Source organism: bacterium, assembly GCA_031082185.1.
Classification (GTDB): Bacteria; Sysuimicrobiota; Sysuimicrobiia; order Sysuimicrobiales; family Humicultoraceae; genus VGFA01.
Genome location: JAVHLI010000002.1, coordinates 1 through 56,995 on the forward strand (window position 1 = coordinate 1; position 56,995 = coordinate 56,995).

General features: G+C 66.6%; 55 protein-coding genes and 2 tRNA genes. 10 read left to right on the forward strand and 47 right to left on the reverse strand.

The features are described 5' to 3' along the window. The 7 genes from RDU83_02350 to RDU83_02380 form a co-directional block, all read right to left on the reverse strand. Positions 1-750: type I restriction enzyme HsdR N-terminal domain-containing protein (locus RDU83_02350; GenBank protein MDQ7839852.1), on the reverse strand; the 750-nt coding region annotated here is incomplete at its 3' end. 601 nt (positions 751-1,351) lie between these two features. Beyond that, entirely contained in the window at positions 1,352-2,332 is a 981-nt protein-coding gene (locus RDU83_02355) for a tyrosine-type recombinase/integrase (GenBank protein MDQ7839853.1), read from the reverse strand. Continuing rightward, a tRNA-Arg gene (locus RDU83_02360) sits at positions 2,284-2,359 on the reverse strand. The genes RDU83_02355 and RDU83_02360 overlap by 49 nt, the downstream gene beginning before the upstream one ends. 33 nt (positions 2,360-2,392) lie before the next feature. Then, positions 2,393-3,394: a VWA domain-containing protein gene (locus tag RDU83_02365; protein ID MDQ7839854.1), complete on the reverse strand. Its 1,002-nt coding sequence runs from the start codon at positions 3,392-3,394 to the stop codon at positions 2,393-2,395. Further along, entirely contained in the window at positions 3,391-4,350 is a 960-nt protein-coding gene (locus RDU83_02370; protein ID MDQ7839855.1) for a VWA domain-containing protein, read from the reverse strand. Before RDU83_02370 ends, RDU83_02365 begins: the two co-directional genes overlap by 4 nt. Next, a complete protein-coding gene (locus RDU83_02375; GenBank protein ID MDQ7839856.1) occupies positions 4,329-5,258 on the reverse strand; it encodes a DUF58 domain-containing protein in 930 nt (309 codons plus the stop codon). The genes RDU83_02370 and RDU83_02375 overlap by 22 nt, the downstream gene beginning before the upstream one ends. A gap of 6 nt (positions 5,259-5,264) precedes the next feature. Next, on the reverse strand, positions 5,265-6,269 hold the full coding sequence (locus RDU83_02380; GenBank protein MDQ7839857.1) for an AAA family ATPase: 1,005 nt from the start codon (positions 6,267-6,269) through the stop codon (positions 5,265-5,267). 136 nt (positions 6,270-6,405) lie between these two features. Between RDU83_02380 and RDU83_02385 the strand changes: the two genes are divergently transcribed. After that, positions 6,406-7,329: a DUF4352 domain-containing protein gene (locus tag RDU83_02385; GenBank protein ID MDQ7839858.1), complete on the forward strand. Its 924-nt coding sequence runs from the start codon at positions 6,406-6,408 to the stop codon at positions 7,327-7,329. Here RDU83_02385 and RDU83_02390 read toward each other — a convergent pair. After that, positions 7,326-7,991: a hypothetical protein gene (locus tag RDU83_02390; protein MDQ7839859.1), complete on the reverse strand. Its 666-nt coding sequence runs from the start codon at positions 7,989-7,991 to the stop codon at positions 7,326-7,328. The two genes, RDU83_02385 and RDU83_02390, sit on opposite strands and share 4 nt — an antisense overlap. A 79-nt stretch (positions 7,992-8,070) precedes the next feature. Between RDU83_02390 and RDU83_02395 the strand changes: the two genes are divergently transcribed. Next, complete coding sequence (locus tag RDU83_02395; GenBank protein ID MDQ7839860.1) at positions 8,071-8,247, forward strand: hypothetical protein; 177 nt, start codon at positions 8,071-8,073, stop codon at positions 8,245-8,247. A 106-nt stretch (positions 8,248-8,353) separates the two neighbouring features. Here the strand turns inward: RDU83_02395 and RDU83_02400 are convergent, their stop codons facing one another. The 6 genes from RDU83_02400 to RDU83_02425 form a co-directional block, all read right to left on the reverse strand. Then, the gene (locus RDU83_02400; GenBank protein MDQ7839861.1) at positions 8,354-9,175 is read right to left on the reverse strand and encodes an ABC transporter permease; all 822 of its coding nucleotides are present in this window, start codon (positions 9,173-9,175) and stop codon (positions 8,354-8,356) included. A gap of 82 nt (positions 9,176-9,257) precedes the next feature. Further along, positions 9,258-10,178 carry an ABC transporter permease gene (locus RDU83_02405; protein ID MDQ7839862.1) on the reverse strand — a complete coding sequence of 307 codons (921 nt, stop codon included), beginning with the start codon at positions 10,176-10,178 and terminating at the stop codon, positions 9,258-9,260. A 61-nt stretch (positions 10,179-10,239) separates the two neighbouring features. After that, the gene (locus RDU83_02410) at positions 10,240-11,823 is read right to left on the reverse strand and encodes an ABC transporter substrate-binding protein (GenBank protein ID MDQ7839863.1); all 1,584 of its coding nucleotides are present in this window, start codon (positions 11,821-11,823) and stop codon (positions 10,240-10,242) included. After that, a complete protein-coding gene (locus RDU83_02415) occupies positions 11,820-12,887 on the reverse strand; it encodes a pyridoxal-phosphate dependent enzyme (GenBank protein ID MDQ7839864.1) in 1,068 nt (355 codons plus the stop codon). The genes RDU83_02410 and RDU83_02415 overlap by 4 nt, the downstream gene beginning before the upstream one ends. 22 nt (positions 12,888-12,909) lie before the next feature. Beyond that, complete coding sequence (locus RDU83_02420) at positions 12,910-13,956, reverse strand: DUF4392 domain-containing protein (protein ID MDQ7839865.1); 1,047 nt, start codon at positions 13,954-13,956, stop codon at positions 12,910-12,912. Beyond that, positions 13,943-14,743: a GntR family transcriptional regulator gene (locus tag RDU83_02425; GenBank protein ID MDQ7839866.1), complete on the reverse strand. Its 801-nt coding sequence runs from the start codon at positions 14,741-14,743 to the stop codon at positions 13,943-13,945. The genes RDU83_02420 and RDU83_02425 overlap by 14 nt, the downstream gene beginning before the upstream one ends. A 318-nt stretch (positions 14,744-15,061) precedes the next feature. Here RDU83_02425 and RDU83_02430 point away from each other — a divergent pair, with 318 nt between their 5' ends. Then, positions 15,062-15,727: a site-specific integrase gene (locus RDU83_02430; GenBank protein ID MDQ7839867.1), complete on the forward strand. Its 666-nt coding sequence runs from the start codon at positions 15,062-15,064 to the stop codon at positions 15,725-15,727. Here the strand turns inward: RDU83_02430 and RDU83_02435 are convergent. The 6 genes from RDU83_02435 to RDU83_02460 all read right to left on the reverse strand — a co-directional run bounded on the left by RDU83_02435 (position 15,728) and on the right by RDU83_02460 (position 20,325). Further along, positions 15,728-15,804: transfer RNA gene (locus tag RDU83_02435), tRNA-Pro, on the reverse strand. 64 nt (positions 15,805-15,868) lie between these two features. Beyond that, entirely contained in the window at positions 15,869-16,258 is a 390-nt protein-coding gene (locus RDU83_02440) for a DoxX family membrane protein (GenBank protein MDQ7839868.1), read from the reverse strand. A gap of 55 nt (positions 16,259-16,313) precedes the next feature. Then, positions 16,314-17,684 carry a M20/M25/M40 family metallo-hydrolase gene (locus tag RDU83_02445; protein ID MDQ7839869.1) on the reverse strand — a complete coding sequence of 457 codons (1,371 nt, stop codon included), beginning with the start codon at positions 17,682-17,684 and terminating at the stop codon, positions 16,314-16,316. Between the two features lie 23 nt (positions 17,685-17,707). After that, the gene (locus RDU83_02450; protein MDQ7839870.1) at positions 17,708-18,040 is read right to left on the reverse strand and encodes a cupin domain-containing protein; all 333 of its coding nucleotides are present in this window, start codon (positions 18,038-18,040) and stop codon (positions 17,708-17,710) included. Positions 18,041-18,103: 63 nt separating this feature from the next. After that, on the reverse strand, positions 18,104-20,092 hold the full coding sequence (gene feoB / locus RDU83_02455) for a ferrous iron transport protein B (GenBank protein ID MDQ7839871.1): 1,989 nt from the start codon (positions 20,090-20,092) through the stop codon (positions 18,104-18,106). Next, positions 20,083-20,325, reverse strand: a complete 243-nt coding sequence (locus RDU83_02460) for a FeoA family protein (GenBank protein ID MDQ7839872.1) — start codon at positions 20,323-20,325, stop codon at positions 20,083-20,085. The genes feoB and RDU83_02460 overlap by 10 nt, the downstream gene beginning before the upstream one ends. A 113-nt stretch (positions 20,326-20,438) precedes the next feature. Between RDU83_02460 and RDU83_02465 the strand changes: the two genes are divergently transcribed. Continuing rightward, positions 20,439-22,082 (forward strand): DUF885 domain-containing protein, encoded by a 1,644-nt coding sequence (locus RDU83_02465; GenBank protein MDQ7839873.1) that lies wholly within the window; start codon positions 20,439-20,441, stop codon positions 22,080-22,082. Here RDU83_02465 and rdgB read toward each other — a convergent pair. Genes rdgB through RDU83_02480 form a run of 3 tightly spaced genes read right to left on the reverse strand, consistent with a single transcriptional unit; the run spans position 22,079 to position 25,236 of the window. Then, the gene (rdgB, locus tag RDU83_02470; protein ID MDQ7839874.1) at positions 22,079-22,687 is read right to left on the reverse strand and encodes an RdgB/HAM1 family non-canonical purine NTP pyrophosphatase; all 609 of its coding nucleotides are present in this window, start codon (positions 22,685-22,687) and stop codon (positions 22,079-22,081) included. The genes RDU83_02465 and rdgB overlap by 4 nt on opposite strands. 2 nt (positions 22,688-22,689) lie before the next feature. Then, positions 22,690-23,424 (reverse strand): ribonuclease PH, encoded by a 735-nt coding sequence (rph, locus tag RDU83_02475; protein MDQ7839875.1) that lies wholly within the window; start codon positions 23,422-23,424, stop codon positions 22,690-22,692. Between the two features lie 24 nt (positions 23,425-23,448). Continuing rightward, positions 23,449-25,236 carry an N-acetylmuramoyl-L-alanine amidase family protein gene (locus tag RDU83_02480; protein MDQ7839876.1) on the reverse strand — a complete coding sequence of 596 codons (1,788 nt, stop codon included), beginning with the start codon at positions 25,234-25,236 and terminating at the stop codon, positions 23,449-23,451. A gap of 158 nt (positions 25,237-25,394) precedes the next feature. Here RDU83_02480 and RDU83_02485 point away from each other — a divergent pair, with 158 nt between their 5' ends. Then, the gene (locus RDU83_02485; GenBank protein MDQ7839877.1) at positions 25,395-26,414 is read left to right on the forward strand and encodes a TIGR03617 family F420-dependent LLM class oxidoreductase; all 1,020 of its coding nucleotides are present in this window, start codon (positions 25,395-25,397) and stop codon (positions 26,412-26,414) included. 1 nt (position 26,415) lies between these two features. On the opposite strand, the gene RDU83_02490 is transcribed toward RDU83_02485, so the two are convergent. Together RDU83_02490 and pyk are read right to left on the reverse strand one after the other, a co-directional pair. Then, positions 26,416-28,143, reverse strand: a complete 1,728-nt coding sequence (locus RDU83_02490) for a M3 family oligoendopeptidase (GenBank protein MDQ7839878.1) — start codon at positions 28,141-28,143, stop codon at positions 26,416-26,418. Positions 28,144-28,168: 25 nt separating this feature from the next. Further along, on the reverse strand, positions 28,169-29,593 hold the full coding sequence (gene pyk, locus RDU83_02495; protein ID MDQ7839879.1) for a pyruvate kinase: 1,425 nt from the start codon (positions 29,591-29,593) through the stop codon (positions 28,169-28,171). A gap of 107 nt (positions 29,594-29,700) precedes the next feature. Here pyk and RDU83_02500 point away from each other — a divergent pair, with 107 nt between their 5' ends. Then, complete coding sequence (locus tag RDU83_02500; GenBank protein ID MDQ7839880.1) at positions 29,701-31,233, forward strand: fused MFS/spermidine synthase; 1,533 nt, start codon at positions 29,701-29,703, stop codon at positions 31,231-31,233. 14 nt (positions 31,234-31,247) lie between these two features. Here RDU83_02500 and RDU83_02505 read toward each other — a convergent pair whose 3' ends face one another. From RDU83_02505 to pgsB, 9 genes are all read right to left on the reverse strand, one after another. Continuing rightward, positions 31,248-33,533 (reverse strand): NADP-dependent malic enzyme, encoded by a 2,286-nt coding sequence (locus RDU83_02505; protein ID MDQ7839881.1) that lies wholly within the window; start codon positions 33,531-33,533, stop codon positions 31,248-31,250. Between the two features lie 133 nt (positions 33,534-33,666). Beyond that, positions 33,667-34,794 (reverse strand): succinylglutamate desuccinylase/aspartoacylase family protein, encoded by a 1,128-nt coding sequence (locus RDU83_02510; protein ID MDQ7839882.1) that lies wholly within the window; start codon positions 34,792-34,794, stop codon positions 33,667-33,669. Further along, positions 34,791-34,937, reverse strand: a complete 147-nt coding sequence (locus RDU83_02515; GenBank protein MDQ7839883.1) for a hypothetical protein — start codon at positions 34,935-34,937, stop codon at positions 34,791-34,793. Before RDU83_02515 ends, RDU83_02510 begins: the two co-directional genes overlap by 4 nt. Further along, positions 34,934-36,208 (reverse strand): TRAP transporter large permease subunit, encoded by a 1,275-nt coding sequence (locus RDU83_02520; GenBank protein ID MDQ7839884.1) that lies wholly within the window; start codon positions 36,206-36,208, stop codon positions 34,934-34,936. The genes RDU83_02515 and RDU83_02520 overlap by 4 nt, the downstream gene beginning before the upstream one ends. Before the next feature lie 17 nt (positions 36,209-36,225). Continuing rightward, positions 36,226-37,929 carry a gamma-glutamyltransferase gene (gene ggt / locus RDU83_02525; protein ID MDQ7839885.1) on the reverse strand — a complete coding sequence of 568 codons (1,704 nt, stop codon included), beginning with the start codon at positions 37,927-37,929 and terminating at the stop codon, positions 36,226-36,228. Positions 37,930-37,997: 68 nt separating this feature from the next. After that, the gene (locus tag RDU83_02530) at positions 37,998-38,576 is read right to left on the reverse strand and encodes a DUF6305 family protein (GenBank protein ID MDQ7839886.1); all 579 of its coding nucleotides are present in this window, start codon (positions 38,574-38,576) and stop codon (positions 37,998-38,000) included. A 55-nt stretch (positions 38,577-38,631) separates the two neighbouring features. Continuing rightward, positions 38,632-39,708, reverse strand: a complete 1,077-nt coding sequence (gene pgsW, locus RDU83_02535) for a poly-gamma-glutamate system protein (GenBank protein MDQ7839887.1) — start codon at positions 39,706-39,708, stop codon at positions 38,632-38,634. A 2-nt stretch (positions 39,709-39,710) separates the two neighbouring features. Beyond that, the gene (pgsC, locus tag RDU83_02540) at positions 39,711-40,142 is read right to left on the reverse strand and encodes a poly-gamma-glutamate biosynthesis protein PgsC (protein ID MDQ7839888.1); all 432 of its coding nucleotides are present in this window, start codon (positions 40,140-40,142) and stop codon (positions 39,711-39,713) included. After that, the gene (pgsB, locus tag RDU83_02545) at positions 40,135-41,301 is read right to left on the reverse strand and encodes a poly-gamma-glutamate synthase PgsB (protein ID MDQ7839889.1); all 1,167 of its coding nucleotides are present in this window, start codon (positions 41,299-41,301) and stop codon (positions 40,135-40,137) included. The genes pgsC and pgsB overlap by 8 nt, the downstream gene beginning before the upstream one ends. A 109-nt stretch (positions 41,302-41,410) precedes the next feature. Here pgsB and RDU83_02550 point away from each other — a divergent pair, with 109 nt between their 5' ends. Next, on the forward strand, positions 41,411-42,262 hold the full coding sequence (locus RDU83_02550; GenBank protein ID MDQ7839890.1) for an NAD(P)-dependent oxidoreductase: 852 nt from the start codon (positions 41,411-41,413) through the stop codon (positions 42,260-42,262). A 54-nt stretch (positions 42,263-42,316) separates the two neighbouring features. On the opposite strand, the gene RDU83_02555 is transcribed toward RDU83_02550, so the two are convergent. From RDU83_02555 to RDU83_02585, 7 genes are read right to left on the reverse strand one after another with little or no spacing between them, the layout of a single operon-like run. Further along, entirely contained in the window at positions 42,317-42,901 is a 585-nt protein-coding gene (locus RDU83_02555; GenBank protein ID MDQ7839891.1) for a chromate transporter, read from the reverse strand. Further along, complete coding sequence (locus RDU83_02560; GenBank protein ID MDQ7839892.1) at positions 42,898-43,461, reverse strand: chromate transporter; 564 nt, start codon at positions 43,459-43,461, stop codon at positions 42,898-42,900. The genes RDU83_02555 and RDU83_02560 overlap by 4 nt, the downstream gene beginning before the upstream one ends. Positions 43,462-43,494: 33 nt before the next feature. Next, on the reverse strand, positions 43,495-44,586 hold the full coding sequence (locus tag RDU83_02565; protein MDQ7839893.1) for a vitamin K epoxide reductase family protein: 1,092 nt from the start codon (positions 44,584-44,586) through the stop codon (positions 43,495-43,497). 60 nt (positions 44,587-44,646) lie between these two features. Next, positions 44,647-45,729: an ACR3 family arsenite efflux transporter gene (gene arsB / locus RDU83_02570; GenBank protein MDQ7839894.1), complete on the reverse strand. Its 1,083-nt coding sequence runs from the start codon at positions 45,727-45,729 to the stop codon at positions 44,647-44,649. 1 nt (position 45,730) lies between these two features. Continuing rightward, entirely contained in the window at positions 45,731-45,982 is a 252-nt protein-coding gene (locus RDU83_02575; protein ID MDQ7839895.1) for a thioredoxin family protein, read from the reverse strand. Positions 45,983-46,025: 43 nt separating this feature from the next. Next, complete coding sequence (locus tag RDU83_02580) at positions 46,026-47,501, reverse strand: permease (GenBank protein MDQ7839896.1); 1,476 nt, start codon at positions 47,499-47,501, stop codon at positions 46,026-46,028. Beyond that, positions 47,502-47,843: a metalloregulator ArsR/SmtB family transcription factor gene (locus RDU83_02585; GenBank protein MDQ7839897.1), complete on the reverse strand. Its 342-nt coding sequence runs from the start codon at positions 47,841-47,843 to the stop codon at positions 47,502-47,504. A 294-nt stretch (positions 47,844-48,137) separates the two neighbouring features. Between RDU83_02585 and RDU83_02590 the strand changes: the two genes are divergently transcribed. After that, positions 48,138-48,689, forward strand: coding sequence for a (Fe-S)-binding protein (locus tag RDU83_02590; protein ID MDQ7839898.1), 552 nt, complete (start codon positions 48,138-48,140; stop codon positions 48,687-48,689). After that, a complete protein-coding gene (locus RDU83_02595; protein MDQ7839899.1) occupies positions 48,676-49,227 on the forward strand; it encodes a (Fe-S)-binding protein in 552 nt (183 codons plus the stop codon). Before RDU83_02590 ends, RDU83_02595 begins: the two co-directional genes overlap by 14 nt. Before the next feature lie 60 nt (positions 49,228-49,287). On the opposite strand, the gene RDU83_02600 is transcribed toward RDU83_02595, so the two are convergent. From RDU83_02600 to RDU83_02625, 6 genes are read right to left on the reverse strand one after another with little or no spacing between them, the layout of a single operon-like run. Next, positions 49,288-50,163 (reverse strand): NAD(P)-dependent oxidoreductase, encoded by an 876-nt coding sequence (locus tag RDU83_02600; protein ID MDQ7839900.1) that lies wholly within the window; start codon positions 50,161-50,163, stop codon positions 49,288-49,290. Next, positions 50,153-51,514: a M20/M25/M40 family metallo-hydrolase gene (locus RDU83_02605; GenBank protein ID MDQ7839901.1), complete on the reverse strand. Its 1,362-nt coding sequence runs from the start codon at positions 51,512-51,514 to the stop codon at positions 50,153-50,155. The genes RDU83_02600 and RDU83_02605 overlap by 11 nt, the downstream gene beginning before the upstream one ends. 45 nt (positions 51,515-51,559) lie before the next feature. After that, entirely contained in the window at positions 51,560-52,792 is a 1,233-nt protein-coding gene (locus tag RDU83_02610; GenBank protein ID MDQ7839902.1) for an ArgE/DapE family deacylase, read from the reverse strand. Positions 52,793-52,815: 23 nt separating this feature from the next. Further along, entirely contained in the window at positions 52,816-53,679 is an 864-nt protein-coding gene (locus tag RDU83_02615; protein MDQ7839903.1) for an ABC transporter permease, read from the reverse strand. A gap of 1 nt (position 53,680) precedes the next feature. Next, positions 53,681-54,619, reverse strand: coding sequence for an ABC transporter permease (locus RDU83_02620; GenBank protein ID MDQ7839904.1), 939 nt, complete (start codon positions 54,617-54,619; stop codon positions 53,681-53,683). Positions 54,620-54,635: 16 nt separating this feature from the next. After that, positions 54,636-56,246, reverse strand: coding sequence for an ABC transporter substrate-binding protein (locus RDU83_02625; protein ID MDQ7839905.1), 1,611 nt, complete (start codon positions 56,244-56,246; stop codon positions 54,636-54,638). Positions 56,247-56,528: 282 nt separating this feature from the next. Here RDU83_02625 and RDU83_02630 point away from each other — a divergent pair, with 282 nt between their 5' ends. Beyond that, entirely contained in the window at positions 56,529-56,942 is a 414-nt protein-coding gene (locus RDU83_02630) for a hypothetical protein (protein MDQ7839906.1), read from the forward strand. The last annotated feature ends 53 nt before the right edge of the window (positions 56,943-56,995 follow it).

A 56,995-nucleotide genomic window follows, 5' to 3' on the forward strand; every position in this document is an offset into this window, starting at 1 on the left:
CGCCCGTCCTTCGGTTTCGGCTGTCTCCGTGCCTGACGCGGGCTCCTGCGGTTGCGCTGCTCTCCTAGCACGACGCCTTCGGATTCGCGGCGGCCCAATCTGCTCACGAGCCTCCTGTGACAGCATGTCGTGCAGGGCGACCGTTAGATCCTCGGGATCAATGAGGACGCCCTCCTTTCGCTTGATCTCGCGCCGTATGAGAAGCAGCACTATCTCCTGAAAGAGGGCCCGACCGATGGAGGCGGGGTTGAGGGCGGCTTGCCGCGACCAGAACTCCTCGTGCTCGTTCTTCCGTATGGCGTTGCGGTGGAGGATTCCCAACTGACCCGCAGCCGAATCCAGGTCGTCCTCAGCCAAGTCAACCGAGAACACCCTCTCGTACTCGATGCCTTCCTCGAACGTGAGGTGGTAGAGGTTCCAGGCAATCCCGTTTGTCAGGAGCACCCAACGGAAGTTGTTCCGGGAGGCGTACATCTGGGACTGCTCGATATGCTTGTCCCGGAGAGTGACTCCGGCGGCCTTCACCTCCACCAGTAGCTTCGTAACCCCGTCGATCTTGAGGGCGATGTCGATGTACTTGCTCTTCAGTTGCGCCTCCCGGCTGATCTCGGTCAGAACGTCGTAGCCAAGGACCTCCTCCATGAACTTGACAACTCGCTGAACCGTGTCGGCCTCGTTCAGGTTGTCCCGTTGGGCCTGAAGCAGGATGGGCTGGAACTTCCTTAGTGGCCTGCGGATATTTGCCGTCATCCCGGCACCTCCCATGAAGATCCCCGGCGACGCGAAGTGACCTAACATCTCTGGGGTTCAGCAGGCGGGCACGTACTCCTCCACTTCCCCCGCGGTTGTGCATAAGCAAGAGCCGAGCGGCCCATTCATCGCGGCAGCGGAGACCACTTCGCGTCTTCTTACCCCTCGTCACGTGAGTCGCAACGAGCGACGATTGTTGGGCGCCAAGCTCCAATCGCGGGCGGGCTGGCCGGGAGGACAAGGGCAACCTACGGATGTGGGTCGTGGGGTTTCCTGCGGCGCGCCAGGCGTGGGAAGCGTACCGTGACGCCCTGATCCTTGAGGAGCGCGCCTATTCGGGCCGCTTGCCATTGGCCTCCGAGCGATTCGCGTGACGCGATTCGCGTCCCCAAGGTCAGCCTCCCGGGGGGCCCCGTCGGGATGAACACGGCCAGGGCGCCACGGGTCGGCCCGCGACTGTCTCCACCGAGTTAGGCTGCAGTTAGGCTGTAGTAGAGTACTAGGCGGGCGGGGAATGAAAACGGGGCGAAGGCTGAAACTCTCGCCCCGTCGGTGTTTCGGCTGGAGCGCCCGGAGGGAGTCGAACCCCCGACCTACTGGTCTAGTCCAGCCGCAGGCGCTCAATCGCCGACGCTTGCCGGTGCGCCCGTTGAAGGTCAGCCCCCACCAGGTTGCTGTAGCGCAGCGTTGTCGCCAGGCTCTCGTGCCCCATCAGCCGGCGCACCTCGTCGAGCCCGGCGCCGCCGCGCAGCCACGAGGTCGCCGCGAAGTGTCTCAGTGCGTGCGGGTGCAGCCGGCGGTGCGCGGGCAGGCCGGCCTTCGCGCTGAGGCGGTTGGAGATTGTCAGCAGGTGCCGTGTCTTCAGCGGTCGGCCCTGCCGGTCGGCAAACAGGAACGCCTCGGGCGCAGGGTGAGGGTGACGCGCGAGCCACGTCTTGAGGGCGCGCGTGGTGGTGGGCCCGATGAAGGTGACGCGATCTTTGCGCCCCTTGCCGGCGCGCACGAACAGGCCGCGGTCGGCCGGCCGCCAGTCCTCGACGAGCAGGTGCAGCAGTTCGCCGGCGCGGAGGCCAGCATCGGCGAGCGTCAGCAGCAGGGTGCGGTTGCGGACGCCCTCCAGAGTATCAGGACAGGCCGCCAGCACGGCGCGCAGTTCGTCCTCGGTGGGCACGTCGGGCAGTGTCCTGGGCGTCCTCATGGTGAAGCCGCGCAATGGCGTCGCCGCGAGCATGCCAACCTCCACGCACCAGCGGAAGAACGTTCGCAACGTGCGGAACCCCTGGTGCTGCGTGCTGGCGCTGCGGTGTTGCAGTCCGACGAAGAAGGTTCTCACCGAAAGCGCCGTCACCTCGGGCACCTCGGCGGTCAGCCGGCGCAGCCACCAAGAGTAGACCTGAACCGTCTTCGCGGTGCAGCCGCCGACGCGCTTCGTCAGCAGGAACGCCTCGACGAGATTGCAGAAGGGGTGAGCGTCTGCTTCTTCGGCGGATTTCGTGAAGGAGCCAAAGGCTGAAAGCCGCGTCCTGACTGGGTTGGCGCGCCTGGAGGGACTCGAACCCCCGGCCCGCTGCTTAGAAGGCAGCCGCTCTATCCGCTGAGCTACAGGCGCGCGGCCAGGCACGAGTATAGCACAGGCCCCTGCTCACAGAACCCTGTGCACCGCCAGTCGGGAGAATACCACCGCGGCTACCAGGCACGCCAGCGCAGCGCCGGCGGCGAGCGCTGTAGCCTCGGTGGGGCGGCGCTCCCAGCCGATCTGTCGGCCCAGGTGCCGGTAGACTCGCCGCAACTCGCCGACGTTAGTGGTGCGGTAGTATGCGCCCCCTGCGGTCTCCGCCATCCCGCGGAGGGTTTCTTCGTCCAGGCGCACCAATATGCTGCGTCCGGCGACGGTGAGGGTCGTGCCTTCAGGCGTACCGACCCCCACGGTGTAGACCTTTACCTGGAGATCGCGTGCGCTGCGCGCCGCCTCCAACGGATGTGTTCCGCGGTTGCTCTGCCCGTCGGAGAGCAGCACGATCACTCCCGGGGGCAGCTTCCCCGCTGGCGCCGGCGACGCCCCAGGCGGCAGCGCAAGAGGCGCTTCGCCACCTGCCAGCGGTCGAACACGGCCAGGCAGAGCCCAGATCGCCTCGAGCAGGCCATCGCCCATCGCGGTGGCGGATTCCGGGATAAGCAGGTCAATCGCATCGCGGATGCGGGCACGATCCGCCGTCGGCGGCACGACCGTCGTGGCGTAACCGCTGAAGGTAACCAGGCCCACCCGGAAACCGCCGGGCAGCGCTCGAACGAACTCGTGAGCAGCCAGCTTCGCACCGGCCATCCTGTTGGGCTTGAAGTCATCGGCCAGCATGCTGCGGCTCACATCAATGGAGAGCACCACCACGCCCTCTCGCGCGGGTACCGGCAGCGGAGCCGTGGGCCGTGCCAGACCGATCAGAACCATCCCGATGCCCAATAGGTAGAGCACCGGAGGCGCCCACCTGCGCCACCTGCCGCGACCGCCGGCGGCACGCGCCAGCATCTCGACGTTGGGAACAAGCATTACCCCGCGCGGGCGCCTTACCTGAAGCCGGAGGTACGCCCAGACAAGCAGCGGCAGCGCCGCCAACGCCCACAGCATGAAGGGCCACTCAAAGGTCATGGCACCCTCCCAAACCAGAACAGTGAAAGCGCGCCGCCGGCCAGCATGAAGACGCCTGCCACCGCCATCAGGAGAAACGACATCTCCTGGCGGGTGCGCTCCCACCCCACGGACCGGCCTAGCAACCGCGAGAGCTCCTGCAGCTCCTCCGCGCCTGTATTCGGAAAGAACCGCCCGCCGGTGATCTGGGCGATGCGCTGGAGGCCGGCCGCGTCGAACGGCACAAGCACGAGCTGGCCCTCCACCCGCATCACGGTTCCGCCCGGCCTGCCCACGCCGACGGTGAAGATTCGGACGCGCGCGTCGCGCGCCAGGGCAGCGGCTTCCTCCGGATTCGGGCCGAAGTTGCTCACGCCGTCAGAGAAGATCACGATGGACCCGGGGATCAACTGCGTCGGACGGTCGCCCGGCCCCCCTGCACGGCCCGGCAGCACCCGCACCGCCTCCAGGATACCGCCGCCCATCGAGGTGGCCGACTGCGGCTGGAGACGGTCGAGCGCCTCGTAGAGAGCGGTCCTGTCGGTGCCGGGCGGCAGCAACACGGTGCCGTACTCGCTGAACGCCACGAGCCCAATCCTGGTCGAGCGGGGCACGATCTCCGCCAGCGCCCGGGCAGCCCTTCGTGCTGCCTCCAGGCGCGTCGGCTGTGCGTCGGTGGCGATCATGCTCTTGCTGGTGTCAACCGCGATCACAACCGCGGCGCGGTTGACCGGGATGGGCAACGCGGCCACTGGACGCGCCATTGTCACCGCCAGAAGCAGCAGCGCGATCAGGTAGCACGCGGTGGGGAGGGAGCGCTGCCAGCCCGGGGGGCGCACCACCAGTTGATCGAACAGACGTGCCTCAGCGAACTGCCCGGCGGCGCGTTGCTGCCGCCGGCCGAGGATCCGGTGCCCCCACCACAGAAGCGGGGCCAGGGCCAGCGCCCAGAGCATCAGCGGCCAGATGAACTCCACAGGCGCCTCCGCCGCCGCAGCACGAAATCCACAAGGGGATCCCCCAGCGTCGCGGCCGTGGACAACACGAGGTGGTCAACGCGGGCACGCCGAAACGCCGCGGTTACGCTTGCCCGGCGCGCGCTTACCAGCTCCTCGTGCGCAGAACGCACCCGCGCGTCGGACGTGTCAATCCAGCAATGCCGGCCGGTCTCGGGATCCCGCACCGGGATCAAGCCCACGTCGGGCAGGACCTCTTCCGCCGGATCGCGGATCCAGGCAGCGACCACGTCGTGCCGGCGTCCCAGCTCGCAAAGCGGCCTCTCCCAGCCATCAGGCGCGATGAAGTCCGAGATCACGAAGACAAGGTGCCGGCGGCGCAGCATTCCGGCCGCGGCATGGAGCGCGCCGGCAAGATCGGTCATCCCAGGTGGATCGGCCATCCCCGACACGGAGGGCCCGGCCTGCTGCAGGGAGTGCAGAATGCGCAGGGCATGGCGCCGGCCTGCACGGGGTGGGACCAGCGGCTGGCCGCGGCCCGGAAAGGCCACCGCACCGACCTTATCGCCGTGTCGCGCCACGATGTAGGCGGCGGTCCCGGCAAACTCGATCGCCAGATCGCGCTTGAGGCGGCGTCGGGTGCCGAACATCATCGAGGGAGAGAGATCCACGAGCAGCCAGGCGGTCAGTTCGCGCTCTTCGTGATACTGCCGGACGAAGATGCGATGCATCCGCGCGGTGACGTTCCAGTCTATGCGCCGGACCTCGTCGCCCGGCTGGTACTCCCTGACTTCGGCCAGATCCAGACTGGGCCCGTAGAAGATACCCCGGTAGTCGCCGAACAGGAAACCGTCCAGGCGACGCACGACGGTGAACTCCAGCCGCCGCAGCAACTGCTCAGGGGTCTCCAGCAACTCGACCGCCGGCACGGCCGGCTATTCCCCCCTGGAAAGCCCGCCCCCGGCTGCCGCGGTGCTCTGGGCCTCGTATGGATCCCCCAGTGCCAGGCGCGGTGCAGGTACGGCCGCGATCACCTGCTCCACCAGGGAGTCGGGTCCCACCCCGTCGGCCAGGGCCTCGTAGGAAAGGACCAGGCGGTGGCGCAGCACCTCAGGCGCTATGTCCCGTATGTCCTCCGGCATCACGTACTCCCGCCCCCGCAGCAGCGCCAGCGCGCGCGCGCCCAATACCATGTTGAGGGAGGCTCGCGGGCTGGCTCCGTAGGCGACGTAGCGGCGCAGTTGATCCAGCCCCACCTCGTCCGGGCGGCGGGTCGCGGTCGCGAGCGCCACGGAGTACTCGCGGATTCTCGCGTCGACGTAAACCGCGTCGGCGACCGCCTGCAGTTGGAGCAGTTCGGCGGCGCTGATTGCCGGACTCACTTCCGGGGGAGCGCCGCTCATCCGTTCGACGATCGTGATCTCCTCGTGTCGGCTGGGGTAGGTGATGACCACCTTGAACATGAACCGGTCTACCTGCGCCTCAGGCAGAGGGTAGGTTCCCTCGCTCTCGATCGGGTTCTGGGTGGCCATCACGAGAAACGGGTGCGGAAGGGGGAAGGTCTGCTTGCCGATCGTCACCTGCCCCTCCTGCATCGCCTCGAGCAGTGCTGACTGCACCTTAGCCGGGGCGCGGTTGATCTCGTCGGCCAGGACGAAGTTGGCGAAGACCGGACCCAGTTCCACGTCGAAGGCGCTGGTCTGCCGGTTGTAGATCCGGGTCCCCACCAGATCGGCCGGCACCAGGTCCGGCGTGAACTGGATCCGCTTGAACTCGCAGTCAATCGCCCGGGCGGCGCTCTTGATGGCCAGGGTCTTGGCCAGACCAGGAACGCCTTCGAGCAGGACGTGTCCCCGTGCGAGCAGCGCCACCAGCAGCCGCTCCAGCATCAGGTCCTGACCGACGATCACGCGCTTGACCTCGTAGAGCACCTTCCGCATCGTCGCGGAGGCCTGTTGGAACAGTTCCAGCGGCTTCGTCACCTGGCTCCTCCCTCTTGCTCGCGCACGCGCTACCGCCACGGTAGCACCGCCCCAAAAGGGGGTCAAGGCGAGTCGCGGCGAATCACACTGTGGTATGCGACGCTCGATTCTTCTTGCCGTGAAGCGAATCATCACCGGGATCTGCCTGCTCGCGGTGCTCTGCCTGTTCGCCGGGTTCTCCCTGCTTGCCCCTGCCCCGGCGCGCACGGCCGCCGCTCCTTCCGATGCGTGGCTGGTGGTCCCGGGACAGTCCATGGGCGCGCTGCGACTGGGCGTCCCGGCACGAACCCTCTATCAGACCGCAGGATGGGGACAGCCCGACCGCACGCACGCCGCAGGCTCCGTTTCGTACCTCTACTACGACCGCCAGCGCACCGCCGCCGGCGTGCGCGACGATCAGGTCGTGCTGATCCTCACCACGAGCGAGCGATACCGGACCGAGCGGGGAGTGGGCGTGGGCCAGCCCGCATCGGCCGCGGCGACGGCCTACGGCGCGCCATCGTCAGGAGGCGGCGACGAGCGGGTGCTCTGGTACGACGCCTTGGGGCTCGTGCTGGGAACGGGAAGCGGCACTGTCATCCGAATCGGGGTATTCGATCCAAAGGCCTTCGTGCGCGCGCTGCTGGCGGACGAGCGGCCTGCCCGAGACATCGTGCTCACCGCGCGGCCGCCCAAGTACGGCGCCGCGCCGGGTGCAGGTGCAAGTGGCAACGCCGGCGCGGGTGGCAGCGCCGGCGTGCAGGCGCGCTCGGCAATGGTGACCGTTACGCTCAAGAACTTCGGCCGGGGCGCGAAGGTCCTCAACCCCAACTTTTTCTCGCTCGCGGACCGCGATGGTGAAACCTATCGTTACGACCCGTCCTCGTTCCGGCAGGCAGATGCCTGCCGCTCAACGGTCTCGGTACGGCCCGGAGACACGGGGACTTGCTCGCTGGTCTTCGTGATTCCCGCAGGCCGCAGCGCCCGCACCATCGTCTTCAACGATGGCGCGAGCACCGACGAGTACTACTTCAACTAGTCTCTGCGACTTCCAGCCAGTTCGACTTCTGCGCTTTCAAGCCGGAGGCCAAGCGCGATGAAACGGTATCTCTCCAGTTTCCGCTCCAGGACTGCTCTTTCTATATCGAGCGGTTCGCGCCGGGAAGTGAAGAACCTATCCACTTCCTCTGCCAGGGCGATCGCCTGCTGAAAGCATGACTTGTGATGCTCTTCCGCTCCATGCACGTGACGCATCCCCTCATTCCACTGCGGCGTCGTAAGCGTGCCGGAGGCTGCGCAGTTGGTTAGGAACCTCATTATCAGGGCTTGTGCTTCCTTGATCGCCAAGCATTCGAGGTTCTTCTCATGCAGGCGCCGCGTCATGGGAGGCGGCGACATAGAAGAGAACCTGCGCCTCTCCCGCTGGGTCTTGTCTGCCAGTTCTGTCGCAGCAGCCGCCATTCCCGCGGCATCCTGGCGTCTCGCCGCCCCTTCCAGCTCTTTCACCAGCTTCTCCTGCCCAGCAAACCACTCTTCTCGCGGAATCGCCGCAAGGACGGATTGCCTGTATTCCTCGTTGAAGACTTGGATGCGCTGGTTGTACGCATTGACTTCCTGCCCAAGCCCCACCCGCAGATTCAGCGCCGCGGCGTCCTGAAGGTAAGGCCCCAGCGATCCAGTCAGGACCCCGGCGCTTTCCATCTTCGTCCGTCAACATCCAGGAGCATCTTTCCTGGTGGGTCTGAACCGTTGGACGCTTTTCAGAGAAGTCCACCGAAGTGTGCCAGTTCCCACCCCATTGGCTGTAGTTAGGCTGCAGAAGTCGCGATGGCTCGCGACCGCGCTGCTGGAGATCGAGCCCCGACTGCGGCGGCTGCGCGGGTATCGGGCGTTGCCACAGTTGCGCATCGCCCTCGAGACCGCTGTCATGCAGGGGAAGGAGGTGAGGGTAGCGTAATGAGCGCTGGGGGTTGCTCCCGGAAAATCAACTACCCTTGGGACACCCTCCGCGCAAGCGGGCGGCGCATTGGTGCTGTACCTACCAACTGTCGAACCCCGGCACTCTAGGGCCGCCAGAGCAGCTTGGGATCGAACAGGTCGCGGAGTCCGTCGCCAAGCAGGTTCAGCCCGAGGATGAACAGGATGATCGCGCCGCCCGGCGCAGCCAGCAGCCACGGGGCTGTCGCTAGGTAGGTGCGCGTCGTCGCCAGCATGTTCCCCCATTCGGGGGCCGGAGGTTGCACCCCCAGCCCCAGGAAACCCAGCGCGGTCACAGTCAGCATGGCGGTGCTGCCCATCAGTGTCGCGTAGACGATCACGCGGCCGGCGATGTTCGGCAGGATGTGCCGGCCGATCAGGCGCAAGGGTGTGGCGCCCAGTGCGCGGGCCGCCTCCACGTACTCCGCACCCGCGGTCGTCAGCACTAAGCTGCGGATCAACCGGGCCAGGGCCGGCGCGGTGGTCACGCCGACCGCAACGATGACGCTCTGCAGGCCGACGCCGAGCAAACTGACCAGCACTACCGCCAGCACCAGCGAGGGAAAGGTCAGCACAGCATCCGAGATGCCTATCAGCACCCGATCGGTCCTGCCGCCGGCAAATCCTGCCAGCAGCCCGACCGGCAGGGCAATCGCCAACGAGAGCAGCATTCCCAAGACCACGATCGACAGGTCGGCGCGGGCCGCAACGATCACGCGGCTGGCCAAATCTCTTCCCAGGTCGTCGGTCCCGAACCAGTGCGCCGCCGACGGCGGCCGCAGCGCGGTCAGCAGATCCAGCGCGTTCGGATCCTGCGGCGTGAGCCAGGGCGCGAAGAGCCCCACCAGCGCATACCCGGCCACCAGCACGAGACCCGCAGCGACGCTGGGCACCCGCACCAGCCGCATCGCACGCTTGCGGAGTGCAGAAAAGGGCGGCCGATGGAGCCGGGGGCCCCACGAATTCGCATCAGCAAATCCTTGGGGTGGCCTACGCGTAGCGGATGCGGGGATCGACGGCCGCATAGGAGAGGTCCACCAGCAGGTTGATGATCAGAAAGCCGGCCACGTAGAACAGCGTGATGCCCTGCACCAGGAAGTAGTCCCGCATCGATACCGCGCTGATCATCGCCTGCCCCAGTCCCTGGTAGGCGAAGAGCGTCTCCACCACGATCGAGCCACCCAGCAGATAGCCGGCCTGCAGCCCCACCATCGTGATGATGGGCACCAGTGCCGGCGGCAGCGCATGGCGGTAGAGCACCACACGGGCGGCCAATCCCTTGGCGCGCGCAGTGCGCACGAAGTCCTCGCCAAGGACCTCGATGACGTTGGCGCGGGTCGTACGGCTCACCAAGGCCACGAGGCGGGCAGCCACCGCGATCGTCGGCATCAGGAGGAAGGCCAGGCCGCCGGTGCCGGCCGCCGGCAGCCAGCGCAGCTTCACCGCGAGCACCTGCATTAGAATCATGCCGACGAGGAAGTTGGGAATCGACAGCGCTAGGATGGATGTTCCCATCACCACCTGCGCCAGCGCGCCGTGGGGCCGGACCGCGGCCGCCACGCCGGCCGGCACGGCCAGAGCCACCGTCAGCAGCAGGCTGGCGACCATGAGCGCAAGGGTCGGCCCCAGGCGACCGACCACGACCTTCGTCACCGGCTGCCGCAGGCTGAGCGAGGTGCCGAGATCGCCCCGGCTGAGGTCACGCAGAAAGACCAGGTACTGCAGCCATACCGGCCGGTCCAGGCCCAGGTCGCGGCGGATCGCCTCGACCTGGACCTGAGTCGCGGTTGGCCCGGCGACGATCACGGCCGGGTCGCCCGGTACGAGACGGAAGACGACGAAGATGAGCGTGATGACGCCCAGCGTCTGCGGAGCCAGTAGCAGCATGCGGCGCAAGGCAAACAGAGCCATCGGCGCGCACTCCCTAGTCCGTCTGGGCTATCCCTAACACCTTGCGGCATTCCCGGCCGGCCTACGGCTGGGCATTGCGCAGGACGGTGAAGATCACCGGCCAGACCTCAACGTTCTTGATCTCCTTCCGCTTGGCGACAATCACGTTCTCGGCGTAGAGCCACACCCAGGGCGCGTCGTTCCAGATGGTGCGGGCCGCCGACGCCAGGAATTGGCCACGCTTCGCCAGATCGACCGTCTGCTCCGCCTGGTTGAGCAACTTATCCACTCCGGGGTTGCTGTACCAAGTAAAGTTCCACTGTCTGGGGAGGGCGTCGCGGGTCGGATTACTCTCGTACAGCGCGCTAAGCTGATACCACCCGTCGGCGTTCGAAGGGTTAAACCCAAACAGCACCATGTCCCACGCGATCCGATCAGGTGGGACCCGAAGGAAGTCCCAGAAGGCAGCCGGCTCCACCCGGTTGATCGTCGCCCGCACACCGATCACGCGCAGGAAGTGCTGGAACGCCTGCGTCACCTCGATGTCTTTGGGTAGCATACCGATCGGCGTCAGGACCGAAATCTCAAACGCCTTCCCATCCTTGCGTACCACGCCGTCAGGTCCCGGGCGCCACCCGGCCTCAGCCAGCAAGGCCTTGGCTCGGTCCACGTCGTACGGCCATGCGCTGATCGGCGCGTAGCCGAAGGTAAACGGAGACAGCGGCGAGTCGATGGGTGTGGCGTAGTCCTTGAAGATGGCTTTGATGACCGGGCCGCGGTTGACGGAATAGTTGAAGGCGTGCCGCACGCGAACATCCTGGAAGAACGGCCGGTTCAAATTGAAGGCGAAGCCGAACGTCCGCAGGGCCGGCTGCGCAATCACCTCGACGTTGGGATTCCTCTGCAGCTCCGCCACGTTCTCCGGTGGCACAGCGTTGATGATATCGGCCCTCCCGCCCACCAGCAGCGCAATGCGAGTGGTGGGATCGGGTATGTGCCGCATGATGATTTGGCTGAAACCGGGTCGGCCGCCCCAGTAGTGGTCGTTGCGCCGGAGCACCAGCTCCGTACCCACATCCAGCCGCTCGAACGCGTAGGGGCCGGTCCCCACCGGCGCCCGTCCGAAGCCATCACCGAGCCGGCGAACAGCTGTCGGGCTCACAATCCCGCCGGAACCGTGCGCCAACGTATTTAGCAGCGCGCCATATGGCTTCCGGGTTGAAATCTCAACGGTGAAGTCGTCCACCTTGCGGACACTGGAGATCGGATCCCACAGGACTCGGTTCGACCGGTTGGTCCCGGGATCGATCTGCCGTTGGATGTGGAAGACCACCGCGTCGGCGTTGAACGGTGTGCCGTCGTGGAAGGTGACCCCTCGACGCAGGCGGAAGGTCCAAGTCAGATCGTCGCGCGATACCGACCACTCGGTGGCCAGCTGAGGGACGATTTGCATCTTGTTGTTGAAGCCCGCTAGGTTGTCGTAGACGAGGAACATCGGTTCGTACCCGGCGGGATAGACGGTACCGACGGCCGCGCTCGCCGTGTCCATGGAGGTCACCGGAACGTTCTGCGCGTAGACCAGCGGACGGTCAACCTGGGCGCCGGCCGAGACCGATCCCAGCAACACCGCCGCGATGGCGAACCTGAATGCCGCACGAAGCTTCATACCAATCCCCCCTTGACCTCCGATTCTTCCCTACGCGACGCTCTCTCCCTGATGTGCTCCACAAGTGCCTGGCTCTGCGCGAACAGTGCGGGCTGGCCGCCCGTGTGGATGAAGACGACCGTGGCGCCCTGAGGGACCAAGCCGCGGTGGATGTGGTCGATCATGCCTGCAGCGGCCTTGCCCGTGTAGACCGGATCGAGCACGAGGCCTTCCCGCCTTGCGAAGGCTAGGATGGCGTCCAGGCCTTCGGGCGTAGGAACGCCGTACCGCGGGCCGATGTAGTCCCGCGAGGCTTCGACCTCACCTGGTGAGACGGCAATCGGCAGCCCGAGGAGAGCCGCGGCGTCCGTCGCGATTCGGGCCGTGCTCTCCCAGGGATCTTCATTGCTGGTGGATGCGATACCGACAACCCGAACCGGGAGGCCCAGTGCCTTCTTCGCCAGCATCAGCCCGGCGAGTCCCTTCCCCCCCGAAGAGACATAGATGTGCTCGGGGCGGCGGCCATGCGGTTCGAGGAGCTCCTGGATCTCCAGGAAGTTCTCGACTGTCGCCAGCGCGGCTGCCCGGGCAAACATCTTCCCGTGGTTGAGGCTGAACGGGCGGCGGCCCCTGGCGCGCAGTTCATCCACCAGGTCCTGAACCGCGCGATCCAAGTCGTGATAGGTGGGAAGGTCGAGGATCCGCACCTCGGCTCCGAGAACAAGGTCGCACAGCAGGTTGCCCTGGACATCGACGTCGGCCCTGCCCCGCAGCACTAGCACCATGGGCAGCCCGAGCATGTTGGCCGCTGCGGTCGTCTGCCGCGCCGAGTTTGAGGTGGCCTCAACCCCGAAGACGAGGATGTCGGCGCCTGACGCGATCGCCTCGGCCATGCGCCACTCGAGATTGCGCATCTTGTTCCCGCCGAACGCAGGGCCGGTCAGGTCGTCCCGCTTGACCCACAGGTCGACACCGAGGTCACGCGAGAGGTTGGGACAGTGCTGAATTGGCGTGGGGAGTAAAGCCAGGCGCACGCGCGGGACCGCTGCGATGCGGCGTCTGAGATCGGCCATCTCCTGCACCATCGTGGCCACGGTCTCTACCCTCCTAGATCGCCAGCCAAGGGTAGCGCGGCTCCTTGTACAAACGGCCGAAGTCGATGCCACTCTGCACCATGAACCCCAGCAGTTCAACGAAGTCGCCGTGCACTCTGGCCGGGACTGCATCGGTGCCGGGGTCAAGAAGCCCCGGGCCGTCGTTGTTGGCCTCCGCCGCTGCGCAGAGGTCGTGTATGCGATAGTCTACGTCCCGCGAATGGAGCACCTCTCGGCGGTCCAGCAGAAGCCCCAGAGCAGCGGCGATGCCATACGCGCCCCAATTGGAGATCGCCGAGATTATGAGATGGTCAGGGAGGAACGCCGGCACGACGGAGCCGCCACAAGGACACTTGCACTCCGCCGCGTAAGGAACCATGGATACCACTGCATTCCGGATGAGCCCGCAACCTAGCTCGTTTCCACCATCGCCAATACCAAGAGTGTAGATACCTGAGGCTCTGCCACGTTCAAACAGCACGTCAACCTTCGCACAATGCTCGGTCAGTCGGAATCCTTTGGCACCGTGGTAGTGCCCGTGCTCGTTGGCTCCGGGACGCTCAATTGCGATCAGCGCCTTGGGCCGCGCTTGGTCCAGCAATCGGTCGGCGGTGTGAATGGCCTCGGCGGGGTCGGTTGGAAATGCCAAGACCGCAGCGGTCGTCGGTAGCCGCAGGGCATCGTCGAGATCGCGTGCATACAGCCCGGCACCCCGGATCGCAGCGCGGCACATCCCTAAGTGAATCTCCTCCGTGACGATGACTGGCCTGGCCGCCAGGCCCAAGACCAGGGCGCGGGCCAGCGCGCCGGCACCGACCGGCCCGTCCTGCTCACCCGAGAACCAGGGATAGGTGGGCAGGCCTGTTGCAATCACGACAACGTCGCCTGGTCCCACCCGGTCCTGCAGGCGCTGGGCGGCGGTCAGGCACAGCGGGCCGTCTTGGACAGCCCTGGCGGCGAGGTAGAGGTCGCGCACCACGCCACGCCCTGTGATCTCGATCGAACAGAGGCTGTCAATTGCCTCACCCATCTTGTGTAGTTTCTCATCACTTCCCGCCACGGCTCGCCTCCCTTGCCGCCGTCCTTCGATCCAGCGGTGTCTCAGGTTCCACCACGAAGGCAAATGAATACCGGTCAGGTCGAAACCAGGCACGCACGAACTGCGCAGGCTGCCCGCCTGCCTGGACAGCGAACTCGGCGACTAGCAGGGGAGCGCCCGGCCGCAGATCAAGTAGTCGCGCCTCCTCGCGGCCTGCCGCGCGGGCGCCGATCCGCACCCGCGCCCGATCTACCTCAAGCTGCTGTTCCCGTGCGAGTCTAACGAGAATGCCTGGGACCACATAGTCGCGGGGTCGCAGCCGCGATGCCCAAGATCGAAGGATGTAGCGGTTCTCGATCCACAGCGGCCGCCCACTGGCGGTCCCTCGCCGATGGAGCCACAGCACGTCAGAACCGGCGGGAAGACACAGTGCTTCCGCGACGTCCGCTGGCGGCTTTAGCCAGTCGTGCCGCAGCACCCGCACCTCAGGCACGAATCCACTGCGTCGGATGTCATCCTCAAATCCCATCAGATCGACCGGGTCGCGCTCGATCCTGAACTCGTGCGACCGCAACGAGTTCACGAATGTCCCGCGGCCGGAGACGCGGTATATTAGACCCTCCTGCACCAAGCGTTCCATAGCCCGCCGGACCGTGATCCGACTAACATCAAAGCGGCGGACGAGGTCCCCCTCGGTCGGCAGCCGTACCCCCGCAGCATACCGGCCCGCAGCCACCTCGTCGCGGAGTACGGACTCCACCTGGTAGTAGAGAGGAATCGGCGATCGGCGAGAAATCGCATTCGTCATAACAATATATCTTTCTGTCTCCAGACCAGAACTCCTGCCCAGGATCTCAGATCTCCTGACATCCCCCCTCGCTCTCGCTGAAGTGAATGATTAGGCCGTCGCCGGCGGCTCTGCGACCTCGTAGTGCAGGCGGTAGTTGGTCTCTGGGAAGCAGGGATCGAGGGCGTTGAGCTCGGCGCACAGGGCGCGGAACCCCGTCTCCGGGGAGGGGCCATCCTGCGAGGGCCTCCGTGCGGGCACCGAAGACGGTCGGGTACACCCTAACACTCCTGAAGGCCATCTTCACGGACGCTATCGCGCACGGGCACTTGGACCAGAATCCGGCCGCAGGAGATCGACCGACTGTTGCGGACCCCGGAGGAACCCTGGCGCAACCTCTACCTCGTCGCCATTCACACCGGCCTCCGGCGGGGCGAGCTGTTGGCGTCGCGCTGGAGTAACCTCGACCTGGAACAGCGTCGCCTGTACGTGCGGCGCAGCCTCGGGCGCATCCGCTATGGGAAGAACACCGTGGTGCGAGAGGCGGCGCTGAAAACCCGTTCCTCCCGTCGGACGGTGGACGTCTCTCCTACCGTGGGAGAAGCCCTGCTGGCGCTACCGGCCGGGGATGACCCCGAGCGGGACTTCGTGTTCAGGTCCCAGACCGGCGGCCCGGTTGACCCCGACAACGTGGACCGGGCGCTCAAACGCCACCTGACCCTGGCCGGGCTGCCGCCGATTCGGTTTCATGACCTGCGGCACACCCACGCCAGCCTGCTGATCGCCGCCGGTGTTCACCCGAAGGCGATTCAGGCCCGGCTGGGGCACTCGTCCATCACGGTCACCATGGACCGCTACGGGCACCTGATGCCGTCGGCCTTCGAGGGGGTCGGGGAGCGGCTAGACGCCCTGCTTCAAGGCACCGGCAAGGCACCAACCGCTGCAGGAAGCACGAACGCAGGTCCGGCCCGAAGGCTGGAACCCGCGTCCCTCTTGCTTCCTTGATGGTCGGGGCGGCCCGATTTGAACGGGCGACCTTCTGGTCCCAAACCAGACGCGCTGCCAAGCTGCGCCACGCCCCGACAGGGCGATCGTATCAGAGGCCTTACGGCACCGTCAACGAACCCGTGAAATCTCCGCGCCGGCCTACCGTCCCAGGCTGAACGGCCACGGCAGCGGAATCGCCAGAAGCATCAGGGCCGACCCCAACAACGCCATGTTCTTCATGAAGTTGACCATCTCCATCGTCCTCGTCGAGGGGTCCTGGACCGCCCAGAAGTTGTGCATCTGGAACGAGACTGGGACGAAGAAGATCGCCAGCGCCAGCACCCCGAGCTCGGGCCGAATGCCGAGAAGGATCGACAGCCCGCCGATCAGCAGGAGGACGCCCGTCAGGGCCGTGAGAAGCTTCGGCGACGGCACTCCCTTTGAGGCCGCGTAGCCGCTCATCATCTCAAGCTTGCTGAAGTGATTGTACGCGTTCATGAGGTAGTACATGCCGACGATGATCCTGCCGATCAGGAACGCCGTATCCATGACCATCCCCCCCTTTTCTCCTGCTGCCTCGTTCTTCCACTGCCTCGCCTTCCCACTACCTCGCCGTGCCGTGGGCATCGGCCAGCGCCTGGTAGACCTCGGCGCTCACGTGGATACCGTCGTAGAAGCGCTCCAAGCTCAGGTTTTCGTTGGGGCCGTGGTTGCCCTCGTCGGCGTTGGCGTACGGCACGCCTATGTGATCCACTCCCAGCACCGTGGGCCAGACAGCATTGGGCAGGCTGCCGCCGGAGCACAGGTTTACGAACGGCTCGACTCCCCGCACCGCCCGGATCGCGCCCGCCACAACCGCCACCGCCGGGTGGTCGGGAGCGGTGCGGCTGGCTTCCATTGCTCCGAAACCACGGGCCAGCACCGCCACCCGGGGATCCACGCGGGCGACGTGCGCTTTCACCTTTTCGAAGATCTCTCCGGTCTTCTGGTCCACCACCAGCCGAACATCAATGCGGCACTCGGCCTTCGTGGGGATGATGGTCTTGGATCCCGGGCCCACATAGCCGCTCGCGAAGCCGCTGATGTTGAAGTAGGGCTCCAGCATGATCCGCTTCCAGTAGGTGGGGCCGTCCATGGGCAGGGTATCCAGACCCATCGTGGCGGCGAACGCCTGGGAATCGTACTCCATCCCGGCCAGGAGCCGCTCCTCCACCAGACCTACCGGTCTCACGTTATCGTAGAACCCCTCGATGAGCACGCGGCCCGCAGGATCCACCATGGTCGAGAGCAGGTGGGCCAGCATCCAGACAGGGTTGGGTGCTACTCCGCCCTTGTTGCCGGAGTGGTTGTCGCGGTCGGCGCCCTGGGCGATCAGCGTGATCCCCACAATCCCCCGGTTCCCAAGGGAGATTACCGGGGCTCCCGTAGGATGCAGACCGCCGTCGGAGACGTAGACCAGATCCGCTGCCAATCGCGACCTGTGCTTCCGCACGAACTCCGCCAGGCCTCCTGATCCCGACTCCTCCTCTCCCTCGAAAATGAACTTGAGGTTGATCGGAGGACCGCCGGCGGCCTCCAGCCAGGCCTTTGCCGCCAGCACGTGCGTGATCAACTGCCCCTTGTTGTCGCCTGTGCCCCGACCGTAGAGCCGGCCGTCGCGCACGGTGGGCTCAAACGGCGGGCTGTGCCACAGATCCAGCGGCTCGGGCGGCTGCACGTCATAGTGTCCGTAGAGAAGCAGCGTATGGGACTTGGGGTCCCTCGTGATCTCGCCGTAGACAACAGGCTGCGTCGGCGTTTCGATCACCTCGGATGGAATCCCAAGGTCCTTCATGATCCCTGACAGCAGCCGGGCACACTCCTTGACGCCCACATCCTGCGCGCTGATGCTGGGCTGGCGGATCAGGGTCTTGAGGATCTCCAGCGACTCATCGCGGTGTTTGTCAATGTAGCGGTGAACACGCTCAGTGGACATGCTCTAGGCCTCCTGGATGGAATTCAGGGCTGCGGCAGCAACAAGAGAAGCATCAGGACCGGGGTGCGCGCGTAGAGACTGTGGGGCAACTGCGGTGGCATGTGGATCCATGCGCCGGAGGATGCATCGAGGTCATCGGCGCCCAGCTTCAGTCGGGCCTCTCCCTGCAGAATGTGGATTATCGCCGCGGTCGAGGCGGTGTGTTCGGAGAGCTCCTGGCCGGCGGCGAAGGCGAAGAGTATGGCCTTCACCTGCCCGTCTTTGTAGATCGTTCGGCTGAGGATGCTCTCGGCCGGCGCTTCCGCGAGGGCGGCGAGGTCTGGGACGAGCGTGTAGCTCCGGTTCTCTTCGTTCATAGTCTCGACCTCCGGCATTCCGGCCTCCCGCATTGTGGTCTTCCGTAACCCGGCCTCCCGTGGCTAGCCGAAGCCCAGAAGGGCCAGTAGCCGCGTGGCCAGTCCTCCAACAACAAGCGCCAGCACGATGGTGAACCCGGAGATCGCGGCGGAGCGCCGCCAACCAAGAACCTTCGCGAGCACGGCCATCGTCGCGACGCACGGAATGTATATCGTGTTCACCAAAGCGTAGGTGAATACCTGGTTGGGTGTCATGAACGCCGACAGACTGGACGCGCCGCTGCCATACTGCATCACGGCCAGCGCCACGAGCAACTGCAGCGCGAGTTCCTTGCGCAGAACCGCGAAGATCAGAGTGAGCCCGGCCACCGCGGGCAGGCCGAGCCAGCCCTCCACGATCGGGGCCAGCGGTCGCTCGGCAAGGCGTATCAGGCCGGTCTCGTACAACGTGCCCAGGACGAAGCTGCCGACCAGGACAACCGGAACAGCCACGGTGACGAACTCGCGGGACCGCACCCATGCCTTGCGCAGGACGTTGAGCGGGGTCGGCCATCGGAACGGGAAGACTTCCATGAGAAGATCCGGCGCCCGGCCGGGCAACAGGCGGTTGAGTCCCCAGCCCGAAGCCAGAATGATGACCGCCACGGTCAGGTAGAGGAGCAGCGCCGCGCGCCATCCGCCCAAGTAGGCCACCGCGCCCATGATCACAGCGGTCCGGGCGCTGCACGGCACAAGGGCCACCAGCGTCCCGCCGATGAGCCGCTCGCGCTCGGTGCGCAGAACCCGTAGCCCCAAAATCGCCGGCACACTGCATCCGGCGCCGGCCACCAGCGGGATCGCCGCCCTGCCGTTGAGCCCGAGCCCGCCCATCAGCCGGTCGGTCAGCACCGCGGCCACGTTGAGGTAGCCACTGTCCTCCAGGACCGAAAGCAGCAGATAGAATGTGAGCACATACGGTATGCCCACGCTGATCACCGCGAGCAGACCGGCGTCCAGGCCCCACTTCATGATTCGCGTGAGGACCCCGTCACCAAACGCCCACACGGACACAGCGGCAATGACGGGCGAAGCCGTACGCGCCCACAGGGCCTCGACCAGGCCGGCCAACAAACTGCCACCCCAGAAGAGGCCCGCGAACGTCGCGCCCATCACCGCAAGGAGTAAGGGCACACCGGTTGATGGTCGCGTTGCCAGGCGCCAGAGGCGCAGGCGCTGCGCCTCTCCGGGGTGCAGCGTCACCTCTCGCGCGATGCGGTCGGCCTCCAGGTGCCGGTCCCGCGCAATCGTCAGCGGCAGCGACTCCTCGCCCCGCTCGGAAACCTGCCGGGCGACAGCCCGGGCCTCGGCCGCTGCTTCCGGGTTGGCCATGCCCGCTGGCAACCCCTCCAGGGTGCCCTCCTCCAGAAGCAACAGCGCGCGACCCCGCGCAGGCACATCGTGATCGTCCAGGAGAGCCGCTACCCGCGCGGCCATCCCCTCGACCTCCGTGCTGTACCTGCACCTGCTCTCCGTCGGTTGTCCGACCAGGCCCAGTGCCTCGGTCATCAACTCGGCAGTCCCGCGGCGTCGCGTGGCGATGGTGGGCACCACAGGTACCCCCAGCAGAGCGCCGAGACGCCCTGCGTCGATGTGAATCCCGCGCCGCGCGGCCTCGTCCGTGAGGTTCAGAGCGACCACAACCCGGAACCCAAGGTCCAACAGCTGCAGGACCAGGTAGAGGTTGCGCGCCAGGTTGGTGGCGTCCAGGATCGCGGCAACGGCGTCGGGACGCTCCTCTAGGAGGGCGTGCCGCGCGGCCTGCTGGTCCTCGGTATGGCCCGAAAGCGCGTAGGTTCCCGGCAGGTCCAGAATGGTGACCCGGCTGCCGTTCACCCGCGCCGTCGCGACCGACACCTCGACGGTCGTTCCCGGGTAGTTCGCGGTGACCGCACCCAGGCCGGTCAGTGAGTTGAAGACCGTGGACTTCCCAACATTGGGATTGCCGGCAAGGGCAACCTGTGGATCCCCGGAAATCGGGTCGCGCGGCTGAGCGTCGTGGCAGCCTATGGGCACGGCACCAAACTCTCAACGGCCAGGCGGGCGGCCAGGCTACGCCCCAGGGCAAAGATGCCTCCGGTTCCCTTCACCAGGAGGGGTCCACCGCCCCCGACCGATTCCAGAACCGTCACCACCTCGCCGGGCAACAGCCGCATGGCCGCGAGTTCCCGCGCCAGGCCGACTTCCATGGCCGGAATCTGACCTAGACGGGCGGTCTCACCAGGCCGTAACGCTGAGAGCGATCGCATCGTCGCCTCCAGACACATCCTGGATTCTTAGGGTACCTGAAATATCGTCTTTAGGCAAGCCAAAAGACGCCGAGGAGGGATCGTCCTCTCTCCGGAAGAAGATGGCCTCAGCCATGACACCGGATGCAGAGTTTGAGCGCGTTGCGCAAGGATTCCTGACCGACTACTTCGAGTTCTACCCCACCACCGGAGCCGGCCTGGGGCTGCATGCCTACGACGGGAGGGCCGGCGACTACTCCAGGCCCGCGATCGATGCCTGGCTGCGCACCATGGGCAGTTGGGAGCGGAGGTTGTCCGATCTGCCGCCCGGAAGCCTAGGCAGCCAGGCTGCCCACGATGCGGCCCTGATCGCCCAAGCGATCGCCCAGGAACGGCTGCGGTTCCAGGTTCTCCGCGACCACCAGAGGAACCCCGTCCTGTGGAGCTTCCCCCTGGACGTTACCACCTACCTGAAGCGCAACTACGCGCCGCTGCCTGAACGGCTACGATTGCTCACCAACCACCTCGAGGAAATACCGCGCTTCCTGGAGGAGGCGCGGGAGCACCTGAGTGAGCCGCTGGCCTTGCCCGTCGTCGAGACCGCGCTCGAGATCTACGGCGGATACCGGGCGTTCTACGCCGACGATCTGGCGCGCGCAGCCGCGGGAAGGGCCGGCACACCGCTGCACGACCGGTTCGAGATGGCCCGTACCGCGGCGTCGGCCGCCCTCGGGAGCTTTGAGGCGTTTCTCGCCGAGGCGAAACATCGCGCCACCGGGGAGTTCGCAATAGGAGAGGCGGGCTTCGCGGCGATGCTGCGCAGCGGCGAGATGGTGGAGGCGCCTCTCGACCGCCTGGTTGCCCTGGGTGAGGCCGAGCTGGACCGACTGACCGAAGAGGTGCGGGAGGCGGCCGGCCGCGTGGCTCCCGGCGCGCACCCGCGCGAGGTCATGGCTACGATGGCCGGGGAGCATCCTGCCGAAGAGGCGCTGATCCCCGAGACCCGGGCAATGCTGGAGGATCTCCGGCGCTTCCTGATCGAGGAGGAGATCGTGACGGTGCCAGGCGACGTGCGGCCTCTGGTCGAGGAGACACCACCGTTTGCGCGCTGGGCCTTTGCCATGATGGACTCCGCTGGGCCGTTCGAGGAGGCCGCCACCGAGTCTTACTACTATGTCACTCCCCCGGAGCCGGGCTGGCCCAAGGAACAGCGTGAGGAGTGGCTGACGAAGTTCGACTATGCCACGCTCAAAGACGTCAGCATCCACGAGGCCTACCCCGGCCACTTCGTCCACTTCCTCCACATCAGGCGCGCGCCCTCGATGGCCGCCAAGGTACTGACCTCATACTCATTTGTGGAGGGATGGGCGCACTACTGCGAGGAGATGATGCTCGATGCCGGTGTGGACCGGAGTCCCAAGTTCCACCTGGCCCAGCTCGCCGAAGCCCTGGTGCGGCAGGTCAGGTATCTTGCCGCGATCAGGATGCACGCCGGAGAGATGACGGTGGACCAGGCCACCGGGCTGTTCGTGGACCGCGCCTACATGGAACCGCTTACCGCCGGCCGGGAGGCCGTGCGCGGCACCTTCGATCCCGGATACCTCAACTACACCCTAGGCAAGTTCCTTATCCGGAGGCTGCGGGATGACTACAGGGCCGAGCGCGGGGCGGCCTTCTCGCTGCGGGAGTTCCACGACCGGCTGATCGGGCTTGGCGCGCCGCCGGTTCCACTGGCGCGCCGGGCGATGCTGGCGCGGGACTCCGGGACAATCCTCTAGGAGCCCTCTCCGTTGCCAACCAGGGACGCCATGTAGTCGCGCGCGGCCCAAAGCGCACGCGAGCGATGGCTGACCGCGTTCTTGGAATCCGCCGGAAGCTCTCCCATGGTGCAGCCGTACTCCCGCACGAAGAAGATGGCGTCGTATCCGAACCCGCCGGTGCCTCGGGGGGCGTCGGCGATCAGGCCTTCACAGGCCCCCTCGAAGGTACGGACGGCGCCGTCTGGGGTGGCCACGGCCACTACCGCCCGAAACCGCGCGGTGCGGCGCTCCTCATCTACGCCGCGCATGCGCTCCAGAACCCAGGCGTTCCGGTCGTCCGCGGTGGCGTGCGGTCCAAGAAAGGTCGCAGAGTGGACCCCGGGCGCGCCGCCCAGCGCGTCCACCTCAAGACCCGAGTCGTCGGCCAGGGCAATCCGGCCGGTGAGCCGGGCCACGAGAGTCGCCTTCGATGTCGCGTTGGCCTCAAAGGTATCGCCGGTCTCAGGTAGCTCGGGCACGTCGGCGAAGTCCGCAACCGTCATCACGCGTACCGGGAGCCAGGAGAGCAGCGCGGTCAGCTCCCGGGCCTTTCCACGGTTGCGCGTGGCCAGCACGATCTCCACTGTCAGCGCGGCCGCCCCGCAAGAACGTCGCCAAGCGAGGCCTTCTGCGCCGCGATCAGCGTGCGTATCCCCTGTTCCCCCAGCGCCAGCATCGCCAGGAGCTCCCCCCGGCTGTAGGGCAGACCCTCGGCCGTCCCCTGCACCTCAACCATGTGGCCCGAGTCGGTCATTACCAGGTTGAGATCCACCCGGGCGCGCGAGTCCTCGGCATAGGCCAGGTCCAGCCGTGTCTCGTTCTCCACGATGCCCACGCTCGTGGCCGCCACGAGCTCGCGCAACGGCCACCAGCCCAGCGCGCCACTGCGCCGCAGCACGGCCAGCGCATCCACCAGCGCCACCATGGCGCCGGTAATGGCCGCGGTCCGTGTGCCGCCGTCGGCCTGGATCACGTCACAGTCCACCGTAATCGTCCGATCCCCCAGCTTCTGTAGCTCCACGGCTGAACGCAGCGATCTCCCGATCAGCCGCTGGATCTCCTGCGTCCTCCCACCCTGCCGACCTGGGTCACGCGGGGTCCTTTCGTGCGTCGAGCGGGGCAGCATCCCGTACTCGGCGGTGATCCAACCCTGACCCGCGCCGCGCAACCACGGCGGCAGGCGCTCTTCAACGGTGGCGGTGCACACGACGCGCGTCTGACCAAGCGTGATGAGCACCGATCCCTCGGCGTGGGGGATGAAGTTCCGCACTATCTCAACCGGCCGCAACTCATCTGCGGCGCGACCATCAGCTCGCGGCATGGATCGCTCCTTTGGGTTTCCCGGTCAGGTCGCCGGTACAGGGTAGATTAGCAGAAAACGGTGCACGGCACGCGCGACCGCCTCGGCGAGGCGCTGCCGGAACGCGGCGGCACGCAGCCTGGCCTCCTCGTCAACATTGGACAGGTACGCAACCTCAACCAGCACCGCGGGGACATCATTCTCGCGCAGCACCTGGAAGTTGGCCGTGCGCACACCGCGGTTGACCAGTCCCGAAACCCGTCCCAGCTCCTCCTGCATCATCTGCGCCAGCACCAGGCTCTGGGGGGTCAGATAGTATGTCTCGGATCCGTTGGCTGCCGGGCGGGTCGAGGCGTTGGCGTGAATGCTCACGAACGCGGTCGCTCCCTGGGCCCGCGCCAGTCGGGACCGGTCGGCCAGCTCAACGAATGTGTCGGTCTCGCGTGTCATTATCACGCGCACCCCGCCGCGCACCAGCAGCTCGCGGACGCGCTGCGCAATGTCGAGCACCACTTCCTTCTCGTACAGGCCGGTGGGGCCGATCGCCCCTGGATCACGGCCGCCATGCCCGGCGTCAATGGCCACGACATGCGCGCGCAACGCCGGCTCGAGGATCTCCACGACGAGCACGCTGCCGTCGGCGGCGCCGGAGGTCACGGTGTAGGCCGTCTTACGCCGGAGTTCCACGACCACACGGGTGACATTCGGATCCACCTGAAACTGCGCGGCCCGGACCTCTGTCACGACGGGGCCGGCCACGGGGATCTCCTGCTTGACCGGCACGAACACGGCGCCTGAGATGTCAATCACCAGGCGGTCCGGCTCCAGGAACTCCCGCACGGCGTACTCCAGCGGCATGGTCCCCTCTATGAATACGCGAAACCGTCCGGCCGCCTGCTCAACGCGCACCTGCAGCACCCGTGGGATGCCGTCGTCCGGCAGCGGCTCAGGCGGCAGCAGGACCAGCGGCTCCGGCTGCTCGGGCAGCGCTACGGGTGCCGAAGCAGGGGCGGGCGGGGGAGCGGCGGCCGGCGGAGGAACCGGAACCGTGGCAGGCGGGGGAGCGGCGGCCGGCGGAGGAACCGGCACCTGCACCGCCGGCGCCTGTCCGCGCGGCCGTACCTCTATCGCAAACTCGAACGAGTCCGCGGCGGCAACCGTCCGCGCCACGACCTGCTCGCGCAGGTCGAAGACGACGCGCGTGATGTACGGTTTGATCTGGAACTGCGCGGCGCGGACGCGCACCACGCCCGCCTCTCCCACCAGTAGGTCCTGGTCCGGCGGCCTGAACGCGCCGCCGTGCAGGTCCACAACCAGGCGGTCCGGTTCCTGGAGCGTACGCATCTGTGGCTGCAGCGGGCCGGTGGCGTCCAGGACCACCCTGATGGCCCCGCCGCCTCGCCTGATGGCGATCGCCATGATCTGGGAGGCGACGTGTAGGGTGCGCTCGGCCTCGTCAAACCGGACCCACGCGCCGAGAGCCGTGAAGGCGAACTGCGCCGGTACGAACGGGTGTCCTCCGACGAGCGCAGGAGCGACCGGCAATGGCCTGGCCTGACCATCCACGAGCGCCACCGCTTCACCGATCCGCATCTGAACCGTGCGGCCGGTGCGGTTGGTGATCAGTACCGTCCGTTCCGCGGGCAGCCAGACCGCCGCGGCCCCAAAGGCCTCAAATGCGCGCGTCGCCGGGATCATCACCTGACCGGCCTGCATCACAGCAGGCGCGGCCAGCGAAACCGGCGACCCGTTAACAACTACCCTTATTGCGGACTGCCCCACTGCGGGCGACGCCGCAGCCAGGACAGCCACCAGAATCAGAAGCGCGCTCACGCGCATGCAGCACCGTGTTGAGTGCGCCGACCACCCTCCCCTATGCGTTCCTGCCCTCCGGCCTCTCCCGTAAGACCTTCTTTTTCGTCGCCGGCAGGGGAACTCCTGCCCGAGTGGTGAATGCTCCTGGGCCGAGATTCTCGCAACAGGAGGCTCCCATGCTGGTTGACACGCGCCTGGTCTACAAGTCACTGACCGAAATCCCTGCCATCACCCAGGAGGCGGAGCGTCTCGGGTTCGATGGTCTGTGGACGACCGAGACCGACCACGACCCGTTCATCGGGCTGGCGCTTGCAGCCGCATCGTCGTCCCGGATCACCCTGGGTACTGCAATAGCGCTTGCCTTCACCCGGAGTCCCACCACCCTTGCGTACTCTTCCTGGGACCTGGCTCAGCTCTCCGGCGGCCGGTTCGTGCTCGGCCTCGGCACTCAGGTCAAGGCGCACATCACGCGCCGGTTCGGGATGCCCTGGGATCCGCCGGCGTCCAAACTGCGAGAGGTGATCGGCGCGATTCGCGAGGTGTGGGCGGCCTGGAGCGAGCGGCGGCCGTTGAACTTTCGCGGCAGGTACTTCGCCCTCTCGCTCATGACGCCGTTCTTCACGCCGCCGGGGCCGGCGCCATCCGGGCTGCGGATCGAGATCGCTGGCGTGGGTCCTCGGATGTGCCGCCTGGCAGGCGAGGTGGCCGACGGCTTCCATGTCCACCCATTCCACACGCGACGCTATCTCCGCGAGGTAGTCGTGCCCGCGATCGAAGCGGGCCTGGCGCGCCGCGGCCACTCGCGCCGGGAGTTCAGCATCGCCGGCGGCGTCCTCGTGGCAGCCGGTACCGCGGCCGAGGTATCCACCGGCCTCGGGGAGATCCGCCAGCAACTCTCCTTCTACGCCTCCACGCCCACCTACCGGCCTGTCCTCGACCTGCACGGCTGGGGTGAGGTTGGAGAGCAGTTGAGCCGGCTCGCGGCGCAGGGCAGGTGGCAGGAGATGCCCGGCCGGATTCCCGACGACATGCTCGAGGCATGCGCGCTCTGGGGCCCGCCGGACGAGGTGGCCGCGCGGTTGAGGCAGGAGTACGGTGGGCTCGCCGACCGGATCGCCACCTACGAGCCGCTGGTCCCGGGCAGGCGCACGGATGCCTGGCGCGCCCTCCTGAATGGGCTCAGGCAGAACGGATAGCTCAACCGGCCTGGCGGGTTTGGTCGAGCGCCTCGGCAAGAGCCGCCATCAGAGGGCCCAACACGTGGGCCGAGAAATCGAACTCGGCGCCGGCCGCCTGAAAGAGCGCGGGCAGGGGTGCGCTGCCGCCTAGGGCCAACGCCTCCCGGTACCGGCGAATCGCCGCGGGTCGGTCGGTCCGCGCCCGCAGCCATACCTGCAGGGCGCCCATCTGCGCGATCCCATACTCGATGTAGTAGAACGGGACCTGGAACAGGTGCAACTGCCTGTGCCACAGGTAGTCCGCCACTCCCTGGCACCCGCCGAAATCCACCTCGGGGGCGAATCGCACCAGGAGACGCGCCCACTCGGCGCGGCGCTCCTCGCGGGAGTGCTGGGGGTGCGTGTAGATCCAGTGCTGGAAGGCGTCAATCGTGGCCACCCAAGGAAAGATGAGCACGGTGCGCTCCAACTGCTCGCGGAATGCGCGCCGCGCCTCTTCCGGTGCTGGGTAGAAAACCCAGAGGTACGGGCTGGCCAGCATCTCCATCCCCATCGAGGCGACCTCGGCAAACTCTAGGGGAGCGTCCCGGTAGTCCATGATCGGATCGGTGCGGGCGGCCAGCATGTGAAACGCGTGCCCACCCTCGTGGAGCAGGGTACGCAGGTCGCCGTCCATCCCCACCGCGTTCATGAAGATGAAGGGCACGCGCCGTTCGTGCATCGTGCTCTGGTAGCCTCCGGGCGCCTTGCCCTTCCGGCTATCCAAATCCAGCAGCGATGCGTTTCTCAGAAATCGGAACTGCTCCCCCAGTTCGGGGTCCACAAGCGCAAAGATCTGCTCCACCCCGGAGGTCAACTGCTCGGAGTTCTCAAACGGCCGAAGCGGCGGCCGGGATAGTGGATCCACATCGAGATCCCACGGCCGCAGCGCAGCAAGTCCCAGCGCCTGCCTCCGCTCGGAGCGCAATCGCCGGACGAGCGGCAGCACGGCCTCCTCGACGGCCTCGTGGAACCGCAGACAGTCCGCCGGGGTGTAGTCGAAGCGCTCGCGCTGCCGGAACGCGAACTCGCGGTAGTCGGCGCACCCGGCGTTCTGGGCGATCTGCACGCGCAGCGCCAGGAGCTGATCGAAGACGTCCTCCAGACGGTCGCGGTCCTCCAGGCGGCGCCGGGCCACGAGCTCCCAGGCCTCCTGGCGTACCGACCTGTCGGTCTCTTCAAGGTAGCGCGCCATCTGCTGCAGGGTGTGCTCCTTACCCTGGAAGACGACCGTCATCGCGCCGATGATCTTCTGGTACCGCTGCTTCAGCTTCGCCTCATCTGTCTCCAGCGGCACATTCTCGGGTCGGAACAGCGCCACGCGGTTGGAGATCAGGCGGTCCATCTGCGCATACCGCCCCGGCAGCGCCGCGCGGTGCGGCGATTGCAGATAGGCCTCGTCGAGGGCGTGTGAAAGCGGCTTCACCCGTGGCACGATCTGCTCGATGAAGAACAGATACGCCTGCTCGCGGGCCGGATCGTCGGTCTGGCAGGTCATCGCCACGTACCGACGGGCCCCCTCCTCTTGGATCGCGGAGCTCAGCTCGCTGGCATCCTCCAGCCATCGCTCCAACGAAGCGGGTGAGTCGGGACTCGCATCGAGCAGGCGCCGGAGTTGGGGCTCGATCTGCGCCCACTCACCCATGTCCGCGTCTTCTGGCACGAAGCGCCGGGGAAACGTCTGCTTTAGGTCCACCGCCGGTGCCATCACATCGCCTCCTGCTACCTTCGACCTACCCCTCAACCTTCACGACCTTGAGGAAGTTGGTCGTCCCCGGCTCTCCGATCGGGAGCCCGGCCGTGACGACGATCTGGTCGCCGGGTCTCGCGATGCCGAGCTCAACCGCGGCGCGTATGCCGCGCGCCACAAGCGCGTCTATCTCGCTGATCCGATCCACAAGCACCGGCCAGACGCCCCAGGTGAGCGAGAGCTGCCGCAGCGTCTCCGCGGTATGCGTTACCGCGACGATCGGACGCCGCGGACGCAGCCGTGACACCCGACGCGCGGTGCTGCCGGAGCCGGTCGCCGCAACTATGGCCGCTGCGCCGATCGCTTCCGCGGCCTGACAGGCCGCCAGCGCAATGGCCTCGCCCGTCTCTCCCACCCGTTCGCGCGCGTGCCGGTCCAGGAGCAACTCGTACGGCAGCGCTTCCTCTGCCCGCGCTGCGATGGAAGCCATCGTCGTAACGGCCCCCACCGGATGCCGTCCGATGGCGGTTTCACCGGAGAGCATCAACGCGTCGGTGCCATCGAACACCGCGTTGGCGACATCCGCGGCCTCGGCCCGCGTCGGCCGTGGGCGGACCACCATGCTCTCCAGCATCTGCGTGGCGGTGATCACCGGCTTCCCGTGCCTGTTGCACAGACCAATGATCGCCTTCTGGACGACGGGCACCTCCTCAATCGAGGTCTCCACCGCCAGATCTCCCCTGGCGATCATCACGCCGTCGGCCGCGGCAACGATCTCCTCGATCTGGTCGAGGGCACGCCGGCGCTCAATCTTGGCCACGAGCCGAATCGCCCGGCCGCGGCCCTCTATCCACCGTCGCGCCTGCTTGATGTCGTCCGCGCTCTCGATGAACGACAGGGCGGCGAAATCCACCCCGTGGGTGATTCCCCAGGCCAGGGCCAGCAGGTCGTCCTCTGTAACGGCCGGCATGCTCAGCGTGGCACCGGGCAGGTTCACGCCGGCGCGCTCGCGCAGCCGCCCCCCGAACTCGACCGTGCAGTGCACCCGGCCCGCGACCACGCCCCTAACCACCAGGTCCAGCTCCCCGTCCTGCATGAATACGTGCTGGCCAGGACGCACGTCGTCTGCCAGATGCGAGTAGTCCACGGGAATCGTGCCTCCGTCGGACGCGGTGCCCGCGGACAGAACAACCTGGTCGCCCGCGGCCAGATCAACCATACCGCCGGGCAGGTCCCCGACGCGGATCTTGGCTCCCGGCAGGTCCACCAGCACCCCCAGCGGCACGCCAATCTCGTCGGCGGCACGGCGCACCGACTCCAGGCGGTGTGCGTGCTCGTCGGGCGTGCCGTGGGAGAAGTTCAGGCGCACCACGTTTACGCCGGCCGCAATCATCCCCCGGAGGATCTCCGGTGACTGCGAGGCCGGCCCGAGCGTGGCCACGATCTTCGTTCGGCGGAGTAGGTTCATCGGTTGGAGTCCTCCCGAAGTATATCAACACTGCTGCCGCGGCAGAAGGCCCGCCCGCAGATCAGCTCGAAAAGAAGGACCATCTCCACATCGCAGGAGGCATCTCAGTGGTACTCCGCATCGTCGTGTTCGGCAGCGGCGCCGTGTTGATGGGTCTCGAGATCGTGGGTAGCCGGCTGATCGCACCGTTCTTTGGTAGTTCCGTCTTCGTGTGGGGCGGGTTGATCAGCATCTTCCTGGGCGCGTTGAGCCTGGGTTACTACCTGGGCGGCATGATGGCCGACCGGTGGCCCAGGCCCACCGTGCTCGCCGGGCTGCTCATGCTGGCAGGCCTGACGATATTGGCGCTTACTGTGACGGCACGCCCGGTTCTGCTGGCGTTCGACGCATGGGACCTGGGGCCGCGGCTCAACCCTATGCTTGCCTCGATCGTGCTCTTTGCGATCCCCAGCGTGCTGATGGGGATGACGTCACCGTTTGCGATCAAGCTCGTGGCAAGGGACCTCAACACCGTCGGCACCAGCGCGGGCGTGCTCTACGCGCTCTCGACGGCCGGCAGCATCGCCGGCACCGTGGGCACCGCCTTCTTCCTGATCCCGGCCATGGGGGTGCGGGCAATCCTCTACCTGCTGGGAGGCACGCTGCTGGCGCTGGCGGGCATGCTGGTCGCCGCGCACGAACGGCTGATCCGCCCTGCACTGGGAACGGCGGTGTTGATCCTCGTGCTCACTACCGCGCCCCCGCTCCAGGGGGCACCGATCAAGCTCCCGGTATCGCGCGTGCTCTACGAGAAGGACAGCGCCTACCACCAAATCAGCGTCATGGAGGACGGCCTCAACCGCTACCTCCGGTTCAACCGGTCGTTCCAGGGTGGGATGGTCCTGCGGGACCCGTTCGAGAGCCCGTTTCTGTACACGTCGTACGCGCACCTGGCCCACGTCTTCCATCCGGCAATCAGGCGCGTGCTGCTGATCGGGCTGGGCGCCGGCTCGATTCCTAAGCGGTTCACACGCGACTACGCCGACGTCAGCGTGGACAGCATTGAGCTCGACCCCGCGGTGGCGGACGTGGCCAAACGGTTCTTCGAGGTCAAGGAGGACGGGCGTCACCGGATCGTGATCCAGGACGGCCGCGTGTTCGTCCGCCGCAGCGAGGCGAAGTACGACCTGATCATCTTGGATGCCTACTTTGCCGAAGGCATCCCCTTCCACCTGGCCACCCTGGAGTTCCTTGAAACGATCCGCGGTCGGCTGGCGCCGGGCGGCATCGTTGTCTCCAACATAATCGGGGCGCTGGAAGGGCCGCAGAGCCGGTTGTTCCGGGCGCTGTACAAGACCTACGCCCGTGTCTTCCCCGGCCTCTACCCGTTCCCCACAGCGTTCGGCCTGGCCCGCAACCCCACCGAAACCCGCACGATCATCCTGGTGGCGGGCGCGCGGGCAGGGATGACCGGCGGGGAGATTCTCTCGATCGCGCGGCGCCTGCGCGCGGAGGGACGCGTGCGTCTGCCCCTTGACCGCTACGCAAGGGACTTCTATGAAAGTAAGGTGTCCACCGACGACGTCCCGGTTTTCACCGATGACTACGCGCCGGTGGACATCCTTCCCGTTTACGGCTGGGAGCCGGAGCGCACCAAGTAGCGACGCGCGGCCGCTCAGCTCGCCGCGTGTCGCGAGTTCCTCCGCTCGATTGCCTGGGCGTCCACCACGGCCACCGCGGCCACATCAATGATGCTGCTGACCTCCGCACCCCGGGGCAGCACGTGGACCGACTTGGCCATCCCCATGAGGATGGGGCCGATTACGGTGGCGCCGCCGATGTGCTGCATCAGCTTGTACGCAATGTTGGCCGCCTCCAGGCTGGGGAAGACCAGTATGTTGGCTTCCCCGCGCAGCGTCGAGAACGGGTAGTCGGCCTCGCGCAGGGCGGGAACCAGCGCGGTGTCCACCATCATCTCGCCGTCAACCATGAGGTCCGGACGCCGCGCGCGCACGAGTTCCACCGCCTGGCGGACCTTCTCCGAGAGCGGGTGGCGCGTGGAGCCGAAGCTGGAGAACGAGAGCATGGCCACGCGCGGGGTGATGCCCAGATCAATCGCGCGCTCCGCGGCCATGATGGCGATGTCGGCCAGGTCCTCGGACGTGCTAACGATGTTCACCGTCGGATCGGCAAACAAGTATACCTTCCCTTCCTTGAGGACAATGTAGAGCCCTGAGGCCCTGGACACACCCGGCGCCACCCCGATGATCTGGAGCGCAGGCCGGATCACGTCCGGGTAGTTATAGGTTACGCCTGCCACGAACGCGTCCGCATCGCCACTGCGGACCATCATCGTGCCGAAGATGTTGGGACGGACGATGTCCTCGAAGGCCTCGCGGCAGGTGACGCCCTTGCGCTGGCGCAGACGGAACAGCGCGTCGGCATACGATTCGCGCAGCGGCGACCGCTCGGGGTCCACGATCTCCAGGGGAACCGTGACGCGTATTTCCTCCATGCGCGCACGGATGACGTCCTCGCGCCCCAGGAGGATCGGGTGCCCGATTCCGTCCTTCTTGACCACGGCCGCGGCGCGGACGATGCGTGGATCCTCGCCTTCGGAGAAGACGATCCGGCGCGGGGAGGCCTGGGCCTGGCGCACAATCGATCCCATGACCTCATAGCCCGGCACGAGCCGGCAGGCCAGCTCATCACGGTACTTCGCCAGGTCCACCGTGACACGGGCCACCCCGGTCTTCATGGCCGCCTCGGCCACCGCCGGGGCCACCCAGAGCGCAACGCGCGGGTCGTTGGGCTTTGGTATGACGTAATCCTGCCCGAACTGGAGGGTTTTGAGCCCGTAGGAGCGCAACACGCTGTCGGGCACCTCCTCCTTGGCCAGAGCGGCCAGCGCCCGCGCGGCGGCCAGCTTCATCTCCTCGTTGATCTTGCTGGCCCGCACGTCCAGCGCGCCGCGGAAGATGAACGGGAAGCCCAGCACGTTGTTGACCTGATTGGGGAAGTCGGACCGGCCGGTGCCCACAATCGCGTCGGGCCGCTCCGCGCGCGCCTCGTCGTAGGGTATCTCTGGGTCGGGGTTGGCCATGGGGAAGATGATGGGGTTGGGAGCCATGCTCTTGACCATCTCGCGCGTGACGAGCCCCTTCGCCGAGAGGCCGAAGAACATGTCGGCGCCCACCATGGCATCGGCCAGGGTACGGGCCTTGGTCTTGATGGCGAACCGTTCTTTGAAGGAGTTCATCCCCTCGGTCCGGCCCTTGTAGACAACCCCCTTGGTGTCCACCAAAGTGATGTGCTCCCGCTTCATTCCCAGGAGCACGAAGAACTCACCGGAGGCGATCGCCGAAGCGCCGGCTCCACTGATCACGCACCGGATCTCCTCGATCCGCTTGCCTGTGATCTCCAGGCTGTTGAGCACCGCCGCCCCGGTGATGATGGCGGTGCCGTGTTGGTCGTCGTGGAAAACCGGGATATCCAACTCCTCAATGAGCCGCCGTTCGACCTCGAAGCACTCTGGGGCCTTGATGTCCTCCAGGTTGATGCCCCCACACGTCGGGGCCAGCGCGCGCGAGACGGCAATGATCTCCTCCGCGGTCGTGGCATCAATCTCAATGTCAAAGGCGTCTACGTCCGCGAACCGCTTGAACAGCAGCGCCTTCCCTTCCATGACCGGCTTGCTGGCCAGGGGGCCCAGGTTGCCCAGACCCAGAATCGCGGTGCCGTTGCTGATGACGGCGACCAGGTTGCCCCTGTTGGTGTACTTGAACGCGTCGAGCGGATCGGCGTGGATCGCGCGTACCGGCTCGGCCACGCCCGGGGTGTAGGCGAGCGTCAGGTCACGCTGCGTGGCGCAAGGCTTGGTGAGGGTGATCGCTATCTTGCCTGGACGGCCTTGGGAGTGGTATTCGAGTGCTTCCTCGCGGGTGAACTTCACGGATCCCACAGGGATCGCCTCCTTGGGGTATTGGTGCCCGCAGGTTCACACGGGGCACTCATCCAGTCTCACGGTACCAGCCCGCCGCGGCGGCCGCATCGGTTCCAGACCCTAATAGCGATAGGTTCCCGCGGTTCGCCGGCTACCTGGGGGCCTGCAGGTAGGCTCCCAGGCCGTCACGCCGGAGCGACGCAGCTTCTGGAACACCCTCGATGGCCACACCGCGGCCCGGCCTGGCATCACCCAGCAGGCGGGCAAAGAGAACGACTCCGGTCGCGTGCCTGCCGACGCGCGCCTCAATCGGCCACCCGCCGGCGTCGAAGGGCACGAAGAGCCGCCTGGCGCGGGCGGCGCGCTCGTAGACAACATCACGCCCCTCCACAACCAGGGCGGCGCTGGTCCGGCCCCTGATGCGGCCCTGGGCAGGATTCGGGGTCTCCATGAGGACCGCCAGCGCCGGCGTGTGGTCGCCCAGCTCGCGGGTGCTGAGGCCGCGCAGGGTGGCAGGCGATGCCTCCAGCGAGATCTGGATTCCCGCCATCTGCATCTCGAGCAACACCGCCGCGGCCAGCGGCATCGCCCGCTCGTGCGCGACGATGGCATTGATGACCGGGTATTCCGGTGAGGCCTCGTGGAGATCAATGACCAGATCCACCTGCTCCTGCCGGACGAGGGTGGCAATGGCCAAGGCGATCCGCTCGGTGAAGGTGCCGTCGGCCCGCCCGGGGAACGCCCGATTGAGGTTGCGCACCTCGGCGCCCGAGAGACGCTGCCCGGATGAAGCGTGCACATAGACGTCGGGATCAGGCCACTGATCCACAGGGTTGGTGTTGCGCGAGCCGAACCGGAAGGAGCGCGGGCCGCCCGGCGTTGTGATCTCGAAGGTCTGAGGAGTGCCCTCCTGGGGATCGCTGTGCGTGAACCCGCTGCCGTTGGCGCGCGGGACCACGATCAGCCGGCCGGACGTTACGCGCGCCCGCTCCACCAGGAGCACCGCCGTCAGGAGACCGGCGGGCTCGTTGGGATGCGTCCCGCCGAGCACCAGCACGACGCCGCCGGGCCGGATGCCGTCCATGAAGAAAACCTCGGTGTCGGCCGAGGTCCGCGCCAGCGAGGGCTCGTAGGCAGCCAGCGTGCTCTGACGGGTCAGTCCGGACCCAGGGATGATCGGTTCCCTGCGGTGCATGCGCTCAAAAGCGGACGCGGCGGTCCCGGCCAAGACGAGGCTGACGAGCGCCAGTCCCGCCGCCCAGAGGCGCGTCGAGGTCATTTCAGCATCAGCAGCCGCAGCACGAGCGGCACCAACACGATGGCGGCCACCAGTTGCTTCCGGCGGTCGCGCTCACCGAAGAGGTCGAGGGTCACCAGGACCAGCACCAGAAGAACGATCCCGCGATAGATCCAGGTGATCACAGCCCCAGCACCTTGGCCAGCGGGTTGGCCCACACGAGAGCCGCGATCCCCACCGCTGCCACAATGATCGCCGGCACCAGACACCGGCGCAGGACCCCGAAATACCCGGGCAGTCCCACCACCTGCGCTGCGAAGATCCCGGCCAGCGCGGTGGGCGGCATCAAGTCGCCGAGACTGGCAAGGAGCGAGAGCGCGGAGCCAACCACGATTCCGTTGCGACCGAGCAGAGCCAGGAAGAACGGTACGCCCAGCACCGACGCCGACCCAAACGCCGAGACCGCGCCGAAAGCGGGCATTGTCACTGCGATGGCGCCGAACAGCAGCGCCGAAGGCAGCGCCAGGGCGCCGATCACCACGGCCCCCCTTGCGCCGGTTAGCGCCATGATCTGAATGAACATGCCGACGCCCATCAGGATGCCCATCACCGGCAGCGCTTCGTGCACCGCCTCCCGCGCCACCCGAACCGGCTGCACCGGCAGTCCGGTAACCAAGCCGGTCGCCGCGCCCAGCAGGAAGACGAGCGGAAGCCCCAGGTCAGGGATCACCCGCGTGGCCTTGGGGCCGATCATGAAGACCCCCACCACCAGCAGCGGCAGGTAGAGACGCGGGCCGAGCCGCGCGTAGTGCGAAGCGGGGAGACGATCGGCGGGAATCCGTCCAGCGCCTGTCACGTACCGCCGGCCCAGCAGCAACACGAACAGCACCGCCAGCGGCACGGTCAGCACCAACAGCGGAAGCGTGAAGCCGACATACGGCATGTCAACCCCACCGCCGATGATCATCGCCGGGATGTTGACCGGCGGCGCCACCATTCCCAGGAGTGCCCCCATGGCAATGATGGCCGCCGTCCGCTCGGAGGGGATGCCCATCGCGATCAGCACCGGGGCCGCGATCGCGCCCGTGGTAAACACGCAGGCGCTCGACGATCCGGTCATCATGCCTGGGAACATGATGAACAGCATCAGCGCGATTAGCAGAAGCGAGGGGCGGCCGCGGAAGGCGTCGAGGATCTGCCGGCCCAGTGTTTCCAGCAGCCCGTTGCGCTGCAGGACCTTCATGAAGATCATCGCGGAGGCGATCATGATGGTCACGTCCAGGAAGCCGAAGCTGCCCTCGACAAGGTGCCTGATGGGCACGCCTTCGCCACCCAGGAGCGTCCCGGCCACCGCCCCAAGGGCCAGCGAAAGACCCACCGGCCACCGGAAGGCAAGGGCCGCCACGGCGAACACTCCCGCCATGGCGGCCAGAATCAGGGTTGGATGGACGGCCATCCCGCGGCCTTACGCGCCTAGAACCAGAACCCCTTGGCGAAGCCGTCGCGGCGTGGGTCCGCGCCGCCGAACAGGACGCCGTTGGGCGCGACCACGATCCCCTGCGCGCCACCAAAGTAGAGATCCATGGGACCGCGGAGTTGAAGCGGATGGCCCATGGCCGCCAGCGCCGCGCGCACATCCGGCGGGATGCGGCCTTCGACGAACACGTCACGCGTCATGGCGTGAATACGTGGCGCTTCGATCGCGCTCTGGATGTCCATCTTGTAGTCCACGATGTTCATGATGATCAGCGCCAGGGCAGAGATGATGCGCGTGGCCCCGGGCGAGCCCACCGTCATGAACGGCCGTCCTTCCCGCAGCACCAGGGTGGGCGCCATGCTGGAGAGCGGCCGCTTCCCCGGCTGCACCGAGTTGGCGGAGCCAGGGGTGGGCACGAAGTCGTCCATCTCGTTGTTCAGGAGAATCCCGGTGCCGGGCACCATCACGCCGGAGCCGAAGAAGTAGTTGATGGTCTGCGTGAGCGCAACCATGTTGCCCTCGCGGTCCACCACCGAGATGTGCGAGGTGTTGGCCGACTTGCCGAAAGGCTCGGGGTTGCCCGGCGCCACGCTGGGCGAGGCCCGATTCAGGTCTATGGTCCTGCGCAGCACCGCGGCATAGTCCTTCGAGATCAGACCGGCGACCGGAACCGGGACGAAGTCCGGGTCGGCCATGTAGCGCCCACGGTCGGCGAACGAGCGCTTCAGCGCCTCGATCGTCACGTGCAGGGCGGCCGGGGTCTGAAAACCGAGCCCGGCCATGTCATAGCCCTCGAGGATGTTGAGCGCCTGGATGACGTGCGTGCCACCCGAGCTGGGCGGTGGGCTGGAGATGATCTCGAACCCACGGTAGGTCGAGCGCACCGGGACCCGCATCTTCGGGCGGTAGCCGGCTAGGTCGGCCTTCGTGATGATGCCTCCGCCTCGCTTCATCTCGGCCACGATCGCGTCGGCGATCTCCCCCTCGTAGAATACGGAAGGTCCCGCAGAGGCGATCAGTCGGTAGGTGGCCGCCAGGTCGCGCAGCACGAGGCGGCTGCCCGGGTCGTAGGGCAGGCCTCCCTTTGTGTAGATCGCCGCGGCCGCGGGGAACCGATTGAGCTTCTCGAGGTTGTCCTGCATCATCCCGCTCAGCGTCTTCGTGACGGTGTAGCCGCGTTCCGCGAGAAATATGGACGGCGTCATCACCTGCTTGAGCGTCATCGTGCCGTAACGCGTGAGCGCCATGTGCAGGCCTGCCAGCGTGCCGGGAACGCCCACGGCCAGGTGGCCGACCGTGGTGGAGCCGGGCCGTACTCGCCCCTCGGAGTCGAGGTACATGTCCGGCCTGGCGGCACCGGGCGCCACCTCACGGTAGTCTATGTAGACCGTCTCGCCTGTGCGGGCAAAACGGATGAGAATGAACCCTCCGCCACCCAGCCCCGAGGCATTCGGCTCGGCCACGCCGAGCGCGAACGCGGCGGCCACCGCGGCATCCACCGCGTTGCCGCCCTGCTGGAGAATATCAAGGCCGATCTCGGTGGCGAGCGGCGTGGCCGTGGCCACCATACCGGCACGGCCGGTTGCGATCGGGTTGATCGACTGCGCGACCAGAGGAGACGGCACGGCGAGCACCCCCGCAATAACCAGTATTACCGCCACGGCGAGGACGCCGCGCAGGCACCGCAGATGCGTTCTCATCAACCGTTCACCTCCTGTCGGATTCCCACTCGCCTGTCGTCTACCTGAAGATGCCTACCTGACCACGCCTACCTGACGCGGAAGATCCTGCGGAGCACCGGCTCCAGGTCTGAGAGGCGATCGACGCTCTCCAGTGTGACGCGATGCTGGGAGGTCAGCCGCGTGAACAGCTCATCGGCGTTGCCGTCGGATGCCACGATCACATGCCCACTCCTGGGCACCACCGCCGCTATGAAGCGGTCGGACAGCTCTCCCCGGCGGGCGCTCCCTCCGACGTGCATCGTAAGAACCTTCACGCCGGCCTCCTGCGCCCGCGCCAGCAGCGCCCCCACGCGCGCCAGCTCCTGGTCGGCATCAATCCCGGCCGCTCCCAGGCCCTTCGTGCTTCCGCCGACCGCGATCACCAAGGTCTTGACGCCGCGCATGTCCTCGACGCGGGCCAGTGGCTTCGTGGTCACATCCGACAGACGCAGTCTCTCAAGCAGGATCTTCACTATCTGCAGATCGGCGCTCTGCCCGCCCGAGGTCAGCAACACCGGGGGGTCGGCAGTGAATGCCGGCCCGCCGATTGCCACCGCTGTCACGGTCAGCATCATCGCCGCGGCCATCAGCCCTACCGTAACGGGCAGCGCCCTGCAACAGGCCATCTCTTCCACCTCCCGGGTTGCCTCCAGTGTAGTCGGTAACCGTCCCCCACGACCATCAGGCAATTGCCCTATTACTGGGAGGACCTCCCGCGCGGCCGCGGTGGACGAGCACCAGCAGGCCCCCCAGGAGCACTAGGAGCAGCGCTCCCGATCTCCCGCGGGATGGCCGTTGGAATGGCGCTCCCTGACCTGGTTCCGGCAGCGGCACCGGGTCAACAGGCAGGCCGAATGCCGCCGCGATACCTTCGACATGCAGCAGGTGCAGGACAGGGACCCCCCGCGCGCTCATTCGCCACATCACGCCTGGTTCGCCCCTGCAGGGTGGTAGGGTGCGGTGCACGCCGGGGCGCAGGTTGAGAACTCCCAGGCATGTCCCCATGTTCGCAGCGGCCCCTCCGATGTTGACGAAGGCAGCGATAGGGCCGCCGGATGCGGCGGCGTACGCGGCCATCCGCGCCGCAACCCGGTCGCTCAGCGTCTCGCCGGACAGCAGCGGCACGCCCGAGCGCTCGACGGCCGCGAGCAGTTGCCCGCGCGCGGGTTCCTGGAGGCCGGCGCCGTCGTCATCCTCGCCTCCCGGGGATGCGCCCACCGAGCGCGTGGCCAGACCTGCGCGCACCAGCTCTGCCTCCATGTCGAGCCACGTGAACCCGGGCTCGTTGGCCCCCCAACTGGAGGCTCCCACCGAAGTGATCGTGATGGGCCGGCCGCCCAGGGCCCGCACCGCGGCGAGAGTACCGAGTGCAAGCCCAGGGAAAGAGCCCGAGGCGCCCACAGCGACCGCGCCGCCCTCGCGCACTCCGGCCTCGTGCAGCCAGCGAACCAGCCCGGCAGCCAGGTTGGGATTGGTGCCGGTCCGCTTGGACGTCAGCGAGCCCAACGTTGTGGTTGTGGCGGTCCACTCGACGCCGATCAGCCCTGTGCGGTTGGGATCTGTCCTGGGGTCAACAGCCAGGCCGCGGGCAAGCCGCGCCCGGCGTATCACCGCGGTTCCCTCGGCCATGAGCCTGGCGGCTTCGTGCGTCGTGGTGCCTGACGGGTCAGGTGCCGGAGCAGTCGCCAGGCTCGCACCGCCTGTGGCCAGCGCGAGGCCCAACATCGCGGCCAGCACCGCCGGAGGATGGCGTCTCACCATCAAACCCCCAGTACCCGCACCGCGAGCGCCGCAGCCACAGTTGCCACGGTCAGCATGGCAACGGTCGCCAGGACCCCCTGCCGCTCGAACTCGTTCGCGATGAGGCCAGGAAGCACGTAGCCGATCGTGCCCACCGGCACGGCCAGCGTCGCCGCGGCGGCAGGAGCAGCCGCCTGGAGCGCCCACTTGGCCGCCACGCCCAGCAGCACCATCGCGACGAACCGCCGCCGGCCGTAGAGGATCAGGTGACCGGCCAGCCCCCGGTAGGCGGCGAACGCCACGCCTGCCGCCACGAGCGTTCCGACCATGCGCCACGGCTGGTCGAGCAGAAGGGCCAGGTACGCGGGCGTAATCAGCCCGCCGGCAGAGAGCCCTACCAGCTCCGAAAGGACAAGCGATACGACCAGTCCGACGCCCAGCGCCTCAACCATCTGTCACCACCTCGCCCACTTCAGCCCAGTGCGATAGCAGCGCAGCTCCAGTACCGGCGACATTGCCCATGCCCACCACCAGGAGGGCTCCTGAGGTGCCATCCGAGGCCGCCCGCGTGACGGTGGCCGGTGAGGATCCAGCGTGGACGTGTATGCGCCCGCGCCCCCACCCACGACGCTCCAGGAACCGCGCGGCCGCCATGGCGTGCGGACCGGTGATGACCAGGCGGTCAACCTGGAACTCCCCCGAGAGCAGCGTCCGGCACCACTGCAGTGTGCGCTCGCCCCGGTCGGCCCTGGTGTTCAGGATGCCTGCCACAGGCACGGCGGCCAGGCCGAACTGCCCGCGCACGCGGGCGACCAGACGGCCCGTGGAAATAGGATCGTTGGCTCCGAACGCACCTACCAGCCAGAGGTGGGAACTGCGCCAGACGCGCAGCGCCCCGGGATCAGGCCGCACGCTGCCCATCCCGGCCAGCGCGGTCAAGCGGTCAACGCCCACAATCCGGCAGACCTCCAGGGCGATCGCCACGTTCTCGGGCCACTCAAGGTAGGCGGCCGGCAGCGGGAGACCGGGATCCGGCACCACCGGGCAAACCAGGGTTCCGCGCTCCGCCGCGCACGCCCCCCATGCAGGCGGCACGGAAGGTCCCGGCGTAACCAGCACTCCACCCGCTGGGATAGTCCCCGCAAGCGCCTCCGTGATCTCGTGCAACGATTCACCCATCACGCCTAGGTGATCCTTACCGGCGCCGGTGAGTACGCCAATCGTTGAGCGCATCAACCGCTGCTCGGCAACGCGCTGCAGTTCGGGCCGCACAGCCATGCACTCCACGACCAGCGCGTCTGCGCGCGCGCGTGCCGCAAGCGCGGCCACATGCTGGTACTCGCGTAGCGAAGGCCGCCGGCCTCCGCGGAGGTCAACCTCACCACCGTCGGGCAGTAGGACCCGGGGAGCGGAACCCGTAGTCTTGCCCACAACGCGAAGCCCGCAGACCCGCAGTCCCGCAACGACAAGGCGCACGACACTCGACTTGCCGCGCGTGCCGTTGACGTGGATGCGGTGGGGTATGCTCTCTAGATGGCGCCGGTGGCGCCTGGCCTCAACCACGGCGGCGCCCAGCGCCGCGAGCGCGGGCACCACGCCCAGGAGTTCCATGAGACATGGATTCCGGTGGGCGGAGCCCTCTTCCTCCACCCGGCACTGTGGCGCTGTACTCCCCTGTGGCGCTACAGTAATCGAGGATCTCATAAGGAGTTGATGCGCGATGCTTCCCACCATCTCGATCCTGGGCCTGGGCCTTATGGGCCGGCCGATGGCCCGGCGGCTGATCGCGAAGGGGTTCGATGTGCGCGGCTGGAATCGGTCGCGCCTTCCCGAGGACCTGACCGCGGGCATCACTCAATGTCCGGACCTCCAGGATGCGGCAGCGGCAGAAGTCTTGCTCTTCATGCTGGAGGACTCAAGCGCGACTGACGCGGTGCTCGATCGGCTCGAGCCCTACCTGCGCCCTCCGCATCTCGTGCTCGACATGGGCTCTTCCGATCCGGCCCGGTCCAGGGCGCACGCGGCCAAACTGGCGGCGCGCGGCATCGGCTGGGTGGATGCGCCGGTCTCCGGCGGGCCGGAGGGTGCTGCTAATGGCATCCTGTCCGTCATGGTCGGAGGGACGGAGGCGGATGTGAGCCGTGCCCGGCCACTGCTCGAAGCGGTCGGCGGAAACATCGTCCACGTCGGCCCGCCCGGAGCAGGCCATACGACCAAGGTAATCAACCAGATCATCGTGGGACTTGCCATCGAGGCCGTGGCAGAAGCACTGACGCTGGCCGAGAAGTGCGGTCTCGACCCCTGCGCCGTGCAGCAGGCCCTGCGCGGCGGGTACGCGGACTCCAGGGTGCTCCAGATCCACGGCACGCGGATGGTCAACCGCGCCTACACGCCGGGCGGCAAAGCCAGGACACATCTCAAAGATCTGCGGCTGGCACAGAGCCTGGCCTCATCTGTGGGCGTGCGGCTGCCTCACCTGGAGAGCGTCGCGACGCTCTTCCAGACCCTCGTGGACCAGGGCGGCGGCGACCTGGACCACTCCGCGCTGCACAGGCTGCTCTGGACACCCTAGACAGTGGAGGCGGGCGCGCTCCCGCGCGTCCAGCTGCCCTTGCGCGCCCGAAACTCAGAACGCCAAGATTGAGACCACGACGGTCAGCCCGACCAATGGGAGGAGACCCACGCCCTTGCGCAGGGCAACAAACGCACCGATCGCCAGTACCCAGGTCTTCCAATCCACGAGCGAGGCCTGACCAAACTGAAACAGAACGAAGAGCAGCAGCCCGATGAAACCGCTCAGTACGCCGCGGATCATCGTCTGGATCGACTGGAGGCGTTTCCACCGATCGAAGTGTTGGGCGATCCCCACGAGCACCAGGAATGACGGGAGGAAAACCGCTATCGTGGAGGTCACCGCCCCGGCCAGCCCACCGACCTTGTAACCGATGAAAGTCGCGGTTATCAGGATGGGCCCGGGCGTCACCTGCCCGAGGGCGACGCCGTCAATGAACTCGCCGGTGGTCAGCCACCCCAGGCGGTTGACCACATCGTGCTGGATAAGGGGAATCAGCGTGAACCCTCCCCCGAAGGCCAGTACCCCGAGCTTCATGAGCACCAGGTTCAGATGCCCTAGCATGGGGTTCCAGAGCAGGGGGCCCGCGACAAGGGCGGCCCCCAGCAGGACGGCGATCGTCCATCCTCTGGCCCTCATGGGGCGCCGGGAGGCCTCTGAACGGGCGCGGCAGGGCGTGGGTACAGTACGAGCGCCAGGACCGCCGCGGCCGCGACAATGATCGGAAAGCCGACCTTCAGGGTCAGCGCCACCAGTGCCAGGACGGCCAGCAACGCCCCCTGCCACTCGCGCAGCGTGGATTGACCGAGGTTCACCAGGGCGTTGAGGACAATGGCGACGACGAGAGCACTCAGTCCCCGGAAGACAGCGCGGACTACCGGCATGGACCCCGAGTGCACGTACAGCGCCGTAAGGGCGACCATCGCAAGGAAGGCGGGCAACACGAACCCAACCGCGGCCGCCACAGCCCCAGGAACCCCGCCGATCCGGTACCCTGCGTAGGTCGAAAGCTGCACCATTGTGGCGCCCGGGATCACCTGGCAGAGCGCCAGGCCTTCTGCGAAGTCCTGGTCGGTCAGCCATCGCCGCCTACCGACCAATTCGGCCTTCAGGTGCGCCACGATCGCTGGCCCGCCGAAGGCGGTAGCCCCGAGGCGGACGAAGGCGGCAAACACACTCCAAGCTGGGACTTCAACCATGCCGCAGCGCCCACACCAATCCACGAAGATCCATCAGCGGGCCTCGATCGCCTCGATGGCCGGACCCACGGAGGCGACCAGGATCAGCGTGACGATCGCCGCTGACCCAAGACACCAAATGCACACCGCCCCGATCACAAACGGTTCGAGATATGTCAGATACAGGGAGAAGAGGGTGCCTATCAGCGCGATCCCGAAAACCACCAGTGCCGCACGGGAATGCGCGCGTTTGCGGTGCAGGCCTCCCAGGAGCCACGTCCCCAGGATAGCGAGGTAACCTGCGGCGCCGAGCACCGCCACCGGGACCACGCCGAGGATCCTCGCGTAAGGGCTGCCCTGGACGGTGTGGCAGTCGCCCACAGGCCCGCACACCGCGGGAAGCCCTTGCGTCTCGACATACGCGAGATAGCCCGCAACGATAAACCCCGCGACGGCCAGAACCGGCGTCCCCCATCGCATCCAGGCCGACGTCATAAGCTGCGCGCGTCGCCGGCGTGTCAGGACGGCCATACCCGTGTAGATCAACGCTGCCGCCATACCCGCCATCACAGCGAGGGCGAGAGCAAGCCCGGCCGGATCCGACTGCAGAATACTGCGATAAGGGGCGACCGCAACGGCAGGCGAGGCAGAGACCTCTGCCGGGCCAGGAGGTGTTGCGGATCCGCCGGCCGCCATCGGGCGCCCAATCTTCTCCTTCAGGCCGGGCAGGGCGGGCCAGTCCAGTCCCCCCTTTTCCAGGTGCGTCTTGACCAACCCGGGAAGCCGGTCCCGGATCTCATGCACGCCGACCAAAGCATCTTCGCCGATGATCATCAGCGGCACAACAAGCTGTTCCGGCCTCAGCTCGAACATACGCGCGGCAGCGGAGTAGAGATCGACACTCCCCGGATCCGACATCTCAAATGGCCCAACTACGAGGCGCTCACCGTACGCCTGCTGGATCGGCGGGAGGACCTTGTCGATCACGACATGGCAGGCCGGGCATCCGGCACTCCAAAACAGGACCACGCGCACAACCGGTGTCTCCGAATACCCGGCCCTGCGCTCTCGGGCCTCCAGTTGGTCCACAACCCCGGTTGCCAGCAGGAGACCGATGAGTGCGAACCAGAACGCGCATAGACGCATTGTATCTCCACCTTTCACAGAAGCTGGCCCGTATCCCCGTGTCAAGTGATACGACGGGCCTCACCTGGCCGACGCCGCTACCAGCTCATGCCCGAAGTAACGCCGCCGAAAGGCAAAGGCCACGTTCACCATCCCGATCATAACCGGCACCTCGATCAGCGGACCGATGACTGCGGCGAAGGCCGCACCCGAGTTGATGCCAAATACCGCAACCGCAACGGCGATGGCCAGCTCGAAGTTGTTGCTGGCAGCGGTGAACGCCAACGTCGTAGTTTTCGAGTAGTCTGCCCCAATCAGCCGCCCCATCCAGAACGAAATCAGGAACATGGCCACGAAGTAGATCAACAGCGGGATGGCGATGCGCACGACGTCGAGAGGGATGGTGACGATCAGATTGCCCTTCAGGCTGAACATGACCACGATGGTGAAGAGCAGCGCGATCAGCGTGAGCGGGCTGATGCGCGGCACGAACTGCTTCTCGTACCAGGCCTTGCCCCTGACCCGCAGCAGGCTCCAGCGCGTCACGAAGCCGGCGAGAAAGGGGATGCCCAGGTAGATGAACACGCTCTTCGCGATCTCGCCGATTGTTATGTGCACCGCACTGCCCTGCAGCCCGAGCCAGGATGGCAGCACGGTGATGAACACGTACGCGTACACGCTGTAGAAGAAGACCTGGAACAGGCTGTTGAAGGCCACCAGCCCGGCAGCGTACTCCTTGTTGCCCCTGGCCAGTTCGTTCCACACGATGACCATAGCGATGCAGCGCGCCAGCCCGATCAGAATCAGCCCGACCATGTAGTCCGGATAGCCGCGCAGGAACACTACGGCCAGCACGAACATCAGGATCGGGCCGATGACCCAGTTCTGCAGGAGCGAGAAGCCCAGGATCTTCCAGTTGCGGAAGACGTCGCCCAGCTCCTCGTAGTGCACCTTAGCCAGCGGCGGGTACATCATTAGAATCAGCCCGATGGCGATCGGTATGTTGGTCGTGCCAAGCGAGACGGCCTGATTGAAGCCCTCGACCGCGTGCGGGAAAAGGTAGCCAAGTCCGACCCCCAGCGCCATGGCCAGGAAGATCCACAGCGTCAGGTATCGGTCGAGCGTCGACAGGCGAGGGGGAGCAGTAGCCGCGGCGGCGGTCACTTCAGCCCTGCTGCAGCGCGTTCGTCAACCAGGTGGTGACTTCGGCTTCGGTGGGAATGCGCCCGCTGCAAACGACCGTATCGTTGATCACCAGCCCGGGCGTCCCCAGGATCGGGTACTCCGTAATCTTGCCGTAGTCGGTGACCTTGATGAACTCGGCTTCCACGCCGAGCCTTCCGGCCGCGCGCCTTGAGATCTCCTCGACCTTCTTGCAGTTCTGACATCCGGCACCCAATATCTTGATCGTAAGCATCTCATCCTCCATGATATGGCTTCCATCGCTTCTTGCCGGCAGGTCAATCTCCGAGGTTCCGCGCCGGCTCTGGCCGGCGCGCGCTCCGGCGCTCCGCCAGGAACAAGGCCAACGCCAGGAGTGCCAGGAAAGCGACCAGGTAACCGGCGATCCGCCCCAGGCCGGTGCCGTCCACCCAGGCTCCGTAGATCAGCCCGGCGGTGGTGCTGAACAGCGCCACCCAGGCGACATAGGTCCAGGTCTTCACACGGCCGATTATGGCCGAGAGCAGCAGGATGCTCTGAAGGCTGAGCTCGGGGTCCGCCATAAGGTAAGCCAGCAGCGGCCCGCGGTGCATGCCCAGGCTCAGGAACATCTTGGCGATTGGCACCTCGACGAGCGTAGGGAAGTACATGAACACGCCGAAGGCCACGCCGGCCAGGTTGCCCAGCAGGGTGTTCTCCCCGGCGAGCGACTTGATCCATTCGGGGCGGATCAGCTGGCGCAGCACGCCGACGAGGAACACGCCCACGAGCAGCAGCGGGAAGATCTGCTTGACGAAACGCCAGGATTCCCACAACCAGTCGCGCCGCTCGTGCTCGGTCAATCCCGTCCGGCCGAGCCAGGCCAGGACGATCAAGGCCAGGATCACGGCGAAGAACTTCCCTGGAAAGCGGATGACCAATCCGCCGGCGACCGGGTCCATCCCCAACGCCGCCACAACCAGGGTCAGGGTGACCAGCGCGAGCGCGATCCCGGTCCAGCGGTTGAAACCCTCGAGCACGTTCTCGAAGCCGCGCCAGGCGGAAAGAGCGATCAGGCCCAGCAGCGTGATCAAGACCGCGCCCTGGACCGTCACACCTTCCTCGCCGCGGCTGGCCTCGTACGGCACCAGGCGTAAGAGGGCTGCTTCCAGATGATCAGCCCCGGCAACCGGCAGGTGCACCTGGGCATAGGTGTCGGTCAGCAAGCCAATCTTGAGCGTCCCGAAGAGCAGCAAGGCGATCAGAAGCAGCAGGAAGATGACGACCCCGCGGCGGACGCTGCCGCGTCCGGCGAACAGGTCGTCGGTCTGGCGGTCGTGCTCGGCATCCGCGCGGCTGAAGATCAAGGCCATGATCAGGCCGATGCCGATGCCGAAGGCCAGCGACAGGAACAGGCGTGCGAAAGCCAGGTCGGCACCGATGGCCACGCCGGTGTAGGCCAGGGCCAGGATGTTGCCCGCCGGGGCGAAGAAGAGAAAGGTGATGGCCGGGCCGATGCCGGCCCCCTTCTTGTAGATGCCGGCGAAGAGCGGCACAATCGTGCACGAGCAGACGGCCAGGACTGAGCCGGCCAGCGCCGATGCCGGGTAGGAAACGTACTTGGGCGCCTTGCGCCCGAGGAAGCGGGTGATCGATTCCTTGGGGATCAGAGCTGCGAGCCCGCCGGCGATGAAGAAGGCCGGCACCAGGCAGAGCAGGACATGAGCTGCCAGATAGGCGGCCAGGTTGCCCAAACCGCCCTGGACAAGGCCTACCAGTCCAGAGAGTAGATCCACCTACGAAGGCCCTTTCGTCAGAAGGGCGGTGTTGCTGCACTGGGGGCACTCGCAGCCCTCCAGATTCTCGGACGTGGGGGGGGCGAAGGCAGACGCGCGTCCCAGAAACACGCTGACAAGATCCACCACGGCCAGGACGCTGCAATCGCACAGCTTGTAGTAGATGAACGCGCCGTCCCGTTGGCCCTCGATGAGCCCGGCGTCCCGGAGGATTGCCAGTTGCTGAGAGACGTGTGCTTGAGGACGGCCCAGGGCCCTGGTGAGGTGGCAGACGCATGCCGACCTGTGACGAAGGTGCTCCAGGATCGCCAGCCGCACAGGGTGGGCGAGCGTTCGGAGCACGTTTGCTTCCTTCGCGAATCTCAGCAGCATTGAGTCGTACCCACGACCAGAATATTCCATTTGCCGCATTCTATCCCAACCCTAGGCCCTCCTCTGGATATCCCGCCATAGGGTAATCGCCTGATATGCGAGGCGGATCCAAAGCGCAAAGATTGTCACGCAGAGTGGTCTCGGACGACAGAGGTGGGGATCTGCGCCGGCCTGACCATCGGGCCACAACCTGATTGTTGCGCGGTGGTATCCTGCATATGCTTTGCTTGGAATGTAACTGCGTCTGTTAGCATGCAGAGGTCCATGGACGCCTGGCTGAAGAAGATCACGATAATCCAGGTGGAACCCTGCCTGGCGGACCCCTCGGAGTGGCGCCTGTACGCGAGGCCCGATGCCGATCTTTCGGCGATGCTACCGTACCTGAACGCTGTTCTGCCAGGTGTCCGTTACACGCACGAGACGAGAACCCTCTCGCTACGGAGAGAAGGAATGCTCGTGACCATCATGCCCAGCGAGATCCGCCTGGCGCTGGTACCGTCGCTGGACGCCGGCAGGGCGCTCCTGGAACGGCTCAGGGACACGATCAACAACACCTACGCCCACCGTGCCGAAATCGTGCCCCGCGAAGGGCTGCAGCAACTCCCGAGCGCATTGGACCTGTACAAGTTGCTCCCACGCACCAACTGCGCCCGGTGCGGCTTGGGCACATGCATTGCGTTCGCTCTGCGGTTGGCGTCGGGGGCCGGACGAGTCGCGGAGTGTCCTCCGTTGCAGGAGGACGGGTATCTCAAGTCACGCCTGGCCCTGCAGACGCTTCTAGGCGGGAATGGAGGTGAACCTCATGCTGCTCCGTGAGTTCAAGTATCAACTGTTCGCCCCTGAGTGCAACCCGAACGCCGAAACGCTCAACTGCCTTGCTGCCTTCTCCGATGATGTGTCGGCGGTCTTCCCCTATCTCAACGCCGCCCTAAAGGGCTGCGTCTACCGACCCGACGCCGGCATTCTGAGCTTCCGCCACGAAGGGAAGTTCTTCAACCTATTCCCGCGCCGCGCCGCCATCACCAGGATAGCTGACGATAGTGAAGCGCAGCGTACCCTTGCCTGGCTGCGCGATCTGATCAACCGGACATACGAGGACCGTGAGACCATCACGCCCAGCTCCAAGAGCTGTGATGTGCTCAAGGCGCTCGACGTCTACAAGCTCCTGCCGGGCACGAATTGCGGAGAGTGCGCCGAGGCCGCCTGTCTGGCGTTCGCGCTGAAGATTGTCTCGCAGGCAGCGGAGATCGCGGCCTGCCGACCGCTCTTCTCTGGGCAGTACGAGGAGAAGCGCGAGCGGCTGATAGAGGCCCTGCTTAATGCGGGCTACGAGGTGCCTGCTGCCCTCATTTGAGCCCTAGCGCAGACCCTGCGCGGCCTCCACAGCGCCCCGCACGGCACCGAGGTCCCTGCGTCACCGCGCGATCGCCGCGGCGTCCAGATCTCCCATGCCCGCGTCGCAGGCGCGGTCGTACATGGCGCGCGCAGCGGCCGTTACGTCCAGGCGCACGCCCACGGCATCGGCCAGGGCCTCGGCCAGGCGCAGGTCCTTGCGGGCCAGCGCCAGCTTGAAGCCGGGATCGAACTGCTGAGCCCGGAGCCGAGAGGCCACACCCCGGAGCGTGGCGCTGTTGGCAGACCCCTGCTCGAGGACCTCGAAGACCGTGGACCGCGCGACGCCCGATCGCTCGGCGAGCGCCAGCGCCTCGGCGATCAACGCAGTCGTCGAAAGCGCGATCAGGTTGTTCAGAATCTTCACCACGTGGCCGGTACCGGACTCGCCGACGTGCACCACGACGGCCCCAAGGGCCTGTAGCACCGGTCGGACACGCTCGACCGCTTCGGACGGCCCACCCACCATGATCGTCAGGGTTCCGGCCTCAGCTCCCTTCACTCCACCCGTGACCGGAGCATCGAGGAAAGCAACACCCTGGACCGCGAGCTGATCGGCAAGGCGCCGCGTGGAGGCCGGGTCGCTCGTCCCCATATCCAGGAGGACCTGGCCGGGGCGCATGACGCCGGCGAGCCCGCGGCTGCTGAGCCCACCGCTGCCGAGGATTACCTCCTCCACCTCGTGCGATGTCGGCAGCATGAGGATCACCGTCTCCACCAAACCGCTGAGTTCGACCGGCGAGTCCACGACAGCGGCACCCAGTGCAGCAAGCGCCGCGGGTGCGTCCGGATCGCGGTGGCGCACCACGGTGACCTGAAACCCTTTTCGCAGGAGGTTCCGCGCCATGGGCATCCCCATGGCGCCCAGGCCGATGAAGCCGATCGAACTACAGGTCACCAAACCCCTCCAGGATCCGCGCGATATGCCGGGCCGCGTTGAGGAAGTCGCCCAGACGCACATGCTCGTCAGGCGCATGCGTGCGATTACGCCCGTAGCCAACGCCGGCGGTCACCACTGGAATTCCCAGCGGCCGGGCAAAGGCGTAGAACGGGCTGCTCCCGCCCCCCAAAGGTAGCAGCAGGCTCGGCAGCCCGTAAACCTCCTCGCCTGTACGGGCGGTCAGGGCCACGAGCGGATCATCTGCCGAGACCTTGGAAGGCCACATGGCCCCAATCCATGTCACCTCCACATCGGCAAACCCCTCCGCGTCAAGATGACGCCGCAGCATGGCGAAGATATCGTCTGGATCCTGGTCGGGCAACAGGCGGAAGTCGAGCTTGGCCGTCGCTCGCGCGGGTATGATCGTCTTGGCGCCCTGGCCCTGGTATCCCGAGTTCAGGCCCTGGATGTTGCAGGTCGGCTCAAACACAGCGCGGTTGAGTGCTCGGCCCGACCGACCCAGCACAAACTCCCTCACGCCGTACGTTTCCCGCAGGTGACGCTCGTAGTCCGGCAGCGCATCAAGCATCGCGATGTCGCTTGGCGACGGCGGCAGGACCGCGTCATAGAAGCCCGGAATGCGGATGCGCTCGTCCGGACCTTTCAGGCTGGCAAGCGCCCGCAGCAGCCTCCAGGCGGCACTGGGAAGCACATCGGCCTGCCCGGAGTGAGCATCAACCCGCATGGTCTCAACGCTCAACTCAACCTCCAGGATCCCGCGCCGGCCCAACGATACCTGCGGCCGCCCCTCGGCATCGGTTCCCCCCTCTTCCCACACCGCGCCGTGGCAGGCGAGCAGGTCCTTGTGCTCCTGAACAAATCGTGCGATGTGCGGGCTCCCGATCTCTTCCTGCCCCTCCACCACGAACAGCACGCCGCAAGGGGGAATCCCTCCGTGCGCCGCGCGCACCGCGTCCACCGCGGCCAGCCGCGCTACGAACTCTCCCTTGTCATCCTTGGCGCCCCGGGCGTAGAGGGCACCGCCGCGCACAACGGGCTCAAACGGAGGGGAGGTCCAGAGTTCCAGCGGTTCCGGCGGCTGGACGTCGTAGTGGTTGTAGAAGAGCAGGGTTCGCAGCGATCGTCCCTGCAACCGGCCCACCACCACTGGGGCCCCGGCGGTGGCAATGCGCCGGACAGTGAATCCCCGCTGCTGGAGGAGGTCTGCCACAAGGTCCGCGCACTCGGAGAGCCCGATGCCCTGCGCTGAGACGCTCGGTTGCGCGCAGAGCCGGGTTGTCTCGGCTATGTAGCCATCCAGTCTCTCGGACAGGAATGCGTCAATCTCTCGCGCTGACTCGGTATCCACTCTCCTACCTCCTCACGATCGCGCATGTGTGTACCGTGGTCTATCTCAGAGATCGAAGAAGGCGAGGGCGGTAGCCGCGTAGACCTGCGCGCAGAGGACGAGGTGCTCCACCCGAACGGCCTCGTCGAATCCGTGTATGCCCTTGCCGGACGGACCGTACTGCACCACGGGGATGCCTGCGGCCCTGAAGTGCCGCGCGTCGCTTGTGGCCCACTGCAGCAGGAACGCGGGCGGCGCGCCCAGCACCGCGGTGACGCCGGCGGCCAGGGCCCTGGCGACGCTTGCATCAGGCATCGTGTAGTTGGGCTCGGAGAAGTCCAGCGCCTCAACGGACACGCCGGTCCCTGCCAGCGACGCCTCGATCTCCTGTCGCAAGCCGGCCGCCGAGCAGCCGATCGGCACGCGGATGTCAATCTCGGCGGTCGCCTCGTCCGGGACGACATTGACCTTGGTCCCGCCGCGCAGCACGCCGACGTTGGCCGTCACATGGTCGAGAGCGGCGGTCGCGGCCTCTCCTGCGAGCGTGGCCATCCACGCCTTGGACTCCGCAAGGATGCCCTGCAGCTCAGCAGGGAACGCTCCTGACCGCCCGGCCACGCTCAGGATACCGGGCAAGACACCAATCATTTCGAGCACGGCGTTTCTGCCGACGTACGGGCTCAGGCTACCGTGCGCCGGCACTCCTGAGGCCAAGAGGCGCAGCCACAGCGCCCCGCGCTGCCCGATCGTGCTCACCCCTGGCCCTGAGGGCTCAGCGATCAGGCAGCCGTCGCCGGCTAGACCAGCCTGCTCCAGCAGCCAGCGGCTCCCCCACCGCCCTCCGGTCTCCTCATCCGGCACCAAGGTGAGGACGATCCGCCCGGGGGAGTCTGCGTTGCGCAGCGCCCTGACCGCGCCCAACAGCGCCGCCACGCCGCCCTTCATGTCCACGGCGCCCCGGCCCCAGAGCCATCCATCGTCATGCTCGGCGCTGAAGGGCGAACGTGTCCAGCGTGCAGGGTCACCCGCAGGCACAACGTCGAGATGCCCGTTGAGGATGAGGGTCCGGCCGTCGTCCGGGCCCAGCGAAGCCACCAGGTTGACGCGGCCGGGTGACGGCTCGTGCCAGACCGGCCTGATCCCCCATCCTTCAAGGGTCTCGGCCACGAAGGCCGCAGCGGTCGTCACGCTGCCCGGAGGGTTCTCGGTTGGAATGCGGATCAACCGCTGGGCCAGCGCGACGATGTCGTCGCCGTCCCGCGCCACCTGGTCTATCAGCCAGTGCGCCGTCGTACCCATGTGCCCCCGCGTCCCTGCCTGACCTACAGACCCCTCGCCGTGCGCGGGTCGAGCATGTCGCGCAGCCCGTCGCCCAGGAAGTTGAACCCCAGCACGGTCGTCATGATGGCGAGCCCTGGGAATGTTGACACCCACCAGGCCTGGCCCACGAACCCCCGCCCTTCTGCCACCATCGCGCCCCACTCAGGAGTCGGGGGCTGCGCGCCGAGCCCCAAGAAGCTCAGCGAGGCAGCCCAAAGCAGCGCCGCGGGCATCTCCAGCGTGGTGTAGACGACCACGGTGCCAATCGCGTTAGGCAGGATGTGACGGCCCAGGATGCGGGCGTCTCCGGCTCCCATGGCCCTGGCGGCCTCCACGTACGTGGATGTGCGGATCACGAGAACCTGCCCCCGGATCAGGCGGGCGAACTCCCTCCACCCGGTGATGCCGATGGCCAGGATCATGTTGCCGAGCCCGCCGCCCAGGACGCCGGCGATCGCCAGCGCCAGCACCAGCGTCGGGAGGGCGAGCATGATGTCCACCAGGCGCATAAGCAGTGTGTCCGTCCAGCCGCCGAAGTAGGCGGCGCAGGCACCAAGCACGATGCCGATGACTGCCTCGATGAGGACAACCGCCACGCCGATGAGTAGCGCGAAGCGCGTCCCATAGATAACCCGGCTGAAGATGTCACGCCCGAGTTCGTCGGTGCCAAACAGGTGCTTCGCGCCGGGTGGCGTCAGTAGGGCCTCGATATCAAGTGCGATCGGATCGTACGGCGCGAGCTGGCCCGCCAGCAGCGCGGCCACGGCCACGACCAGCACCAGCACCGCGCCCACGAGCATGAGGCGGTGGCGCCACAGCCGCCGCAGGGTCCAGACTGCCGGCGAGGCCACGCGAGCGGGCCGCATCTCACTCATACCGGATGCGTGGGTCAACCACCGCGTAGAGCAGGTCCACCAGCAGGCTGCTACCGACGACCAGGAGGGCCATCGCCACCACGATACCCTGCACGACTGGGTAGTCGCGCTTCAGGACCGCATCCACCAGGAGCCGCCCCATGCCGGGCCAGGCGAAGACCGTCTCGGTGATCACGGCACCGCCAAACAGCCATGGAAGCCGCAGCCCTATCAGGGTAATGATCGGGATCAGCGCGTTGCGCAGGGCGTGGCGGATCACGACGGCTCGTTCGGCCAACCCCTTGCTGCGTGCCGTGCGAATGTACTCCTCGCCGATAACCTCCAGCATGCTGGACCGGGTGAAGCGCGTGAACATGGCCGCGGGCGGCAGGCCCAGGGTCAGAACCGGCAGCACGTGGCTGCGCAGCCCCTCCAGCGTCCAGAGACCGCCGGCCCGTCCGGAGATCGGCAGCACTCCGAGCCAAACCCCAAAGACCATGATGAACAGCAGACCCAGCCAGAAGGTGGGCATTGACACCCAGAAGAGGGCCGCGACCCTGGACAGGTTGTCCACGGCGGTGTTCCTGCGGACCGCCGAGAGCACACCGGCAGGCAGGCTTACCGCCAGGGTCACGAGCAGGGCGAGAATGGTCAGTTCCAGCGTCGCGCCGACGCGCGGGCGGATCATCGCGACGACGTGATCACCGGTGGTGATGGACATCCCCAAATCGCCGCGCACGGCCCGCCCCAGCCATCGCAGGTACTGGACTGCCACAGGACGGTCAAGTCCCAGCTCTTCGCGGCGCTGCTGGACGATGTCCTCCGGCACATTGAGGCCGAAGAGCAGTCGAACAGGGTCACCCGTCAGGTGCAGGAGACTGAAGACGACAAGGGTGACCCCGATCGCGACCGGAATCAGAGCCAGCAGCCGGTGCAGGACATACCGGGTCATGCCGGCCTCGTCGAGCCTACTTCCTCGTAATCGCGAGCGCCCTCAGGTGGGGAGGCCACCAGGGATGCGACGCCAGCACCTCCAGGCCGCCCACTGACCTCTTCGCAGCGAGCAGGCTCGTGTTGGAAACCAGCGGAACCCAGACCGCGGACTCTACTACGATACGTTGCACGCGGTTGAGCGCCTGATCGCGCTCGTCGTCATCAATGGCCGCCCCGGCTGTTTCCAGTAGCTTGTCAAGCTCACTGTTGGCCCACCGCGAGAAGTTGCTGACCGGAATGTTCGTGGAGTGGGTCAGGAAGTTCAGGTAGGGCTGCCCAAGCCACCACGTGTTGCGGAAGATCCCGATATCGAAGGTCCCGGCCCGAGCGCGGTCATAGGCTGCTCCCACCTCGGCCGTCTCTACCTTGACGTCAATCCCGACTTGGCGAAGCTGGCTCTGCACAATAACACCGGCACGGCGCCATTGGTCAACGTTCGAGAACGTGATCAGCGTGACCTCGAAACGGTCGCCATCGCGGCGCAAGATTCCGTCCGGCCCGGCTTTCCACCCGGCTTCGGCAAAGAGCTGCTTGGCCCGCTCAACGTCGTACTTGTACGCGTAGCCCTTTACGCCCGGCCAGTAACCAATGGTCGCCGCGCTGATGAGGCCTTCCAGGGGCTGGCCGACGCCCAGCCAGGCAGCCCGCGCGATCGCCTCCTTGTCTATGCTGTGCGCTATGGCCTGGCGCACCTTTGTACTCTGGAAGAACCAGCGCTCCATGTTCAGAACGAGGTACTGGACGCTGAATGAGGGAGCCTGCATGACGATCACGTTGGGGTTGGCCCGGAGCTGCTGCAGGCCGGACGGGGTGACATCGAACGTCAGGTCCACGTTGCCGGCGGCCACCTCTGCCGTCATCGTGGCGTCCTCAGGCACGATCCTGAATACAAGACGCTGGAAGTTGGCCGGGCCGCGGTTGGGCGAGAAGGCCGGACCCCACCGGTACCGGTCAAAGCGTTCCAGGACGATCCGGTCGCCCGGAACCCACTCCTTGAAGATGTACGGTCCTGTACCAATTAGGGCCCTGATGCCGATGTCTGCCGATGGCGTGCCGGCTATGAAGGATGCCGGCAGGATGCCCGTATGCGCGTCGGCCAGGTCGGAGATAATCGCCAGGGGCTTGGGCTGGCCGAAACGGAAGATGATCGTGCGGGCATCCGGCGTGTCCATGCTGGTTATCCCACCCGTGCGCGGCCGCAGATACGAGGACAGCGGTGACACGGTGATGTACCGTTCGAAGGTCGCCTTGACGTCGGCCGAAGTCACCGGGGCGCCGTTGTGGAAGAAGAGTTCGGGCTTGAGCGTGACCTTGAGGGTCTTCCTGTCGGCAGACCACTCGTGTGATTGCGCGAGCAGAGGAACCACCTTGAAGTTCTTGTCCAGCGTGAACAGCGGTTCGGCCACGTAGCTCAGGACGACCAGCGAGTGGAACCGGGTCGTCCGCTGGGGATCCAGGTTTTCAGGCTCCTCCCCCAGTCCCTGGATCAGCGTAGCCGCGGTCTGCGCACCGGCAAACTGCGGCATTCCTGGCAGGAGCAGGGCGATCATGCCTACCAGGACGAGCAGCGCTATCTGCAAACGCATTCTCCTTCCCTCCTTGGTCTAGGCCCTCGTCTCAGAATCTGCCTGGTGGGCCATCCAGAAGCCAATGCTACGGTTTCAACCCACATCCATTCGTTCCCTGCCGAGTCCGTCGAGCGCCGGACACTATGGTAGCGATAGGACGCGGGCCAGAATGCCCGGGCCACTCCACGCTGCACGGGCTGCTTTGGCCGGAGGCGTCGGAGTGGTGCTTGCGCCCGCGCCAGACAACCCCTATAGATGAGAAGTGAAGGGCCCAGACCACACGAGCGGAGGTGGACGCCGATGGCAGACGAGATTCGCCTGGTGGAGTACTTCTACGTTCTGACATCCGACAAGCCCGGAGAGGGTGCCCGGTTCCTCGGATACCTGAAGGACGCCGGGGTGAACCTGCTTGCGTTCCATGGCTTCCCGGCCGGTCGGAGGGCGCAGCTCGACTTCGTCCCGTTCGACCCCGCGGCCTTCAAGGCGGCCGCGCGCAAGGCGAAATGGAAGCTGGTGGGGCCGAAGAAGGCGTTCCTTATCGAGGGCGACGACCGGGTGGGCGCGCTGGTGGACTACTACGACAGGCTGGCCGAAGCCAAGATCAACGTGACGGCCAGCAACGCGGTGGCCGCAGGTGCCGGTCGGTTCGGCGCGATCTTCTGGGTCAAGGCACGTGATGTGAGGCGCGCGGCGAAGGCGTTGGGCGTAAGGTAGGCGCGCCCCAAGAACACCCCTCGCGGTCCAGGTCTGTCCCTTGCGGCGGATCG

Excerpts from the sequence above, each read along its gene's own strand:
- RDU83_02450 (MDQ7839870.1), bottom strand. The coding sequence starts at position 18,040 with ATGAACGAAGAGAACCGGAGCTACACGCTCGTCCCAGACCTCGCCGCC.
- RDU83_02560 (MDQ7839892.1), bottom strand. The coding sequence starts at position 43,461 with ATGGTTGAAGTCCCAGCTTGGAGTGTGTTTGCCGCCTTCGTCCGCCTC.
- RDU83_02520 (MDQ7839884.1), bottom strand. The coding sequence starts at position 36,208 with ATGGCCGTCCATCCAACCCTGATTCTGGCCGCCATGGCGGGAGTGTTC.
- RDU83_02380 (MDQ7839857.1), bottom strand. The coding sequence starts at position 6,269 with ATGCGGAAGGTGCTCTACGAGGTCAAGCGCGTGATCGTCGGTCAGGAC.
- RDU83_02610 (MDQ7839902.1), bottom strand. The coding sequence starts at position 52,792 with ATGGGTACGACGGCGCACTGGCTGATAGACCAGGTGGCGCGGGACGGC.
- pgsB (MDQ7839889.1), bottom strand. The coding sequence starts at position 41,301 with ATGGAACTCCTGGGCGTGGTGCCCGCGCTCGCGGCGCTGGGCGCCGCC.
- RDU83_02595 (MDQ7839899.1), top strand. The coding sequence starts at position 48,676 with ATGCTGCTCCGTGAGTTCAAGTATCAACTGTTCGCCCCTGAGTGCAAC.
- RDU83_02410 (MDQ7839863.1), bottom strand. The coding sequence starts at position 11,823 with ATGAAGCTTCGTGCGGCATTCAGGTTCGCCATCGCGGCGGTGTTGCTG.
- RDU83_02625 (MDQ7839905.1), bottom strand. The coding sequence starts at position 56,246 with ATGCGTTTGCAGATAGCGCTGCTCGTCCTGGTAGGCATGATCGCCCTG.
- RDU83_02415 (MDQ7839864.1), bottom strand. The coding sequence starts at position 12,887 with ATGGTGCAGGAGATGGCCGATCTCAGACGCCGCATCGCAGCGGTCCCG.
- rph (MDQ7839875.1), bottom strand. The coding sequence starts at position 23,424 with ATGCCGCGAGCTGATGGTCGCGCCGCAGATGAGTTGCGGCCGGTTGAG.
- RDU83_02490 (MDQ7839878.1), bottom strand. The coding sequence starts at position 28,143 with ATGGCACCGGCGGTGGACCTAAAGCAGACGTTTCCCCGGCGCTTCGTG.
- pgsC (MDQ7839888.1), bottom strand. The coding sequence starts at position 40,142 with ATGGTTGAGGCGCTGGGCGTCGGACTGGTCGTATCGCTTGTCCTTTCG.
- RDU83_02590 (MDQ7839898.1), top strand. The coding sequence starts at position 48,138 with ATGGACGCCTGGCTGAAGAAGATCACGATAATCCAGGTGGAACCCTGC.
- RDU83_02630 (MDQ7839906.1), top strand. The coding sequence starts at position 56,529 with ATGGCAGACGAGATTCGCCTGGTGGAGTACTTCTACGTTCTGACATCC.
- RDU83_02445 (MDQ7839869.1), bottom strand. The coding sequence starts at position 17,684 with ATGTCCACTGAGCGTGTTCACCGCTACATTGACAAACACCGCGATGAG.
- RDU83_02615 (MDQ7839903.1), bottom strand. The coding sequence starts at position 53,679 with ATGCGGCCCGCTCGCGTGGCCTCGCCGGCAGTCTGGACCCTGCGGCGG.
- RDU83_02555 (MDQ7839891.1), bottom strand. The coding sequence starts at position 42,901 with ATGAGGGCCAGAGGATGGACGATCGCCGTCCTGCTGGGGGCCGCCCTT.
- RDU83_02530 (MDQ7839886.1), bottom strand. The coding sequence starts at position 38,576 with ATGGCCTGTTGCAGGGCGCTGCCCGTTACGGTAGGGCTGATGGCCGCG.
- ggt (MDQ7839885.1), bottom strand. The coding sequence starts at position 37,929 with ATGAGAACGCATCTGCGGTGCCTGCGCGGCGTCCTCGCCGTGGCGGTA.
- RDU83_02565 (MDQ7839893.1), bottom strand. The coding sequence starts at position 44,586 with ATGCGTCTATGCGCGTTCTGGTTCGCACTCATCGGTCTCCTGCTGGCA.
- RDU83_02365 (MDQ7839854.1), bottom strand. The coding sequence starts at position 3,394 with ATGACCTTTGAGTGGCCCTTCATGCTGTGGGCGTTGGCGGCGCTGCCG.
- RDU83_02440 (MDQ7839868.1), bottom strand. The coding sequence starts at position 16,258 with ATGGATACGGCGTTCCTGATCGGCAGGATCATCGTCGGCATGTACTAC.
- RDU83_02385 (MDQ7839858.1), top strand. The coding sequence starts at position 6,406 with ATGCGACGCTCGATTCTTCTTGCCGTGAAGCGAATCATCACCGGGATC.
- RDU83_02575 (MDQ7839895.1), bottom strand. The coding sequence starts at position 45,982 with ATGCTTACGATCAAGATATTGGGTGCCGGATGTCAGAACTGCAAGAAG.
- RDU83_02510 (MDQ7839882.1), bottom strand. The coding sequence starts at position 34,794 with ATGACCTCGACGCGCCTCTGGGCGGCGGGACTGGCGCTCGTCAGCCTC.
- RDU83_02485 (MDQ7839877.1), top strand. The coding sequence starts at position 25,395 with ATGCTGGTTGACACGCGCCTGGTCTACAAGTCACTGACCGAAATCCCT.
- RDU83_02620 (MDQ7839904.1), bottom strand. The coding sequence starts at position 54,619 with ATGACCCGGTATGTCCTGCACCGGCTGCTGGCTCTGATTCCGGTCGCG.
- RDU83_02550 (MDQ7839890.1), top strand. The coding sequence starts at position 41,411 with ATGCTTCCCACCATCTCGATCCTGGGCCTGGGCCTTATGGGCCGGCCG.
- RDU83_02425 (MDQ7839866.1), bottom strand. The coding sequence starts at position 14,743 with ATGACGAATGCGATTTCTCGCCGATCGCCGATTCCTCTCTACTACCAG.
- pyk (MDQ7839879.1), bottom strand. The coding sequence starts at position 29,593 with ATGAACCTACTCCGCCGAACGAAGATCGTGGCCACGCTCGGGCCGGCC.
- RDU83_02460 (MDQ7839872.1), bottom strand. The coding sequence starts at position 20,325 with ATGCGATCGCTCTCAGCGTTACGGCCTGGTGAGACCGCCCGTCTAGGT.
- RDU83_02405 (MDQ7839862.1), bottom strand. The coding sequence starts at position 10,178 with ATGGCTCTGTTTGCCTTGCGCCGCATGCTGCTACTGGCTCCGCAGACG.
- RDU83_02400 (MDQ7839861.1), bottom strand. The coding sequence starts at position 9,175 with ATGCGGCTGGTGCGGGTGCCCAGCGTCGCTGCGGGTCTCGTGCTGGTG.
- RDU83_02465 (MDQ7839873.1), top strand. The coding sequence starts at position 20,439 with ATGACACCGGATGCAGAGTTTGAGCGCGTTGCGCAAGGATTCCTGACC.
- RDU83_02390 (MDQ7839859.1), bottom strand. The coding sequence starts at position 7,991 with ATGGAAAGCGCCGGGGTCCTGACTGGATCGCTGGGGCCTTACCTTCAG.